Origin of the sequence: Actinomadura sp. 6N118 (assembly GCF_044326415.1) — a bacterium.
Classification (GTDB): domain Bacteria; phylum Actinomycetota; class Actinomycetes; order Streptosporangiales; family Streptosporangiaceae; genus Spirillospora.
In genome coordinates this window covers 112,516-166,016 of sequence record NZ_JBIRAZ010000026.1, presented here as the reverse complement: position 1 = coordinate 166,016, position 53,501 = coordinate 112,516, and the positions used below count along the sequence as shown (strand labels likewise).

General features: G+C 69.5%; 50 protein-coding genes and 1 rRNA gene. 21 read left to right on the top strand and 30 right to left on the bottom strand.

The window, feature by feature from the left end:
• Positions 1-125, bottom strand: a 16S ribosomal RNA gene (locus ACH34W_RS46085); the annotation flags it as partial.
• A 626-nt stretch (positions 126-751) separates the two neighbouring features.
• Here ACH34W_RS46085 and ACH34W_RS46080 point away from each other — a divergent pair.
• Positions 752-1,357, top strand: a complete 606-nt coding sequence (locus ACH34W_RS46080; RefSeq protein WP_395967580.1) for a helix-turn-helix domain-containing protein — start codon at positions 752-754, stop codon at positions 1,355-1,357.
• 286 nt (positions 1,358-1,643) lie between these two features.
• Here the strand turns inward: ACH34W_RS46080 and ACH34W_RS46075 are convergent, their stop codons facing one another.
• The 7 genes from ACH34W_RS46075 to ACH34W_RS46045 all read right to left on the bottom strand — a co-directional run bounded on the left by ACH34W_RS46075 (position 1,644) and on the right by ACH34W_RS46045 (position 7,856).
• On the bottom strand, positions 1,644-2,873 hold the full coding sequence (locus ACH34W_RS46075) for an MFS transporter (RefSeq protein WP_395967579.1): 1,230 nt from the start codon (positions 2,871-2,873) through the stop codon (positions 1,644-1,646).
• Positions 2,870-3,676, bottom strand: coding sequence for a RimK family alpha-L-glutamate ligase (locus ACH34W_RS46070; protein ID WP_395967578.1), 807 nt, complete (start codon positions 3,674-3,676; stop codon positions 2,870-2,872). Before ACH34W_RS46070 ends, ACH34W_RS46075 begins: the two co-directional genes overlap by 4 nt.
• Positions 3,673-4,950, bottom strand: a complete 1,278-nt coding sequence (locus tag ACH34W_RS46065) for a hypothetical protein (protein WP_395967577.1) — start codon at positions 4,948-4,950, stop codon at positions 3,673-3,675. Before ACH34W_RS46065 ends, ACH34W_RS46070 begins: the two co-directional genes overlap by 4 nt.
• Positions 4,938-5,756, bottom strand: a complete 819-nt coding sequence (locus ACH34W_RS46060; RefSeq protein WP_395967576.1) for a RimK family alpha-L-glutamate ligase — start codon at positions 5,754-5,756, stop codon at positions 4,938-4,940. The genes ACH34W_RS46065 and ACH34W_RS46060 overlap by 13 nt, the downstream gene beginning before the upstream one ends.
• Entirely contained in the window at positions 5,753-6,610 is an 858-nt protein-coding gene (locus ACH34W_RS46055; protein WP_395967575.1) for a RimK family alpha-L-glutamate ligase, read from the bottom strand. Before ACH34W_RS46055 ends, ACH34W_RS46060 begins: the two co-directional genes overlap by 4 nt.
• Positions 6,607-6,993 (bottom strand): response regulator transcription factor, encoded by a 387-nt coding sequence (locus tag ACH34W_RS46050; protein ID WP_395967574.1) that lies wholly within the window; start codon positions 6,991-6,993, stop codon positions 6,607-6,609. Before ACH34W_RS46050 ends, ACH34W_RS46055 begins: the two co-directional genes overlap by 4 nt.
• Before the next feature lie 197 nt (positions 6,994-7,190).
• Complete coding sequence (locus ACH34W_RS46045) at positions 7,191-7,856, bottom strand: response regulator transcription factor (RefSeq protein ID WP_395967573.1); 666 nt, start codon at positions 7,854-7,856, stop codon at positions 7,191-7,193.
• A 342-nt stretch (positions 7,857-8,198) separates the two neighbouring features.
• On the opposite strand from ACH34W_RS46045, the gene ACH34W_RS46040 reads away from it, so the two are divergent.
• The 3 genes from ACH34W_RS46040 to ACH34W_RS46030 all read left to right on the top strand — a co-directional run bounded on the left by ACH34W_RS46040 (position 8,199) and on the right by ACH34W_RS46030 (position 9,421).
• Positions 8,199-8,561 (top strand): 5-carboxymethyl-2-hydroxymuconate Delta-isomerase, encoded by a 363-nt coding sequence (locus ACH34W_RS46040; protein ID WP_395967572.1) that lies wholly within the window; start codon positions 8,199-8,201, stop codon positions 8,559-8,561.
• A gap of 109 nt (positions 8,562-8,670) precedes the next feature.
• A complete protein-coding gene (locus ACH34W_RS46035; RefSeq protein WP_395967571.1) occupies positions 8,671-8,961 on the top strand; it encodes a CD225/dispanin family protein in 291 nt (96 codons plus the stop codon).
• Between the two features lie 67 nt (positions 8,962-9,028).
• Positions 9,029-9,421, top strand: a complete 393-nt coding sequence (locus ACH34W_RS46030; RefSeq protein WP_395967570.1) for a DUF2752 domain-containing protein — start codon at positions 9,029-9,031, stop codon at positions 9,419-9,421.
• Here the strand turns inward: ACH34W_RS46030 and ACH34W_RS46025 are convergent, their stop codons facing one another.
• The 3 genes from ACH34W_RS46025 to ACH34W_RS46015 form a co-directional block, all read right to left on the bottom strand.
• On the bottom strand, positions 9,422-10,261 hold the full coding sequence (locus ACH34W_RS46025; RefSeq protein WP_395967569.1) for a crotonase/enoyl-CoA hydratase family protein: 840 nt from the start codon (positions 10,259-10,261) through the stop codon (positions 9,422-9,424).
• Positions 10,258-11,715 carry a DUF418 domain-containing protein gene (locus tag ACH34W_RS46020; RefSeq protein WP_395967568.1) on the bottom strand — a complete coding sequence of 486 codons (1,458 nt, stop codon included), beginning with the start codon at positions 11,713-11,715 and terminating at the stop codon, positions 10,258-10,260. The genes ACH34W_RS46025 and ACH34W_RS46020 overlap by 4 nt, the downstream gene beginning before the upstream one ends.
• Before the next feature lie 84 nt (positions 11,716-11,799).
• Complete coding sequence (locus ACH34W_RS46015; RefSeq protein ID WP_395967567.1) at positions 11,800-12,753, bottom strand: phosphotransferase family protein; 954 nt, start codon at positions 12,751-12,753, stop codon at positions 11,800-11,802.
• Positions 12,754-12,924: 171 nt separating this feature from the next.
• Between ACH34W_RS46015 and ACH34W_RS46010 the strand changes: the two genes are divergently transcribed.
• Positions 12,925-13,473 (top strand): bacterioferritin, encoded by a 549-nt coding sequence (locus ACH34W_RS46010; protein WP_395967566.1) that lies wholly within the window; start codon positions 12,925-12,927, stop codon positions 13,471-13,473.
• 77 nt (positions 13,474-13,550) lie between these two features.
• On the opposite strand, the gene ACH34W_RS46005 is transcribed toward ACH34W_RS46010, so the two are convergent.
• Positions 13,551-14,411 (bottom strand): thioesterase family protein, encoded by an 861-nt coding sequence (locus tag ACH34W_RS46005; protein ID WP_395967565.1) that lies wholly within the window; start codon positions 14,409-14,411, stop codon positions 13,551-13,553.
• A 197-nt stretch (positions 14,412-14,608) separates the two neighbouring features.
• On the opposite strand from ACH34W_RS46005, the gene ACH34W_RS46000 reads away from it, so the two are divergent.
• The 3 genes from ACH34W_RS46000 to ACH34W_RS45990 all read left to right on the top strand — a co-directional run bounded on the left by ACH34W_RS46000 (position 14,609) and on the right by ACH34W_RS45990 (position 18,344).
• Positions 14,609-15,640 (top strand): alpha/beta hydrolase, encoded by a 1,032-nt coding sequence (locus ACH34W_RS46000; protein WP_395967564.1) that lies wholly within the window; start codon positions 14,609-14,611, stop codon positions 15,638-15,640.
• A gap of 170 nt (positions 15,641-15,810) precedes the next feature.
• Positions 15,811-16,785, top strand: a complete 975-nt coding sequence (locus ACH34W_RS45995) for an alpha/beta hydrolase (RefSeq protein WP_395967563.1) — start codon at positions 15,811-15,813, stop codon at positions 16,783-16,785.
• A 26-nt stretch (positions 16,786-16,811) separates the two neighbouring features.
• Positions 16,812-18,344 carry a phytoene desaturase family protein gene (locus ACH34W_RS45990; protein WP_395967562.1) on the top strand — a complete coding sequence of 511 codons (1,533 nt, stop codon included), beginning with the start codon at positions 16,812-16,814 and terminating at the stop codon, positions 18,342-18,344.
• Positions 18,345-18,413: 69 nt separating this feature from the next.
• Here ACH34W_RS45990 and ACH34W_RS45985 read toward each other — a convergent pair whose 3' ends face one another.
• Positions 18,414-19,418, bottom strand: a complete 1,005-nt coding sequence (locus tag ACH34W_RS45985) for an AsnC family transcriptional regulator (RefSeq protein WP_395967561.1) — start codon at positions 19,416-19,418, stop codon at positions 18,414-18,416.
• A gap of 117 nt (positions 19,419-19,535) precedes the next feature.
• Here ACH34W_RS45985 and ACH34W_RS45980 point away from each other — a divergent pair, with 117 nt between their 5' ends.
• From ACH34W_RS45980 to ACH34W_RS45965, 4 genes are all read left to right on the top strand, one after another.
• Positions 19,536-21,014, top strand: coding sequence for a DHA2 family efflux MFS transporter permease subunit (locus ACH34W_RS45980; protein ID WP_395967560.1), 1,479 nt, complete (start codon positions 19,536-19,538; stop codon positions 21,012-21,014).
• 118 nt (positions 21,015-21,132) lie between these two features.
• The gene (locus ACH34W_RS45975; protein WP_395967559.1) at positions 21,133-21,795 is read left to right on the top strand and encodes a hypothetical protein; all 663 of its coding nucleotides are present in this window, start codon (positions 21,133-21,135) and stop codon (positions 21,793-21,795) included.
• 152 nt (positions 21,796-21,947) lie between these two features.
• Positions 21,948-23,981, top strand: coding sequence for a cytochrome c oxidase assembly protein (locus ACH34W_RS45970; RefSeq protein WP_395967558.1), 2,034 nt, complete (start codon positions 21,948-21,950; stop codon positions 23,979-23,981).
• A 223-nt stretch (positions 23,982-24,204) separates the two neighbouring features.
• Positions 24,205-25,434 carry a Cmx/CmrA family chloramphenicol efflux MFS transporter gene (locus ACH34W_RS45965; protein ID WP_395967557.1) on the top strand — a complete coding sequence of 410 codons (1,230 nt, stop codon included), beginning with the start codon at positions 24,205-24,207 and terminating at the stop codon, positions 25,432-25,434.
• Here ACH34W_RS45965 and ACH34W_RS45960 read toward each other — a convergent pair.
• The 4 genes from ACH34W_RS45960 to ACH34W_RS45945 all read right to left on the bottom strand — a co-directional run bounded on the left by ACH34W_RS45960 (position 25,327) and on the right by ACH34W_RS45945 (position 29,783).
• Positions 25,327-26,148 carry a carbohydrate ABC transporter permease gene (locus tag ACH34W_RS45960; RefSeq protein ID WP_395967556.1) on the bottom strand — a complete coding sequence of 274 codons (822 nt, stop codon included), beginning with the start codon at positions 26,146-26,148 and terminating at the stop codon, positions 25,327-25,329. The genes ACH34W_RS45965 and ACH34W_RS45960 overlap by 108 nt on opposite strands.
• Positions 26,145-27,095, bottom strand: coding sequence for a carbohydrate ABC transporter permease (locus ACH34W_RS45955; protein ID WP_395967555.1), 951 nt, complete (start codon positions 27,093-27,095; stop codon positions 26,145-26,147). Before ACH34W_RS45955 ends, ACH34W_RS45960 begins: the two co-directional genes overlap by 4 nt.
• On the bottom strand, positions 27,085-28,419 hold the full coding sequence (locus ACH34W_RS45950; RefSeq protein WP_395967554.1) for an ABC transporter substrate-binding protein: 1,335 nt from the start codon (positions 28,417-28,419) through the stop codon (positions 27,085-27,087). Before ACH34W_RS45950 ends, ACH34W_RS45955 begins: the two co-directional genes overlap by 11 nt.
• An 86-nt stretch (positions 28,420-28,505) precedes the next feature.
• Positions 28,506-29,783, bottom strand: a complete 1,278-nt coding sequence (locus ACH34W_RS45945; RefSeq protein ID WP_395967553.1) for an ROK family protein — start codon at positions 29,781-29,783, stop codon at positions 28,506-28,508.
• Between the two features lie 99 nt (positions 29,784-29,882).
• Here ACH34W_RS45945 and ACH34W_RS45940 point away from each other — a divergent pair, with 99 nt between their 5' ends.
• The 3 genes from ACH34W_RS45940 to ACH34W_RS45930 are packed head-to-tail and all read left to right on the top strand — an operon-like array spanning position 29,883 to position 34,116.
• Positions 29,883-32,192 carry an alpha-N-acetylglucosaminidase TIM-barrel domain-containing protein gene (locus tag ACH34W_RS45940; RefSeq protein WP_395967552.1) on the top strand — a complete coding sequence of 770 codons (2,310 nt, stop codon included), beginning with the start codon at positions 29,883-29,885 and terminating at the stop codon, positions 32,190-32,192.
• Positions 32,189-33,091 carry an N-acetylmuramic acid 6-phosphate etherase gene (locus ACH34W_RS45935; RefSeq protein WP_395967551.1) on the top strand — a complete coding sequence of 301 codons (903 nt, stop codon included), beginning with the start codon at positions 32,189-32,191 and terminating at the stop codon, positions 33,089-33,091. Before ACH34W_RS45940 ends, ACH34W_RS45935 begins: the two co-directional genes overlap by 4 nt.
• On the top strand, positions 33,088-34,116 hold the full coding sequence (locus tag ACH34W_RS45930) for an N-acetylglucosamine kinase (protein ID WP_395967550.1): 1,029 nt from the start codon (positions 33,088-33,090) through the stop codon (positions 34,114-34,116). Before ACH34W_RS45935 ends, ACH34W_RS45930 begins: the two co-directional genes overlap by 4 nt.
• Here ACH34W_RS45930 and ACH34W_RS45925 read toward each other — a convergent pair.
• A complete protein-coding gene (locus ACH34W_RS45925; protein ID WP_395967549.1) occupies positions 34,113-34,952 on the bottom strand; it encodes a DUF6338 family protein in 840 nt (279 codons plus the stop codon). The genes ACH34W_RS45930 and ACH34W_RS45925 overlap by 4 nt on opposite strands.
• Before the next feature lie 750 nt (positions 34,953-35,702).
• Here ACH34W_RS45925 and ACH34W_RS45920 point away from each other — a divergent pair.
• A complete protein-coding gene (locus tag ACH34W_RS45920; RefSeq protein ID WP_395967548.1) occupies positions 35,703-36,878 on the top strand; it encodes a cytochrome P450 in 1,176 nt (391 codons plus the stop codon).
• 97 nt (positions 36,879-36,975) lie between these two features.
• Here ACH34W_RS45920 and ACH34W_RS45915 read toward each other — a convergent pair whose 3' ends face one another.
• A complete protein-coding gene (locus ACH34W_RS45915) occupies positions 36,976-38,526 on the bottom strand; it encodes a sulfatase (RefSeq protein WP_395967547.1) in 1,551 nt (516 codons plus the stop codon).
• 339 nt (positions 38,527-38,865) lie between these two features.
• Between ACH34W_RS45915 and ACH34W_RS45910 the strand changes: the two genes are divergently transcribed.
• The gene (locus ACH34W_RS45910) at positions 38,866-39,828 is read left to right on the top strand and encodes a TerC family protein (RefSeq protein WP_395967546.1); all 963 of its coding nucleotides are present in this window, start codon (positions 38,866-38,868) and stop codon (positions 39,826-39,828) included.
• On the opposite strand, the gene ACH34W_RS45905 is transcribed toward ACH34W_RS45910, so the two are convergent.
• Complete coding sequence (locus tag ACH34W_RS45905; RefSeq protein ID WP_395967545.1) at positions 39,825-40,256, bottom strand: hypothetical protein; 432 nt, start codon at positions 40,254-40,256, stop codon at positions 39,825-39,827. The genes ACH34W_RS45910 and ACH34W_RS45905 overlap by 4 nt on opposite strands.
• 225 nt (positions 40,257-40,481) lie before the next feature.
• Between ACH34W_RS45905 and ACH34W_RS45900 the strand changes: the two genes are divergently transcribed.
• Positions 40,482-41,483 (top strand): SDR family oxidoreductase, encoded by a 1,002-nt coding sequence (locus ACH34W_RS45900; RefSeq protein ID WP_395967544.1) that lies wholly within the window; start codon positions 40,482-40,484, stop codon positions 41,481-41,483.
• A gap of 41 nt (positions 41,484-41,524) precedes the next feature.
• On the opposite strand, the gene ACH34W_RS45895 is transcribed toward ACH34W_RS45900, so the two are convergent.
• Complete coding sequence (locus ACH34W_RS45895) at positions 41,525-42,091, bottom strand: hypothetical protein (RefSeq protein ID WP_395967543.1); 567 nt, start codon at positions 42,089-42,091, stop codon at positions 41,525-41,527.
• 219 nt (positions 42,092-42,310) lie between these two features.
• Entirely contained in the window at positions 42,311-42,913 is a 603-nt protein-coding gene (locus tag ACH34W_RS45890; protein ID WP_395967542.1) for a helix-turn-helix domain-containing protein, read from the bottom strand.
• 129 nt (positions 42,914-43,042) lie between these two features.
• Here ACH34W_RS45890 and ACH34W_RS45885 point away from each other — a divergent pair, with 129 nt between their 5' ends.
• On the top strand, positions 43,043-43,852 hold the full coding sequence (locus ACH34W_RS45885) for an IclR family transcriptional regulator (protein WP_395967541.1): 810 nt from the start codon (positions 43,043-43,045) through the stop codon (positions 43,850-43,852).
• A 49-nt stretch (positions 43,853-43,901) separates the two neighbouring features.
• Here ACH34W_RS45885 and ACH34W_RS45880 read toward each other — a convergent pair whose 3' ends face one another.
• Genes ACH34W_RS45880 through ACH34W_RS45845 form a run of 8 tightly spaced genes read right to left on the bottom strand, consistent with a single transcriptional unit; the run spans position 43,902 to position 51,406 of the window.
• The gene (locus tag ACH34W_RS45880; protein WP_395967540.1) at positions 43,902-44,411 is read right to left on the bottom strand and encodes a hypothetical protein; all 510 of its coding nucleotides are present in this window, start codon (positions 44,409-44,411) and stop codon (positions 43,902-43,904) included.
• Between the two features lies 1 nt (position 44,412).
• Complete coding sequence (locus tag ACH34W_RS45875; protein ID WP_395967539.1) at positions 44,413-46,002, bottom strand: long-chain fatty acid--CoA ligase; 1,590 nt, start codon at positions 46,000-46,002, stop codon at positions 44,413-44,415.
• A gap of 28 nt (positions 46,003-46,030) precedes the next feature.
• Positions 46,031-46,882: an SDR family NAD(P)-dependent oxidoreductase gene (locus ACH34W_RS45870; protein ID WP_395967538.1), complete on the bottom strand. Its 852-nt coding sequence runs from the start codon at positions 46,880-46,882 to the stop codon at positions 46,031-46,033.
• Positions 46,882-47,748, bottom strand: coding sequence for an alpha/beta fold hydrolase (locus tag ACH34W_RS45865; protein ID WP_395967537.1), 867 nt, complete (start codon positions 47,746-47,748; stop codon positions 46,882-46,884). The genes ACH34W_RS45870 and ACH34W_RS45865 overlap by 1 nt, the downstream gene beginning before the upstream one ends.
• A 46-nt stretch (positions 47,749-47,794) precedes the next feature.
• Positions 47,795-48,373, bottom strand: a complete 579-nt coding sequence (locus ACH34W_RS45860) for a 3-phenylpropionate/cinnamic acid dioxygenase subunit beta (RefSeq protein WP_395967536.1) — start codon at positions 48,371-48,373, stop codon at positions 47,795-47,797.
• Positions 48,374-48,433: 60 nt separating this feature from the next.
• Complete coding sequence (locus ACH34W_RS45855) at positions 48,434-49,693, bottom strand: NAD(P)/FAD-dependent oxidoreductase (protein ID WP_395967535.1); 1,260 nt, start codon at positions 49,691-49,693, stop codon at positions 48,434-48,436.
• Positions 49,694-49,733: 40 nt separating this feature from the next.
• Complete coding sequence (locus tag ACH34W_RS45850; protein WP_395967534.1) at positions 49,734-50,069, bottom strand: non-heme iron oxygenase ferredoxin subunit; 336 nt, start codon at positions 50,067-50,069, stop codon at positions 49,734-49,736.
• A complete protein-coding gene (locus tag ACH34W_RS45845) occupies positions 50,066-51,406 on the bottom strand; it encodes an aromatic ring-hydroxylating dioxygenase subunit alpha (protein ID WP_395967533.1) in 1,341 nt (446 codons plus the stop codon). The genes ACH34W_RS45850 and ACH34W_RS45845 overlap by 4 nt, the downstream gene beginning before the upstream one ends.
• Before the next feature lie 100 nt (positions 51,407-51,506).
• Here ACH34W_RS45845 and ACH34W_RS45840 point away from each other — a divergent pair, with 100 nt between their 5' ends.
• Positions 51,507-52,496 (top strand): zinc-binding dehydrogenase, encoded by a 990-nt coding sequence (locus tag ACH34W_RS45840; protein WP_395967532.1) that lies wholly within the window; start codon positions 51,507-51,509, stop codon positions 52,494-52,496.
• Entirely contained in the window at positions 52,493-53,452 is a 960-nt protein-coding gene (locus ACH34W_RS45835; protein WP_395967531.1) for a 3-carboxyethylcatechol 2,3-dioxygenase, read from the top strand. Before ACH34W_RS45840 ends, ACH34W_RS45835 begins: the two co-directional genes overlap by 4 nt.
• Positions 53,453-53,501: the final 49 nt, after the last annotated feature.

The window sequence follows — 53,501 nt, the reverse complement described above, 5'->3', positions numbered from 1 at the left end:
GGTTGCTCACGTGTTACTCACCCGTTCGCCGCTCGAGTACCCCCGAAGGGGCCTTTCCGCTCGACTTGCATGTGTTAAGCACGCCGCCAGCGTTCGTCCTGAGCCAGGATCAAACTCTCCATCAAGGCACAACGACCCACCAAACCCAAAAAGAGCCCGGCGAGCCAAACCTCAGAGAAAAATCCCAGCAATGCGATCACAAGATCGCTTTGCCTCAAAGAAATCCCCAACCACAACCCCCCAAAAGAGGGCCATGGCCACGGGGAGACCAGACCATCAAAGACGGCCTGGCCTATAAAGGCACTGGCTTTTAACACGCTGTTGAGTTCTCAAGAAACGGACACCCACCGTTGGGTTTCGCTTTCGCGTTTCCCGCTCGGAGGCGACTCGATTTACTTTATCAGATCCGTCCGGCTTGTCAATTTCCGGTCTTTTCTGATTCCGTCGTTCCTGGTTCCGCTTTCGCGGCCCCATTTCCGGCGGGCGTTGCTATTTCATCAGATCCAGCCGATTTGTCAAAACCAGCCATTCCGACCCATCGCGATGCGGAGGGCATGGAGAACCACACCCTCGTGATCATTCGATGGTTTCCCTGTGGCACGGCCGCCGCGCAGGCGTCACGCTTCCCTCCAGGGGCAAGGAGTGAATCTATGCGGTCCCCGCCCGTACGTCAAATCGTCTCGCAACCCGCGACATCCCACCACGACAACCTGAGTTGCCGTTTCCGGGAACCACCAGGTGAAATGGCCTCATGGAGAACTCCCAAGCGATCGCCAGCGCCCTGGCCGAGGTGGGGCCGCGCCTCAAGCGACTCCGTATCGAGCGCGGTGTCACCCTCACCTCGCTCGCGGAGGTGACGGGCATCTCCAAGAGCACACTGTCTCGGCTGGAGTCCGGGCAGCGGCGGCCCAGCCTGGAGTTGCTGCTACCGATCGCACAGGCCCACCAGGTGCCGCTGGACGAACTCGTCGGCGCCCCCGAGGTCGGTGACCCCCGCATCCGTCTCACGCCCCGCCAGTCGAACGGCCGGACCGTCGTCCCGCTGACCCGGCAGCCAGGAGGCGTGCAGGCCTTCAAAATGGTCATCCCGAACGATCAGAACGAGCCTGACCTACGCATCCACGAGGGCTACGAGTGGATGTACGTGCTGTCCGGCCGCTTGCGCCTCATCCTCGCCGACCATGACATCGTCATGCGTGCGGGCGAGGTCGCGGAGTTCGACACGCGCCTGCCGCACTGGTTCGGCAGCACCGGCGAAGGTCCGGTCGAGCTTCTCAGCCTCTTCGGCCCCCAGGGCGAGCGCATCCACGTACGCGCACAGCCAAAGAATCGATCGACGAGCACCGGCAACGCCTGAGTGGCTCGCCGAGAGTGCGTTGTACCGGCGAGGCGGTTCGCCCTGCCGGACAGGCCATGACGACGTGGCGGTGCTCCTCCAGAACCTCGCCGCCGAGGGCCTGCGCTCAGCAGGGATGTCCTTCCCGCAACGACATCGTCACCGGGCCGGGCGGCTCCCAGATGCTGCTCCAGGACCCCGCCGCCGACGTCGTCGAGTCCTTCCAGCCCGCGACACGCCAGGCACTCCACTTCCCCTCCCCGGGCGCCCGCAAATCCAGGCATGGACCGCAGTCGGTGCCGGTCGCTCACTGCGCGGGCACGGCATGGAGCAGGCGCCGGGTGACGAACAGCTCGGTGGCGAGCCCCAGACCGGCGCGGACCAGAAGGAACGCCGCCAGACCCCACATGTCCCACAGCAGCGCGGCGATGATCGGCCCGGCGGCCTCGCCGATCGACAGCGCGGTGTCGAGGGTCGCGACGACCCGGCCGGCCCGGGGCCCGGCGCCGCGCGCCGCCTGCGCCAGCAGGCTTCCCCACGGCGGCCGGAACGCGGCCTTCCCCGCGTCGTCGACCAGTCGGCCGGTCAGCATGCCGGCGCCGGTCGGGAAGATCAGGTACAGCAGGGAGGACAGCGTGTTGGCGATGCTGCGCGCCCCGGTGAGCGGCGCCGCGCCGAACCGGTCGGCGGCCAGGCCCGCCAGCGGCCCGACGATGAGCAGTACGAACACCGACGCGGAGTAGATGGCGCCGATCTGCCCGGGACTCAGGCCCGCGACCTCGGCGGCGATCACGGGGAAGAGGCCGTGGGTCATATGGGCGGTCGCCCCGACGAGCAGCCCCAGGACGCACAGCAGCCGCAGCCGGCGGTCACGCAACACCCGTGATCCGGCAGGACGCCGGGCTTCCGGCGGGTGCTCCACCGGCTGTGCGGCGGGGGCCGGTTGCCGGTCGGGACGCGGAACCCAGAGCCAGACCACGATGACCGGTACGAAGGAGATGGCCAGGACGAAGGCCCACAGCAGCCGGAAATCGTTTCCGCTGCCGGACAGCAGGAGGCCGCCGAGCGCCCCCGCGGACACGGCGCCCAGGTCCTTCGCACCGAAGGACACCGAGAAGGCCCGGCCGAGCCTCCGCTCGCTGGAGCCGGCGACCACGCTGATCGACGCCGGATCCCGCGCGGCCGACGCCGCGCCCTGGACCAGGCGCACCAGGTACAGCGAAGCGGGCGTTGTGGCGGTGAACAGCAGCAACGACGCGATCAGGCGCACCGTCACCGCCGTCAGATAGCCGCGCCGGGCGCCCCACCGGTCCACCGCCTGGCCCATGAAGGGCTTGACGGCCGGCTCGACCAGCGCCTTCATCGCGACGAGCACACCGATCTCGGTCAGCGACATACCCAGCTGCCGGGCGTACAGCGGCATCGCGAAGATCACCACGCCGAACGCCAGCCGCGTGGTGAAGCCCTCCACGACGACGGCCCGCATCGGGTGGGCGCCGAGGACGCCGCCGAAGCGGAAGCCTCTCAGCTCCCTCATACCGTCCCTCCGGCCGCACCGGCGGTGGCAAGGGCGGCATCGGCGATCCAGTCGGCGGCGGCCGGCACCCCCCGGTAGCCGGGGAAGGTGTTGACGTCGACGATGACCGGGCCGTCCGCACAGGTGACGACGTCGACGCCCCAGCAGACCAGCCCGCACAGATCGGCGGTGCGCAGTCCCAGCCGCACCAGCCCCAGGTCCGGGTCGGGAACGGGGATGCGCGGCACGTCGAGGCGGCCTGGCTCGACGTGGACCTGCAGTACCGCGGCCTGGCCGCCCACACCGCACACCTTGTAGTCGAAGCCGGGTCCGTCGATGACCTCCTGGACCAGCCAGGGGCCGGCGCCCACCGGGCGCTCGCCCGGGCGCAGCACGCCCGCTCCCCGGCCGAGCCGTCCGCGCAGCGGTTTCACGAACCGGGGCGTCCCGGCCGTACAAAGCAGGTCCGCCACCGCGTCGGCGTCGGCCGCGATCGTGGTCGCGGGGACCGGCAGCCCGGCCCGGTCGAGCAGCGCCAGCACGCGAGCCTTGTCGATGACCCGCAGCGTCGTGGCGAGGTCGTTGAGGCAGATGCCCCCCGCGTCGGCGGCGGCCCCGGCGGCGCAGAGCACCGCCGGATCGCCGCCCTTGACGAGGAACACGTCGGCGGCAGGCAGGTCGGCGGGAGTCCATGGAGCGGTGGCGTCGAAGGCCGTGCAGTCCACGCCGCGCGCGGCCAGCGCCGCGCCGAGCGGGCGCAGCAGCGGATTGCGGCCCGCATCCGAACCTGCCTCGACCAGGACGCAGACCCGCGCCCGGCTCACCGGGCCACCTGCCCCAGAAGCTGTTTCCTCCATTCGGACATGGCGTCGGGGGGCGGGGCCGCCGGGCCGGGAACGGGGGCCGCCGGCGGGAACCGTACGCCGTCATCGGTGAACACGAAGCCGTGGTAGCGGGCGGCCACCGCGACGGCGAACGGATCGTCGGCGGCCAGGCCGCACACACCGGTCAGTACGGCGAGCACGCCCCGCTCGTCCAGCAGCTGGCGCAGCCGGTGCGCTGACGCGTCGGCCGCCTGCACCGCCTCGTCGCCGTACCCGTACAGCAGCGCGGCGGCGACGCCCAGCGCGAAGTGCGCCGGGAGGCGGTGGTCGCTTCCGCTCAGCAGGGCGACCGGGCCCATCAGCCGGTCGCCGGCGGCGAGCTTGCGGATCGGGTCGCGGGCGACCCGGGTGACCGGGTCGGCGAGTTCGGTGTTGCCGTAGCGGGCGAGCACGTCGGCCACCGGCCCGTGCACGGCGCTGTGGTCCACGCCGTGTCCCGGCAGGAGGCCCGGATACGCGGCGAGGATCGCGCGCCGCGCCTCCAACAGGGCCCCTGCCACGACCGGCTGGACGAACGGGTCTCCGATCGCCGCGTCGATGGTGCGGTGACCGCGCAGCCAGCCGAGGTACGCGGCGAGCGCGTGGCCGGCGTTGTAGACGAACAGCTTCTCGCGCAGCCAGGCACGGTACTGGTCGGTGGTGTGCACGCCGGGCAGTACGGGCGGCGCCCGGCGCAGCGGACGGGCGTCGACGGTCAGCCGTCGCGCGGCGTCGCCGACGAATTCGGGCACCCCCGGTTCGTGCCAGCTGCCGCGGCCCACGGCCACGCGGGCGACCGCCCCTGCGACCCCGACCGGCGGTAGCCGCGCCCCGCTGGCCGCGGCGGTGTGGACGAACGCCTCGCTCACCCGAGGTGCGCATTCGGCGTTCTCCACCACCCACACGTCCACCGGACGCCCCCGCCGGGCGGCGAGCCCGGGCACCAGGTGCGGAGCGACTCGGGCGGCGTTGGCCACACCGACGCTGAGCACGACCAGGTCCGCGGCGGCCACGACCTCGTCCAGGTCCGTGGTGCCCACCGCCGCGGTGCCGACGCCGTGGACCTCCTCGGGCGGCTCCCCGGTGACCCGCACCCGCCAGCCGCCGACGGATCGGATGCGGTCGGCGATGGCACTGGTGTGGCAGCCGAGCAGCACCTCGTGGCCCGCTCCCAGGAACAGAGGCACCAGGTAGCCGCAACCCAGCTTTCCGGCGCCGACGATCAGTACGCGCATGGCTGCGCACCCCCCTCCAGGTGCCCGAGCAGGTGGCCGGAGAGGAGGCTGACAGCACCAGGTACCCCCTTGAACCCTGGGAAGGCGTTGACGTCGACGATCTGCGGGCCGTCCGGTCCGTCGATCACGTCCACGCCGTAGGCGCACAGCCCGAACACGCCGCCCGCGGCCAGCGCCAGCGCGGCCAACCCGTCGTCCAGGTGCAGCGGGCGGCCCAGTTTCTCCGTCGGCGACCGGGCCGGCCAGTGGCGCAGCGTGCCGTGGACGTGCGGCCCGATCACGAACAGCTTGCGGTCCCAGCCGTCGCCCGGCACCCAGTCCTGGACCAACCAGGGACCTCGGCCGCCGACCGGCCAGCCGTCACCCCGGTCAAGTACCGCCACGCCCTCACCGCGGCTGCCCAGCGGTGTCTTCACCACCACCGGCCCGTCGGCGGCGATGGCCGCCACCGTCCGCGGATCGTGCACGACCTGCGCAGACGGCACCGGGAGGCCGGCCACGTTGAGCCGCCGCCAGGTCTCCACGCGGTCGGCGACCACAGCCGTGGCCCTGGGCGGATTGCACCAGGTGGCCCCCGCTGGAGCGCCTGCCCGCGCCAACTCCGCTGTGGCGGGGTGGACCGAGCGCAGGATGACCAGATCAGCGCGTGCGAAGACGGCCCGGGACAGGTCCGGTGCGTCCTGCCAGGTCTGGATGTGAGCGCCCTGGGCGCGCAGCCGCGCGAGCACTCCCCAGACGATGGAGTGGGGCGTCGGCTTCTTGCCGTGAACCAGGACGACGCGGGCCCCGGCCTTGGTCTCGGTCATGCCGGAACCACCTCCATGAGCCTGGATTCGACGAGATCGGCGACCGCGTCCGGGGCCTCGGCGATGCCCGTGTAGTTCGGGAAGTCGTTGACATCGACCACCAGCGGGCCGGCGGGAGACGGCAGTACGTCCACGCCGTACAGCTCCAGCCCGAAGGCGTCCCGGCAGGCGTGCGCGAGCGTCCACAGCTCCCTGGTGACCGGCAGGGGGACCGGCTCCTCCCACTCGTCCGGGGCGAGCAGCGGCGAAGGCCGCCGCACCGCCCACACCTCCTCTCCCACCCCGTACAGCTTCACGTCGACCCCCGCCACATCGACGTAGTGCTGGGCGAGCACCATGCCCTCGGGCCAGGGCAGCCGCTCCAGATCGCGCGGGGAGTCCACCCGCACGATCCCGTGACCGTTGTCGCCGTAGGGGGGCTTCAGCAGCAGCGGCCACGCCGCGGCCGGCAGATAGGCCAGCGAGGCCGGCCTGTCAGTGAGGAAGGTGCGCGGGGTCGGCACCCCGGCTTGGGCCAGAAGCAGCACGGCGTGCGGCTTGTCCCGCACTGCCTGGACCGCCTCCCAGCGGTTGACCACACGCACACCACTGAGCTGGGCCCGGAACAGCAGCGACAGCGCGAACGCATTCCGGGTCCGCGGCACTACGAGATCACCCGGGCGCAGTGCGGGCTCCTGCCCTGTCCACCGCACCGGTTCCGGCGCCGCAGCCCCCTCCGCCCGCACCTCGGCGACCAGCCGATCCGCCAGTGCCAGCACGGCGGGCGCGCCCCGCCCGCGCAACACCTCGACCAAGGCACCGGGCATGCGCTGACCCAGGTATCGGGAGTCGGTAAGCACCACCACACGGTTCACAGGCCACCCCCCTCACCTGCTCCCGCGATGGCGAGCTGCGCACGGACCTCGGTCCGCAGCAGGGTGACCTTGAACGGTTTGGTCAAGAACACGTTTGCCCCAGAGGCCAGGCACGCGGAGCGGTGCTCCGGATCGTCCCACCCGGTCAACACCACGACCGGCAGCTTCCGGCCCTGCTCACGCAGGACCTCCAGCATCACGCGCCCCGGCAGGCCGGGCAGGCCGAGATCCAGAACGACGCAGTCGGTGCCGTCCGCCTCGGCGATGAGCAGCCCGACCTCACCATCCTCTGACAGCACGACGTCGTGCCCGTCCTGGCGCAGCACCTCCGTCACGAGGGATGCGACATGCGGCTCATCCTCGACGACCAGGATCCGCGACATGTTGTCCTCCTGGTGAACGTCAGATGAAGCGTTCGCTTCAGCTGAGCTTCAGGTTCAGCTTGGGCCTTCCAGGTGAGGCCAGTATGAGAGCGGAATGAGCGTCTACTCATACTTTCCAGGCCATTCCCACAAAGGCCCCGATAGGCCGGGGGCAAAGCGGGGAATGATGGAATGCGAATTTCCTTCATCCACGCCGCTCAGCCGCACCGGTAGCCCATGCCCCGCACTGTCTTGATCTTGTCTGCCCCGACTTTGCGTCGCAGTTGCCGGATGCAGACCTCGACGACGTTCGAGCTCGGGCTGAAGTCATAGCCCCAGACGTGGTCGAGAATCTGACCGCGCGAGACCACCTGCCCCGGGTGCCGGAGCAACAGATCGAGCAGGGCGAACTCTCGCGCGCTGAGGTCGACCGTGCGCCCGTCCTGGGTCTGGGCCTGGCGGGTGCGCAGGTCGAGCGACAGCCCGTTTATGCCGAGAACCATGGGCTCGGCCAATGCCGCCCGCGCGGTGCGCAGCCGCAGCCGGATCCGCGCGAGCAGCTCCTGGAACCGGAACGGCTTGGTCATGTAGTCGTCCGCGCCGCCCTCCAGCCCGGCAACGGTTTCGCGGACGGTGTCGTGGGCCGTAAGGATGATCACCGGCAGGTCGACCCGCGACTCGCGGATTCCACGCAGCACCCCATAGCCGTCGCGGCTCGGAAGACCGATGTTGAGCACGAGCAGGTCGTACTTGCCGGACAAGGCATGGGCGAGCGCCGCGTTGCCGTCACCGACGACGGTCGGGGTGAACTGGTGGGCACGCAGTCCCTCCTCGATGAACCGGGCGGTGCGCTCATCGTCTTCAGCGATCAGAATCCGGTTCACGGCCAGCCTCACCCGTCGTTTGCCGCACCCTTCATCCTGGTGGGAAGCGGAGGACGTCACTGGCCTACCCACTTCGTGAGTCGGCTCACCCACGTTATCAACCAATGCCCTTAACCGTATATTCACGCAATTCGCTAGCAATTATTCCGTCAGCCCCCCACCAATCCACGGCCAAAGGGGGCCGGAGGGGGGTCATCGAGCCGGCCGCCTCGGCGACCCCGGATGGGCGAGTCGGTGCTCGTCCCGGGATGCCTGCCGCCAGTGCCTCCTACGACGATCACTAACCTGGTGGCGCAACAACCGCTGTCGCCACGTTCGTGCAGGCCTGATCAGGAGATGCCCATGCCGCAGATCACCGTCGAGTACTCCGCTCAGTTGGCCGGGAGATTCGATCGGCGAGCGTTCGCGCTGGCGTTGCACGCGGAGGCGTCCGCACTGATCGACAGCACGCTCGGTAGTTTCAAGACGCGCTTCTACCGCCTCGATGAGGTCGTCATCGGTGCGGGCGCTGAGACCGATGTGATGGTCCATGTCGACCTGGCGATCTTGCCCGGCCGGAGCCGGGAGACCAAGCAGAAGCTGGGACAGACCGCCCTCGACCTCCTGGTGCGTCATCTCGGCGACCCCGGCGGCCTGTCCACGCAGGCGACGGTCGAGGTACGCGAGCTCGAAGGCGCCGACTACCACAAACACGTCCTCGTATGAGGATTTTCCGTGGCCACAGGCGGCCTTTTCAGAGGGTTACGAGAACCAATACACCGGGAGCAACGTCAACATCACTGACGCACTCCCATGCTTCGGAGGTTCACTGCACATGAGCTACAACACCCCCGGCTACGGCGGCTACCCCTCCACCCCGTCGGGACCCCCTCCTCCCAACCACCTCGTGTGGGCGATCCTCACCACCCTCTTCTGCTGTCTTCCTGCGGGGATCGCGTCGATCGTCTTCTCCACGCAGGTCAACTCCAAGTGGCAGGCCGGCGACTACGCGGGGGCGCAGAAGGCGTCCAACAACGCCAAGACCTGGGCCATCGTCTCCGCCGTCGCCGGGGCGATCTTCGCCGTCATCTACCTGCTGATCGTCGTAGCGGCGTCGAGCAGCTGACGGCGACGAGATAATCCGACTCATGTCGTACGTGCGCCGGCCCGCCTCATCCCTGAGAGGCGGGCCGGTGTCCAGGTTGGCGAGGCCGGTCGGCGTCCTCGTGGCCACCGCCGCCGTCGTCTCCTATCTCGCCGTCGTCGATCCGAACGAGAGCGGCCACTATCCGACCTGCCCGTTCCTGGCCCTGACGGGCTACCAGTGCCCGGGCTGCGGTTCGCTCCGCACCATCCACGCGCTGGCACATGGAAACCTCGGCGAAGCCTTTGGCCTGAACGTGTTCGCCGTCGCGATGATCCCTGTGCTGGCCTTCTTCTGGATCCGCTGGACCATCGCCTCCGCCCGCGGCCGCCCGGCGCGGACCACGCTCGCGGATCCGCGGCTCCTCTGGGCCTTCCTGGGCCTCGTCCTGATCTTCTGGCTGGTCCGCAATCTCCCGTTCGGCTCCTTCCTCGCCGCCTGATCAGGCGGGGTCGGAGAAGGTCGCGGGCCGCTTCTCGAAGTAGGCACGGACGGCCTCGGCCTGGTTGGGCGAGCCGCGCAGGGCGCCCAGCTCGCGGGACTCCTCAAGATACTGGCCGGCCAGATCGTGGTCGGCGGCGCGGTTGAGGAGCCGCTTGGCGGCGCGGATGGCATCCGGGCTGCTGGCAGCGATCTCACGCGCGAGGACGGTGGCGGCCTGCCGAGGGTCATCGGCGGTACGGGTCGCAAGGCCGAGCCGCACGGCTTCCTCACCCGAGACCATGCGCCCCGTGAACGTCAGCTCCTTGGCCACGTCCTCCCCCACGAGACGGATGAGAGCGGCGGTGCCGGTCATGTCGGGGACGAGGCCCCAGCGGATCTCCAGCACCGACAGTTTGGCGCCGGGCGCAACGATGCGGATGTCGGCGCCGAGCGCGATCTGGAGGCCGCCGCCGAGGGCATGGCCCGTGACCGCCGCGATGACGGGTTGGGGCAGCTCGTGCCAGGCGTGTGCCGCCTGCTGGCCGAGGTTGGTGATGCGGCCGGGCTCGCGTTCGGTGATGTCGGTCAGCAGGCGTTTGAAGCGTTCACCACCCTGCTCGCCGCCGTTCGACGGGGCATCGGCCATCGCGGCGAAGTTGGCGAAGTCGAGACCCGCGCAGAACGAACGGCCCTCGCCCGACAGCACGACCGCGCGGACGGAGGAGTCTGCGGCGATCCGGTCACCGGCTTCGGCGAGCGCTTCGAACGTGGCCATGTCGAGGGCGTTGAGCTTGTCCGGGCGGTTCAGCCGTACGTCGGCCACGCCCTCGTCCACGGCAACGGTCACGCGGTCGGTCATGTCGGGGCCTTCCTCTCCGTCGCGGCTGTCCCGTTCACGATCTCACGGCGTCCGTACATCAACCGGCGCAGCACCACCTCGGCCGGCCCGCGGCGGCCGGTGCGCTCCAGGACGTATGCCGCGACCACGGTGATCAGCCAGACCCCGACGGCGAAGAGCGCCATGGTCGCGCTGCTCATGTGGGCGCCCAGCCCGAGCCCCCACGCGGCCAGGATCGGCGAGAAGAGCAGCGAGTGGCCGAGGTACATGGAAAGCGAGCGCTTGCCGACAGCGGCGACCGCCACCACCGGACGGCTCTCGCGAGTCCGGGCCGACATCCGGTGCGCGATGAGCCCGAAGCAGGCCACGTAACCGATGCCGCACGGGATGCCGGTCACCTCCCGCAGCTGGGAGAGCACGCCCGTCTCGCTGACGGCGGCCCCCGGAACGTCCAGCGCCCCGACATGTGCGAGCGCGGCGGGGAGCGCCCCCAGCCAGCCGATCGTGATGCCAAGGACGGCGGTCCACCGAAGCAGCCGGAGGTGACGGCCGGGCTCTTCGAGGACGCGCCGCCTCGCGGCCCAGAAGCCGAGCAGGAACTGCGGCAGGGTGACCGAAAAGAGCCCGCCTGCGAGCGTCACGAACAGGCCGGTCTCAAGGCGGGTGCGCGCCGCGGTGAGCGGGTTCTCCTCACCGGAGGCGTAAGCCTCGGTGGAGGGCGGCGTGTCCGTGCTGCCATAGGCCCCGAGGTCACCCGTGGCCGCCGCCCAGAGCGCGGGTCCGGCGAGCAGCAACGTCAACGCCCCGAAAAGCAGGCTCCATACGAGCAGGGTCCGGTCCGCTCGGCGGATGAACAACCAGCCGAGCACAAGGCTCGCGACCCCGTACGCGCCCAGGATGTCACCAGCCATCAGCAGCGTCGCATGCAGCAGGCCGAAGACGATCAGCCAGAGGCTGCGCCTGCGGAGAATGCCCACCGCGGCGCGTTCCCCGGTGCCCGCGGCCCGCTGGCGCAGGTAGAGCTGCATCATCCCGTAGCCGAAGAGGAACGCGAACAACGGATAGACGCGCAGGTCAAGCATCATGATCATCAGGAACTGCACGGCGCGGTCGACCAGCGATCCCTCGACCGGATGCCAGCCCGACGGCCCATGCGGCGCCGCGTACAAGTAGAAGGCCGTGTTGGACAGGACGATCAACAGCAACATGAGGCCACGCGCCAGGTCGGGAGCCAGCGCCCGCTCCCCCGCCCGCACCGCCCCACGCGCGATCGCCCTCCGGCCTAGCGCCCCGCTCGGCCCTTCTCCCTCCGTCTGCCTGTCGACCTCCGTACGCCTGTCGACCTCCGCCTGCCCATCCCCCTCCGTCTGCCCGTGTTCCTCCGTCTGCCCGAGTTCCTCCGTCTGCCCGAGTTCCTCCGCCTGCCCGTGTTCGTCGGCGTGCTTGTGTCTTTGTGAACGTGCGGTTCCGCGCATGTCTCCGACGCTAGAAATCTCCCAGCAGGAGGGCATCGTCCGCATGGCTACGGACCGTCAACCAAAGTTGAGCGCCCCCAGCGACTACCAGCCGGTGCGGCGGCGTAGCCACGTCAGGGCGATCTCCCCTTGGGCTTGCTGGAACGCCCGCAAGGTGGGCAGCCCTGAAGGATCAGGCTGGCGTCCAGACCACACGAAGTAACCCGCGAGCGCCACGAGAACGGCCGTCACCGCCGAGTCGTCGGCGCGTGCCGCAGCCGGGTGGGCATCGAAGATCTGCTCGGGCGGCGGGCCACCTTGCATCCGGACGCTCGGCAACATCCCCAGCAAGTCGAACCACGGTGCGGCGAGGCTGGCCCACGGCCAGTCCACGACCACGACACGGTCGGCGGTGAGCAACAGGTTGTCGGCTCGTATATCCGCGTGGGCGAGCGTTGTCCCGGCTGCGGCATCGGCCCACGTCTCCTCCAGCTCAGCCAGACGACCAAGGTGCCGTACGGCCCAGGGGTCCAGTCCGGAGGCATCCTCACCACCGGCCAGGGTGCGCCAGCCACGGAAGGCTTCCGCGAAGCGTTCGCCTGCCGTCGGCACGTCGATGGGAGACGGAGTCATCACTTCGGCAAGATCGCTGAGAGCGTCGAGAACGCGGCGCAACTCATCCGGGTCCCAGGGTTGCCGCGGCATCTGACCGTCGATGTCCTCGAAGAGAAGCGCCACCCAACCGTCCTGGTCGAACGAGGTGAGAAAGGACGGCACCGGCGCGGACGCGGGTATCACGGCCGCCACCCGGGCTTCGGCCCGATGCAAGCCGGGGGTGTCCGCGTTCAGTTCCTCACCGGCCGCCTTAACGAACACCCGTCGCCCATCGTCCAGGCGGAGACGCGCCGCGACGCCAGGTGAGAAACCGCCCGGCTGGGTGCGGGACTCCGCCACCTTGCCGCCGAGATGAGCCTCGATCGCACCGCGCAGCCGCTCTGGAGCCTGCCACCACGACACGCGCACTCCGGTCGCAGGCGGCGGCGACGGATCTCGGCCCATCAAGGCATGGTCCCGGCCCGGCCATCACACGGCAAGCACCTCATTGGAGGTCGGCGGGCCTGATCTGGCGCCGCCATGACTTTGCGTGAGCCCGGATAGGTCAACGACCAGCGGGGAGGGAAGACGCGAGAAGCCATCGAGCGGAATCGAGCGGAGAGGACGGCCCCGAACATGGCCGAGTTTCTGAGTGACGTGACCACGTTGCGGGAACGTGCCCGCGCGGAGATCAACAAGGGCCCGGTGACCGAGGCGTATGACGCGGACGTCGAGCGGGTCATCCAGGTGTGCAACGAGGCCCTCGCCACCGAACTGGTGTGCGTGCTGCGCTACAAGCGGCACGCCTACACCGCGACCGGCATCTACTCCGAGAGCGTGGTGGCCGAATTCCAGGAGCACGCCGCCGACGAGTACGAGCACGTCGGCAAGCTGGCCCACCGCATCACGCAGCTCGGCGGGGAGCCCGACTTCAATCCCGAGATCCTGGCCGGCCGTTCGCACACCCACTACGACGCCAGCCTCGACCTGGTCGAAATGATCAAGGAGGACCTGATCGCCGAACGCGTCGCGATCGCGTCCTACACCGAGATCATCCAGTGGCTGGGCAACGGCGACCCCACCACCCGCCGCGTGTTCGAGGACCTGCTGGCCGACGAGGAGGACCACGCTGACGACCTCCGCAGCCTGCTTGAGCGGCTGCCCAAGGACCTCACGTCGTCCTGAGGTTCGGCCGGCCGAGGCTCTCGCGAGTGCGAATCAACAGCGGCTGCCCGGCACGGGCGATCCGGCGCGGCGGCCGCCTAGGGCTGGGTGTCCACCAGGAGGGTCTGCAGGCCTCGGCCGTAGGAGCCTGAGGCGTCGGCGAGCGTCGACTCGGCCAGGGCGCTTCCGCCCGGCGAGGCGTGGAGACGGGCGCTCATGAAGAGCCATTCGCCGACGGGATCCCGGTGCAGCGCGACGGTCAGATCGGTGTTGATGACCAGCCATTTCGCAAAGTCGATCTGGCTGCCGACGCCCGAGGCACTGTCGGCGAGAACGAGCGTGCGCACCAGCGGCGTGTCGGCCTCTCCTGCGACGAGCGGGATCTTCGCGCGCGCCCAGACCTCGCCTGGCCCCGGCTGCGAAAAGGAGCCCCGCACGAAACGCCACTCCATCGAGGACAGATAGCCGTCCAGGTGCATGCCAGCCCAACCTTCGAACAGAGCCGGCGCCGGTGCCGAGCCAGGCAGGGGCGGCGCCGAGCCGGAAAGAGGTGGGGGCCAGCCGGACAGAGGCGGGGGCGGGGGCATCGGCGCGTTCTCGATCGGCTCGAGGCCCTCCGGCGCGGCCGCGATCCGCCACGCGGTGGCGCGGGCGACGGCCCGCCCCTCGTGGGACAGTTCGCCTTCGAGGAGGGCGACCCGCTTGCCTGGCCGTGCGACCCGCGTCGTGACCCGCAGCGGGGCGACCGGGACTGGGCCGAGGATCTCGACGGTCACCCGTCCGACCCGGCCGCCGGGTCTGGGGTCGTGGCGTTCGAACGCGCGCCCGAGCAGCGCCGACACCGGACCCGCATGCTGGAACTCCGGTGCCCACGGTCCGGCGGTCGCAGGGGTGCCGGCGAACCGGCCGTCACCGAGCGGCTCGTAGAACGCCACGGCGGGCGGCTCCTCGGTGGCCATCCGGCTCCTCCCACGTACCAGAACAATGTTCTAGCCAAACCTAGAACACGCACCCAGATACAGCCGAGGACTCAATTCTCGACAGGTATTTGATCATTTATTGTCACTCGCGTCTATTGTCACATCCTGAGCATCATGACCAGACTCACCTCTCAGCCGCGTGGTCGCCCGGGCTGCGCACCGTTGCGAGGTGACAGATGTCAGCCCTGGTCCACCGCCGTTCGTCCACTCGCCGGCGACGCTCGTTGGCAACGGGCACGATCGCCGCGACCGTCCTGGGCATCGGCGTCGTCAGCACCGGTGCGGCACAGGCCGCCCCCAAGCCGCGGCCCGCGGCGGACGGCGCGCGGATCACCAAGACCGCCAGGCTCGCAGCGCGCACGTTCGACATCACCATCCAGTCGCCCGCGCTCGGCAGGTCTGTGAAGACCCGCATCCTGGTCCCGGCGGGCTGGAAGCAGAACGCCACCCGCACCTGGCCCGTGCTGTACGCGTACCACGGCGGCCAAGACAACTACACGTCCTGGACCAAGAACACCGACATCGAGTCCTGGGCCGCCGCTTACGGCGTCATCGTCGTCATGCCCGAGGCGTCCAACGGCTCGTACGCCAACTGGTACAACTACGGCAAGGGCGGCTCCCCCAGGTGGGATACGTTCCACACCCAGGAGGTCCGCCAGCTCATCGAGCGTAACTACAGGGGCGGCGGCGTTCGGGCGGCTATCGGCAACTCCTCGGGCGGGCAGGGCGCGATCAGCTACGCCGGGCGCCACCCAGGGCTCTTCAGGTACGCGGCGTCACTCAGCGGCGTCCTGTCGATGCGCTCGCCGGGCATGCCCGCGATGCTGATGTTCACGAACGCGGGCAACGGGCAGGATCCGTTCGCCATCTGGGGCATCCCGTTCGCCGATGACGCCAACTGGGCGGCGTACGACCCGCACGCACTCGCCACGAAGCTGAGGGGCACCGGGATCTTCTTCTCGTCCGGCACGACGGGGAGGCCCGGCCCGGGTGACCCGAACGTCGCGCCCTGGGACATCGGCCTGCTGAGCGAGATCGCGGTCGGCGCAAGCAACAACGAGTTCCGCAAGCGGCTCGACGCAGTCGGCGTGCCCTACACCGCACACATCTACGGCAACGGTCGGCACAACTGGCCCGCGTGGATCCGCGAGGCCAAGTTCATCTGGCCGACGCTGATGAAGTCCCTCGGAGCGAGCAAGAAGGCCTGACCCGCCGCTTGCCTCGCAGCCTGAGCCGCGGCGTGACTGCGGCCTCGCGCGGCCGAGCGCGGAGCATTCCACGTTCAAATGTATTTGATAAATGCATAAGCGAGCGCTGACACAATGCGCTGACGGGAATATTCGGGACAACCCTCCGCCGTTCCCGAAAGGCCCCCGCATTGGGTCGACGCATCACCCTCACCGCGCTGGTGGGGGCGTTCATCCTGCTCTTCTCCCTCGGCCACACCATCCGTACCTCCGGACCGGTGATGGCAACTTCCGGAGCGACCGTTGTCACCGAAACAATGGTCGCCCCACGGACACTGGACTTGACCATCGAGTCGCCCGCGATGGGCGGCGAGGAGAAAGTGCGGCTGCTCCTGCCGCCCGGCTGGTCGCGCACCGCCTCGCGCACCTGGCCGACGTTCTGGCTGCTGCACGGCGGCGTCGACGGCTACACCGCCTGGACGCGCGACACCGACGTCGAGCAGCTCACCGCCACCTCCGACGTGCTGGTCGTCATGCCGAACGGCGGCCGCTGCGGCAACTACTCCGACTGGTGGAACCACGGGCAGGGCGGCCCGCCTCGCTGGGAGACGTTCCACATGACGGAGCTCCGGCAGATCCTGGAGCGCGGCTACCGGGCGGGCAGGGCCCGCGTGATCGCCGGTAACTCGATGGGCGGTCTCGGCACCATGCTGTATGCGGCGCGGTTCCCCGGCTCGTTCAGGGCGGCCGTGTCGTTCAGCGGTTACCTGCACACGCTGCACGGACACCGTCCGGGCAACGACTCCACCGGCTGGGGCCCGGCCTTCGCCTGCCCCGGCACCGACTGGCGGCGCGTCTGGGGCGACCCCGACGACCAGGCCGCGATCTGGCACGCCCACAACCCCTACGACCTCGCCGGCCGGCTCAGCGGCGTCCAGCTGCGGGTGACCAGCGGCAACGGGCGGCGCGGGCCGCTCGGCGGGTCGATCCTCCCCGATTTGATCGAGTCCGCGACGTACGACCATGCCCAGGTGTTCAGCGGCCGGCTCCGCAGCCTGGGAATCCCGGTGACGACGCGTTTCTACGACGGCCAGCACGATTGGCCCTACTGGCAGCGCGAACTGCACCTCGCCTATCCCTCGCTGCTGGAGGCGCTCAACCGCTAGCCGCCGCCGTGTGATCTCCTGGTCACATGTATGACGCTGTGATCGCTGGTGGTGGCCACAACGGGCTCGTGGCAGCCGCATACCTGGCTCGGGCGGGCCGCCGGGTCCTGGTCCTGGAACGCCTGGATCATCTCGGCGGCCTGGCCGTGTCGAAACGGGTGTTCCCGGGCGTGGACGCGCGGCTGTCCCGCTACTCGTACCTGGTCAGCCTGCTGCCGTCGCAGGTGGTCCGGGATCTGGGTCTGCGCGTGGAGCTGCGCCGCCGCCGGTTCGCCTCGTACACCCCGCTCGGCGACGGCGGCCTGCTGGTCGACAACGACGATCCCGGACGCACCGCCGCGTCGTTCTCCGGCGTCACCGGTGGCGGCAAGGACTTCGAGGCGTGGCGGCGGTTCTATGAGCTGGCGGGGCACGTCGCCCGGCGCGTGGCGCCGACGCTGCTGGAGCCGCTGCGCGACCGTGAGGGGTTGCGGCGGCTGGTGGACGACGAGGAGGCCTGGCGCGACCTGTTCGAACGGCCGATCGGCGAGGTCGTGGACGAACGGTTCGCGGACGACGACATCCGCGGGGTCGTCCTCACCGACTCGTTGATCGGCACGTTCGCGGACCCCGCGGATCCGGGGCTGCTCGCCAACCGGTGCCTGCTCTACCACGTCGTCGGCGACGGGACCGGCGACTGGAACGTGCCCGTCGGCGGCATGGGGGCGCTGACCGCGGACCTGGCCGACGCCGCCCGCGCCGCCGGGGCCGAGCTGCGCACCGGCATGGAGGTCGTGGCGATCGACCCGTCCGGGGAGGTGACATTCCGGGATAAGAAGGGCGCGGAGCACGCCGTCAGCGCGAAGTGGGTCCTGGCCAACGTGCCCCCGGCCGTTCTGGCACGCCTCACGGGCGAATCTTCAGCCCCGCCCATCCCGGAGGGCTCGCAGCTGAAGGTCAACATGGTGCTGTCACGCCTCCCTCGCCTTCGCGATGCCTCCGTACGGCCGGACGAGGCGTTCGGCGGTACCTTCCACATCAACGAGGCACGCGCGCAGCTCGCGACCGCCTACACCGAAGCCGTCGCAGGCCGCATCCCCACCCTGCCGCCGGCTGAGGTGTACTGCCACTCGCTCACCGACCCGTCCATCCTCAGCCCGGAGCTGCGGTCGGCAGGGGCACACACCCTCACGCTCTTCGGGCTGTACATGCCTGCCCGTCTGTTCCGGGCCGATCCGGCGCGCGCGCGTGAAGAAGCATTGCGGGCCACGCTCAGCTCGTTCAACGCCGTCCTCGCCGAGCCCATCGAAGACTGCCTGCTGCGCACGCCGGACGGCGCGCCCTGCCTTGAGGTGAAGACCCCCGTCGACCTGGAGGACGAGGCCGGGCTGCCGGGCGGCCACATCTTCCACCGCGACCTGTCCTGGCCGTACGCCGAGGACCCGGCCGAGACCGGACGTTGGGGAGTCGAGACGGAGCATCCGCGGGTGCTCCTGTGCGGCGCGGGCGCGCGACGCGGAGGCGGCGTCAGCGGCATCCCAGGGCACAACGCTGCCCGCGCCGTTCTCGGAACGGCCTAGCCAAACACGGAACGGCCCAGGCAACCACCCCACAGAACGGCCTGGCCATATACGGAACGGCCTACCGGATCACGGCTGGCCGAGCAGACTGCCCACACGTTTGACGTTCTGGATGATCGGGCTCGTCTCGACGTGCCCGATCGCCTTCAGGGCCGCGACGCGCCCGGTCAGGTAGCGGTAGAGGGCGCCGGAGTCGCGGCATACGACCTGCGCTGCGAGATTGGTGGGACCCGTCGTGGCTGCGGCGAAGACGACCTCGGGATGCTCGGCCAGGGCCGCGCCGGTGGCCGCCAGCTCGGCCGGCGGCACGTTGATCCACAGGCGCGCGGCGGTGTGCAGGCCGACGTACGGCAGGTCGAACTCGGCGTAGTAGTGCAGGACGCCCGAGGCACGGAGCTGATCGAGGCGGCGGCCGACGGTCGACGGCGACCAGCCGGTCGCGGCGGCGAGCTCCGCGTGCCCGGCCCGGCCGTCGCGGGCGAGGACGTCGAGGAGCCGCTGGTCGCCTTGATCCAGCGCGGCGTGCAGGTCGAGCGGATCGACCTCGCCGGACGGGCCGGGCCCGTCCGGCGGCCGATCAGCGCGGAGCTGCCGGCTCTCGTCGGCCGTGAGCGCGTCCAGACCGCGGAGCCGGTTGGGCGCACCGTAGAAGGCGTGCAGGACGGAGTACGCGCCGACGGCGACGACCCGGCTGCTCCTCGGCAGCTTGTCCAGCAGGAGCTGCTCGCTCTCGTCCTGGCTGCGGGCGCGCGTGATGCAGAGGATCTCGGTGCCTCCCGAGACGAGCTGCACCCACGAGGTGTCGGGACGGCGCGCGAGGGCCGCCGCCACGCCCTGGGCGGCGCCGGGGACGCAGCGCAGCCGGAGCAGCCATCTCCCGGCCGCGAAGTAGTTGGCGGGCGGGACTCCAACGACGCGGAGCAGATCGCGGCTGCGTAGCCGGCGATAGCGCCGGGCGATCGTCTGGTCGGAGACACCCAGCACGTCCGCGATGCGGCTGAACGGGGCGCGGCCGTCCAGCTGCAAGGAATGGATCAACTTGCGATCAAGCTCGTCGGCGATGTCGGATTCCACCGTCTGAAGCTAGCAGATGTCGAAAGCATCGAAGGTCGACCCCTTTGAGTGGCGATTGGCGCACCCATGGCCACACGGTTGTCGGGATTTCCCGAAAACGACCGTGAAGGGATCGAAATGGGTAAGTGGTGGCCGCTGACGGCGGTGTGCATGGGAGCGTTCATGCTCCTGGTGGACGTCAACATCGTGACGGTGGCGTTGCCGGACATGTCTGCGGGTCTGAAGACGTCATTCTCATCACTGCAATGGGTGATGGACATCTACGCGCTCGTTCTCGCCGCCCTCCTGCTGGGCGCCGGTGCGCTCGCCGATCTCGTCGGGCACCGCAGGGTGTACGTGCTGGGGCTGGCAGTGTTCGCGCTGTCGTCGCTGGCCTGCGGACTCGCGCCGAACGTCACGGTCCTCATCGCGGCCCGCGCGGCCCAGGGGGCCGGAGCCGCCATGATGTTCGCAACGACCGTCGCCCTGGTCAATGCCTCGTACGAGGGACGCGCCCGGACGGCTGCCTTCGGCATCTGGGGTGCGGTCAACGGCGCCGCCTCCGGAATCGGGCCGATCCTGGGCGGCCTGGTCACGCAGCAGTTCGGCTGGCGCTGGGTCTTCCTGGTGAACCTCCCGGTCAGCGTGGTGGCCGTGGCCCTGACGCTGCGCGTGGTCACCGAAACCCGCCCTGCGAAGGCGCCACGCCATCGTTCATTGCGGAACATGGACCTGCCTGGGGTCGTGCTGTTCGCAGCGGGTGCGGGCGCGGTGACGTATGCGCTGACGAGGGCGGGCGAAGCCGGATGGACCTCGTACACGACACTCGGCTTGTTCGCCGCTGGCGCCGTGGCCCTCGCGGCGTTCACAGTGGCGGAGATCCGGAGCCCGCACCCGATCCTGGACCTGCGTCTGTTTCGCGGCGCGTCGTTCACCGGGCTCATGATCGCCTCGCTGGTGATGTCCGGCGCGGCCTTCGCGTACCTGCTCTACACGTCGCTGTGGCTGCAGTCCGTCCAGGGTCTCAGCGCGATCGGCGCCGGCCTGGTGATCCTGCCGATGAGCGGCCTGGCCTTCGTGTCCTCATGGCTGACAGGCCGTTTCCTGCACGGCGTCTCGCCCCGCTGGACCATCGGGTCCGGGCTGCTGCTCATCGGGATCGGCACCCTGAGCCAGGCGGTGCTGACCGCCGGATCCGGGTGGGCCGCCGTGCTCCCCGGCTTCGCGATCACGGGTGCGGGGGTCGGGATCGCCCTTCCCAACGTGACGGCGGCCGCGATGGCCTCCGTGCCACAGGAGCGCGCCGGAATGGCGGCGGGGGCGGTCGGCGCCTTCCGGCAGCTCGGTTACGCGCTCGGGATCGCCGTGCTCGGGGGCGTGTTCCAGGGCGCGCTAGAACAGGCTCTCCGGCACGACGTCCCCGATGCCGCCGCCACGGCCGAGGCCCTCACCGGCGGCCGGGCCGCCCAGGCCCTCGCCGAGGCGCCCGAAGCCGCACGCGCCGCGTTCGCCACAGGATTGAACACCGCGACCGCGACAGCCGCGGCCATCGCCCTGACGGCGGCCGTCGCGGCCCTGGTCCTGGTCCGCCGCCCCTCCGCCGAGATCACAGATTAAGGTCGGGGGCATGGACGAGTATGCGGACCCCATCATGCCGAGCCGGCATGACCCGGATGTGGATCCGTTGACCACGTCCGCCGGCTGCTCAAACTCCTACTCTGGATAAACCTCGGACATGCGCAAGTCAGACCGTTGGTCCTTTGTGGCCTTGGGCATCGGCGTGGCCGTGATTTTGGGCGGCGTGCAACTCTTCGCCATGCTTGACGATCCCCCGGCGCCACCGCCCGCTCCCAAGCCCGCGTTCTGTCCTGATAACCCCACCAGAGGTGCCCGGTCCGGCACCAGCTACGAAGAAGTGGCGGCGCCCTACCAGGGGAAGGGACCGCACCCAGTGGAACTGGTCCTGATGCAGGAGGACGTCGAGCAGATCGACCTACCCCTCGCATGGAAGCCGGGCCTTAACGACGGGCCGCCCAAGGTCCAAGTGGTGGCCTGCGTGTATCAGAACATGGTCCGCTCCCCCGAGAAGAGGCCGACCTGCCTCTACTCCCACCTGCCCGGCCATCTGTCGCACTCCCTGCGAACCCAGAGGGATCTCTCTAAGGCCATCAAGGTTTCGTTGTTGAAGGCTCGGTACGCCTTCCAGTTGTACGAGGCGAAGACCGCCAAGCCGCTCGGCCGGTTCGAGGTGGCAGGGGCGAAGCACTGCCCCGCCCAATACAGGCTCAATACCGGTGGCGTGATCGCCCAGGAACCCGACGAAGAAGGCCTGCGCAAGGCCCTGCGCCCCTACGTCGAACGCACCCTCAGCGCCCAGCCCTCACCCAGCCGAAGCTGACAGCTCGCCGAAGGTAGGGCGCTTCCGCCAGCGACACACCCCCGCAAACCGCCCACTGAGTTGAACGAACCGCCGGCGGTGTCCGTACCTGTGATCACCGGGCCGGGTTCGTCCTGCCCGGGCGACGGTCGCCAGGAGGAGGGCCCAGCCCAATGGTTGCTGAAAGCAAGCCCGTCAGCAGACCCGTCAGCGGGCCCGCGCCGCTGAGTGACCTCCGGATGCTCTGGCTTGGCATGGCGGCGGTCGCGCTGGTGATCCTGGCGGTGGTCATCCGGTTCGGCGGCGCGTTCAGCTCGGCGGCGGTGCCGGAGCTCACGCAGGCCGGGGCGTTCACCAAGGGCGGGCTTTCCATCGCCAAGCTCGCGATGAACGTGGCCGGAACCATCACCGTGGGCTGGCTTCTGATGACCGCGGTGTTCCTGCCGGACCAGGACGGCAAGCTGTCGGGCCTGGCGCAACGGTGCCTGCGAGGGGCGGCGGTGAGCGCGATCGCCTGGGCGATGTCCACCCTCGCCATGATCGTCTTCTCGATCTCCGATCTGTTCGGCGTGCCGGTCACGACCGGGATCTCGGGGAACATGCTGCGCACGTTCCTCCTCGAACTCCCCCAGGGAAAGGCTCTGCTTGTTGTCACGGCCGTCGCCGCGGTGATCTCGATCGCCGCGCACCTGCCTCGTACGGCGAGCGGCTCCGGTTATCTGCTCGTTCTCGCTGTCGCGGGCCTCCTGCCGCCCATCTTCACCGGGCACGTCGCCGGCAGCGACGACCATGCCCTCGCCGTGTTCAGCCTCGCGGCGCACATCGCCGGCGCGGCCCTGTGGGTGGGCGGGCTGGTGGTCCTGGTGGCGATGTCACGGTCGACGCGCGGAGAGCTGCCATACGTGGTGCCGCGCTACAGCGTCCTGGCTCTCGTCTGCTTCGTGGCCGTCGGCGCCAGCGGCCTGGCCAACGCGTGGGTACGCCTTGGCGGCATCGACGTGGGTTCCCGATACGGAGCGCTCATCGTTGGAAAGACGGTGGCGCTCATCGGGCTGGGTGCCCTGGGCTGGTGGCACAGGCGGCGGAGCATCCCTTCTCTGCGCACCGAACGGCGCACGCGGGTCTTCCTCCGGATCGCCGCGATCGAGCTCCTGGCCATGGCCGCGACCATGGCTCTGGCCACCGGCCTGTCCCGTACACCGCCGCCCGAGGTGCCGCAGGGAACGCTCAACGCGGTCACGTTGCGGCTCGGCTTCCCGCTTCCCGACTCCGGGAGCATCCAGTCGTACGTGCTGGACTGGTGGATCGACCCGCTCTTCCTGCCGCTCATCGTCACCGGGGCCGTCCTGTACGCCGCCGGAGTGGTCCGCCTGCGGCGCAACGGCACGCCCTGGCCGCTCCCGCGCGTGGTGGCGTGGTTCGCAGGGCTCGCCGTGCTGTTCGCCGTGACGTGCGGTGGGCTGGCCCGCTTCAGCATGGTGCTCTTCAGCGCGCACATCGTTCAGCACATGGCGCTGAGCATGATCGTGCCGATTCTCCTGGTGTTCGGCGCGCCCGTCACGCTCGCGATGCGCGCGCTGCGCAGCGGCCCCACGGCCGCCGGTCGTACGCCTCGTGAGCTGATCCTCGCGCTGTTGGAGAGCCGGGCAGCGCGGATGTTCGCACATCCTCTGGTGGCGCTGGCGCTCCTCATCGGCAGCCTCTATGGCTTCTACTTCTCATCGTTGTTCGAAACGACGCTGCGAAACCATGCCAGTCACTCGCTGGCCATGGCCGTCTTTGTGTTCAGCGGCCTGTGCTTCTGGTCGGCCATGGGCGCCCCTTCGAGATCCCGGACCTTTACTCGTTCGTCGCTGCTGCTGCTGATGGTGTGCCACGCGTTCTTCGGCGTCGCGTTCATAAGCTCCGGCGACGTCCTGGCAGGAGACTGGTACTCGGGGCTCGGCCGTACGTGGGGAGCCACACCGGCCCAGGACCAGCAGACGGGCGGCATGCTCGCCTGGATCCTTGGATGGATCATCACCCTGCTGGCCCTCGCCTACAACCGGCGGCAAAGCGGCGCCCCGGAAGCAAGCAGCCCGCGCGAACGCAGCAGCACGCCACCGATCTGGCCGTTGCCCGCGATGGCCAACGCAGGCGCCTGGCGCGGTGACAGCCCGAGGCTGAGCCGTTCTGAGGCGGGAGTCAAGGCGGAGGAGGACGCCTGACACCGGACCTTATGGCCCCCGTCCGACGGCTAATTCGTTTGAGGGGCTGTGTGAGGCGTGAGTAGTGTGGCTCGGGTGATGAGCCCAGAGTCGGACAGAACCGAGCCGCCGGTCGCCCGGCGGCGGATTGTCTGACCCGGTAATCAACCGGGCTTCTTGGATCGATCTCGCATTCCGGTGACCGGACACGTGTCCCGTGTTCCGTCGACGCTGGAGTCGATCCTTGCCTGTGTTCATCTATGTCCTGGGCCTTGCCGTCTTCGCCCAGGGAACCTCCGAGTTCATGCTGTCCGGTCTCGTACCGGGTATCGCCCGTGACCTGTCGGTCTCGGTGGGCGCCGCCGCGAGCCTGACGTCCGCGTACGCCATCGGAATGATCGTCGGGGCTCCGATGATGGCCGCGCTGAGTGCACGATGGCCACGTCGCCGCGCGCTTGCGACCTTCCTGGCGGCGTTCGTCGTCGTGCACGTCATCGGTGCGGTGACGACGGACTTCATGGTGCTGTTCGCGACGCGGGCCCTGGCCGCGATCGTCAACGCCGGTTTCCTCGCCGTCGCGATGTCCGTCGCGACGGCGCTGGCCGGCCCGGCCAAGCAAGCCCGGGCTACTTCGGTCCTGGTGTCAGGGGTGACGCTCTCGTGTGTGGCAGGTGTGCCGGCGGGCGCGTTGCTGGGAGACGTGGCCGGTTGGCGATCGGTTTTCTGGGCGGTCGCGGCTCTGTGCCTGCCCGCGCTGGTGCTGGTGTTCCGGTCCGCCCCTGCTGATGCGGCGCGGCAGGAGGATGTGTCGATCCGGCAGGAAGCGCGCGCGTTGACGTCGCGGCCGGTACGGAAGGCGATGGTGCTCGCGGCCGTGGTCAACGGGGCGACCTTTGCGACCTTCGCCTACCTGGCCGTCATCGCCACCGATGTCACCCATCTCCCCGAGCGCGCGGTGCCCGGGCTGCTCGCCGCCTTCGGCGCCGGTGCCTTCGCCGGCGTGGCCGTGGCCGGACGTCTCGACGTCCGGCGGGGGCTGGTCCTCGCCGTGTGCGCACTGGCCGGTGGCTGGGCGGCGATGGCTTTGACCAGCGCTCACGCGGTCCCGCTGTTCACTCTGGCGGTCATCCAGGGTGGGATGTCGTTCGGGATCGGGTCGATGCTCATCAGCCGGGTCATGGACGCCGCGTCCAACGCGCCTTCGCTGAACGGGTCGTTCGCCACCGTCGCGTTGAACGTGGGCGCGTTCGCCGGTCCGCTGCTCGCCGGAATCGCCTCGGAGAGCACCAACGATCATCGGAGCGCCATCTGGGTCAGTGCCGTCCTGGCCGCGATGGCGATCGTCGCGGTTGGGCGGAGGCGGCCGCTATCCCTTGATGGCGCCCTGGGTGATGCCGTTGACGAAGCTGCGCTGGAACGTGAGGTACACGGCGACGATCGGGGCGATCACTATCAGGCACGCGGCGGACAGTAGGGGGATGTCCGTGGAGTACTGGCCGACGAAGAAGCCCAGGCCGGTCGGTGCGTTACGCCGGGAGGGATCCTGCATCATGACCAGGACCAGGAGGAACTGGTTCCACGACCACATGAAGTACAGGACCGAGAGCGTCGTGATCGCGGGCCAGGAGACCGGCAGCAGCACCCGGACCAGCACGATGAGGTCCCGGGCGCCGTCGATGCGCGCCGCCTCGACGAGTTCGTCGGGCACGCTGGAGAAGTGCGCCTGCATCCAGTACACGCCGAACGGCATGAACAGCGCCGCCTCGGCCAGGATGACGCCGAGATAGGAGTTGGTGAGGCCGACCTCGCGCAGGTTGAAGTAGAGCGCTACCACCACGAGCTCGACCGGGAGCGTGAGGCCGAGGACGAACCCGGCCGACAGCTTCCGGTTGCCCCAGACCTTGAGGACCGTCAGCCCGTACGCGGCGAGGGTGGCGAGGATGACCGCCAGCGGCACGACGCAGAACGTGATCAGGGCGCTGGACCGCATGAGGGCGGTGAAGTTGCCGCGTTCCCACGCGCGGCTGAAGTTGCCCCACGACCAGTGGTCCGGGATGCTCAGCCCGCTGATCGGCGAGCCGGCGGGGTGCAGGGCGGCCAGGATGATGCCGAGGAACGGCACCAGGATCATGCCCGCCAGGAGGATGAGCAGTCCGTACCGGACGGTGACTCCGCCGCGCGCGGTCATGTCGCCTCCCTGGTGAAACGGCGGATGAGGCCGACGATGGCGACGACGATGACGGTCAGCACGACGGCCAGCGCGCTGGCGCCGCCGATGTCGCCCTCGCTGAACGCCAGCCGGTAGACCAGCAGGGCCGGCACGTTGGTCTGCCCGGCCGGGCCGCCGTTCGTGGTGACGTAGACGAGGTCGAAGCTGGCCAGCGCGGCGATGGTGGTGATGACCCCGGCGATGGTGATCTCTTTGCGGACGCCGGGCAGGGTGACATGGAGGAACTGGCTGAACGATCCGGCGCCGTCCAGGGTGGCCGCCTCATAGAGGGCCGGGTCGATCTTCTGCGCCCCGGCGAGGAAGAGCATCATGCACAGCCCGCTCATCGCCCAGGTGCCGATGAACCCGAGCGCGATCAGCGCCAGGTCGTAGTCGCCCAGCCAGGCCCGGGTGAACGAGCCCAGGCCGACCAGGTCGAGGAACTGGTTGACGACGCCGGACTCGCTGTAGAGCCACCGCCAGGTGACGCCGACGGCGACGAGCGGCAGCACCTGGGGCAGGAAGAACACGACCCGGAAGAACGTCATGCCCCGGCGGACCTTGCCCATCAGCAGGGCCGTCATGAGCAGCCCCGCCACGATGGGGAGGAACGAGAAGAAGACGATCAGCACCAGGCCGTGCAGGACGGCCTCGTACAGCGCCTCCTCCTGGAGGATCTTGACGTAGTTGTCGAAGCCCGCCCAGGTCGGCGCGAGAATGCCGTCCCAGGTGAAGAACGACAGGCGCAGCGTGTTCAGCGCCGGCCAGATGGCGAATCCCAGGTAGACCGCGAGCGCGGGCAGCACGTAGAGCCAGCCGCGCACCCGCCGGCCGCGGCCGGGCGGGCGGTGGTGGCGCCGGCCGGCCGCAGATGCGGCCGGCGCGGCCCGCGGCGGGGAGTCCGCCGTGGTCACATCATGAGCCATGGTGCCCGTCCCACGACTTCTGCAGGGAGCTCAGGAAGCCGTCGGTGGTCATCTTGCTGCTGATCAGTCCCTGCACGCCCGGGGTCAGCTTGTCGATCATGCCCGGCGAGGCGAAGTCGGGGAACGGGACGATGCCGTTCTGCTGGGACACCGGGCCGAACGCGGCGGCGATCTCCCCGCGCAGTCCCTGGGCGCCGACGTCGGCCTTCGGGTCGACGGGCATGAACCCGGTCTCGAACTGGATCTTCGCCGCTTCGGGCGAGCCGAGGTAGTCGAGGAACGCGGCGGCGACGTTCGGGTGCTTGGTCTTGGAGGAGATGGCGTAGGCGACGCTCGCGCCCGAGGCGACCGAGGGCGGCCCGGCCGTCGCCGAGGGCAGGAGGAAGAAGCCGACGTTGTCCTTCAGCTTCGACTCCATCTTGGCGGCGGTCCAGTTGCCCGTGATGATGAAGGTGTTCTTGCCGTTGGCGAAGTCGGCCTGCGCGTCGGTGTCGGCCGTGGCGTTCGACGACGGCGGGATGTATCCCTTCTTCACCCAGTCGATCAGTGTCTGGGTGGCCTTCCGCGCGTCCGGGGTCTCGATCGTGGCCTTGGGCTGGCCGTACACCCAGGAACGGTAGGCGGAGACGTCACCGGTGACGTTGAGGAGCGCGTTCCATACCTGGAAGCCGCCGACCTCCAGCCCTCCCACGCTCAACGGAGCCTGACCGGCGCCCTTGGCCTTCTGCATCGCGGCCTCGAACTCGGCCAGCGTCCGAGGTGCTTCCTTGACACCCGCCTTGGACAGGAGCGACTTGTTGTAGAACACGCCCAGCACGGACATCGCGCCAGGCGCGGCGTACAGGCTGCCAGTGCCGAACTGCTTGGCCGTCTTGTCGGAGCTGAGGACTTCCAGGCTCGACTTGGGGAACTTGGTGTCCCAGCCGTACGCCTTGGCCCACTGGTCCAGGTTCAGCACGAGGCCGGCCGGAACGAGGGAGTTCATCGCGCCGGGGTTGTACTGGGCGATGTCCGGCGGCGCGCCCGACGACATCGACAGCTTGATCGACTTGACGTAGTCCTTGAACTGCGTCTGCTGGGGCTTGATCGTGACGTTCGGGTGCTTCTTGGTGAAGCCCGCGATGAGCGCCTTGGTCGGCGGGTCGTCGGTGTAGGCCATGGTGAGCGTCACCGGCTCGCTGGGAACGGTCGTCGACACGTCGATGTTCTTCGTCGCGCCCGCGTCCGGGCTGCTGCTGCCCGCGCAGCCCGTCAGGGCGAGCGCCGACGCGGTGCCGAGCGCGACGAACGCCGCTCGGCGGCGGGCTGGTGCCGTCATACGCATGGATGTTCTCCTTCGTCGGGATACCGGTGCCGGCCGGTCGGGGGATTCAGCCGGTCGCGGGGGGCGCCTGGTGTCCTCGAACGCCGTCATGAGATCTCCTGACGGCTGCTCCGGTGCAGGCCGAACTTGGTGCGTTCGATCTCGTCCAGCGAGTGGCGCAGCGCGCCGTGGACGACGGCGTCGTCCTGGAGCGCCGAGACCTCCAGGGCGGGCTGGTCGAGGGGTTCGCCGGCCAGGTGGGCGCGGACCGCGGCGAGCAGGGGTTCGCCGCACCGGGCCATGGGACCGCCGATGACCACCAGCCGCGGGTTGAGGATCGCCCGGATCACGCTGACGCCCTTGGCGAAGCGCCGCGCGACCACGTCGATCGCCGCCAGGGCGGCAGGCGTGCCGGCGGCGACGGCGTCCAGCACGGCGTCGAACCCGCGCTCCCCCGCGGCATCGATCCGTGCCCGGAACGCCGCGTCGCCGTCGCGTCCGGCCGCCGCCACGGCCAGCCGGACGATCTCCTCGCCGCCGACCCGTTGCTCGAACGGGCCGAGCCCGTGCGGACCGAGCCCGTGCGGATGGCGGGTTGCCGCGACGGGGCCTGTCTCCTGGTCGTCGCAGAACAGATCGAGGAAGCCGACGTCGCCCGCGTCGTTGGAGGCGCCGCGGTAGAGCTCGCCGTTCAGCACGATCCCGGCGCCGACGCGTTCGCCCCAGTGGACCATCACCAGGGAGTCCTCGCGTCGCTCGGTGCTCCGCCAGCGCTCACCCTGAGTGGCCAGCTTGACGTCGTTGTCGAGGTAGATCGGGCAGCCGAGCACGTCCTTCAGGCGGCGGACGAGGATGTCGCCCGCCAGGCCCGGCATGCTCGGGATGAGCTTGACGACCCCGGCTTCCGGGTCGACTATGCCGGGCGTTCCGACCGAGGCGAACCAGACATCACCGGCCGTGACGCCGGCCGACATCAGCGTGCGTTCAGCCGTGGCCAGCAACGCCTCCACCGCCTCCGCGCCGCCCATGCCGGCGCCGAGCTGCACCACGTCGGTGGCGGTGACCGTCCCGGCCAGGTCGGAGACCGCGACCCGCAGATCCTGCGGGCTGATCGAGAGACCGAGCACGTAGCCCGCCTCCGCCCGGAACCGCACGAGCTGTGCGGGACGTCCCGCCCGGGTGGAGTCGCGGTCAAGGGAGCCGAACTCGACGAGGCCCTCCTCGACCAGCGCGTTGAGGGAACGGGTGACCGCCTGCCGGGAGAGCCCCACGGCCTTGGCCAGCGCGGACACGCTCATGCTGGTCTCGGTACGCAGCCTCCGCAGGATCGCGGCGGCGTTGACCTCCCGCATGAACTGCGTGCCGGCGGCGACCAGATCCTTCATCAGCCCGCCTCCCTGACGTCGATCATGCATGCCGTGGCGGTACGCTAGCATATTAATTATGGACCGTACGGAACTAATCGCCAAGGGGTGTGACCTGCGATGTCGTCCGGCAACGGCGAGCAGACACCGTCATGGGCGGGTACCGTCCACGGCCTCGCCCAGCGCGTGCTCGGGCCCGTTGCGGGGTCGCTCCGGCTCGTCGCCCTCGACGGAACGGGCCGCCCCGACGGAACGGGCCACCGCGACGGAACGGACCGTCGCGGCGAAGCGGACCGTCGTTACAAGGCGGACCGTCGCTATGAGTACGAGGCGGACGGCGGTGTGCTGACCGTCGCCGCGATGGACGGCGTGAGCGCGTCCGTCGGACTCCATCAGTACCTGCGGGAACAGTGTGGTCTGTCCGTCGACTGGGACACCGTGCTGCCGTTGCCGCTGACGTCGTTCCCGGAGAGCCCGCCGTGCCGAGGCTCAGCACGGGTCAAAGAGGGCTACTACCTCAACTTCTGTACGTTCAGCTACACCATGCCGTACTGGGACTGGTCCGACTGGGAACGGGAGATCGACTGGATGGCGTTGCACGGCATCACCATGCCGCTCGCCATCACCGGTCATGAGGCCGTGCTGCAGGCCGCCTACTCCGTTCTCGGCCTCGACGATGACGCGATCCGCGGCTTCCTCGGCGGGCCGGGCTACCTGCCGTTCCAGTTCATGGGCTGCCTGGACGGCTTCGCGGGCCCGCTCCCCTCGTCCTGGATCGAGAGCCATCGCGAGCTGGGCGCCCGCATCCTCGACCGCGAGCGCGCCCTCGGCATGACACCCGTGCTCCCCGCCTTCACCGGGCACGTCCCGCGCGAGATCGCGTCGTCGGCGCGGGCCGGGCGCCGCGACTGGCAGGGGTTCGAGACCTGGGTCCTGGACCCGGCGGATCCGCTCTACGAGCGGATCGGCGCCGAGATCACCCGTGCCCAGATCGCGCTGTTCGGCACCGACCACCTATACGCCGCCGACCCGTTCATCGAGATGATCCCGGTCGACGCCGACCCCGCGTTCCCGGGAGCCGTGGCGGCGGCGACGCTCAACGGGCTGCGAGCCGCCGACCCGGACGCGGCCTGGGTCATGCAGGCCTGGCCATTCTCCTACCAGCGTGACTTCTGGACAGACGAGCGTGTCACCACCTTTCTCGGCTCCATCCCCGGCGACCGGATGCTCGTGGCGGACCTGTGGGCGGAGCACGATCCGCAGTGGGGCCGCTTCGACCAGTTCGCAGGCAAGCCGTGGCTTTGGTGTGCGCTGCTCAACTTCGGCGGGCGCACCGATCCGGTCGCCGACCTGCGTGGCGTGCCGGCCGCGGTCGAGGCCGCACTGGCGGCGCCGAACCCTCCCACCGGGCTCGGCCTGGCCATGGAGGCCACCCGCAACAACCCCGTCTTCTTCGAGCTCGTGACCGACCAGATATGGAACGCGGTCGCCGACGTCGACGCGTGGCTCGACGCCTTCGTGACCCGGCGCTACGGCGGACCGGGTGCGTGGACGGCGCCGCTGAGAGCCGCCTGGCAAGGGCTTCTGGAGACCATCTACGACGCCCGCGGCCTGCGGATCTTTCCCGAGCAGTTCAACGGCGTCATCACGGCCAAGCCCTCGTATGCGCGGATACCCGGCGCCGTCGCGGAGTTGCGGGCCGAGGTCGACCAGGCCCTCTGGTATCGGCCGCCCGTCCTGGCCGAGGCCTGGGAGCGCATGGTCGAAGTGGCCGAGGACCACCGCGACCTCGTGGACGGACCACTCGGCCACGACCTCGCCGAGGTGGGCATCGCGTTCATGGCCAGAGTCGCCGACCGGCTCTACCTCGACGCCGTGGAGCAGGCCATGGATCAGGCCATGGATCAGGCCGGGGAGCGGGCCGGGGAGCAGGCCGCGTTGCCGCAGGCCAGCCGGTTTCTGCGCGTCTTCGACGACCTGGACCGGATGCTGGCCGCCCGGCGCGAGTACACCTTCCAGCATTGGGAGTCGAAGGCGTTGTCGTGGGCGACGAACACGGCCGACCGCGACGTCCTGCTGGAGAACGCCCGCCGCATCATCACGGCATGGGGCCCAACGGCCAGTCCCCTGCTCGACGACTATGCGGGGCGGCACTGGGCCGGGCTCGTGGGCGGCTACTACCGCGACCGCTGGGAGTTGTGGGCGCGCGGGCTCGGCGCGGCCCTCGCCACGCCCGGCGGCGACCACGAGGCTCAGCTCCAGGAGCGGCTCCGCGACCGCGCCGAGGTTTTCCTGCGGGAGGGACCGGCGTCGGCCCCACCAGACCTGGGCGACCTCACGACGGAGTCGCGCCGCCTGGTCACCGCATATGCAGGCCAGGCCGGCTCGCTCATCCGTCCGTCCGACCACGATCGACGAGGAGCACGATGACACAGGCGCTTCCACCGACGGAGCACCGGAACCCGCGCACCACCGACATCGACACGCTGGGGTCCCGCGACATCCTCCGCCTTCTGGTCGACGAGGACGCCCATGCGGTCGAGGCGGTCCGTGCGGCGGCCGGCCCGCTCGCCGAGGCCGTGGACGAAGCGCATCTCCGGCTCAGCAGGGGCGGGACCGTGCACTACTTCGGCGCCGGTGCGTCGGGACGGCTGGCGGTACTGGACGCCACAGAGATCACTCCGACCTTCGGCGCGCCGCGCGGCCTGTTCACCGCGCACTTCGCCGGCGGGTCCACCGCAGTCGCCGACTCCTCCATCGACCGCGAGGACTCCGAGGCGATGGGCGCCGCCGACGCGGAGGGCCTCAGCGCCGGCAGCGTGGCGATCGGGATCACCGCGTCCGGCACCACCCCGTACGTCGCCGGTGCGCTCCGTACCGCCGGGGCCTCCGGCGCGCTCACGGTGCTGATCACCTGCAACCCGGCTGCCCCGCTGCGCGAGCTCGCCCAGATCAGCGTCGTCGCCGACACCGGGCCGGAGGCACTGACCGGCTCGACCCGGCTCAAGGCGGGCACCGCGACCAAGGTGATCCTGAACGCGTTCTCGACGGCGCTCATGATCAAGGCCGGCCACACCTACGGCAACCTCATGGTCGGCCTCGTCGCGACCAACGCCAAGCTCGGCGACCGCGCGCTGCGCCTGCTCGCCGACGCGACCGGGCTCGACCTCGCGACCTGCGCCACTGCGCTCGCCGACGCCGACGGACATGTGCCGGAGGCGCTCCTGCGGCTGCTCACCGGCTGCTCCCCCGAAGAGGCGAAGAGCGCGCTCCACGACCACCCGGGTGTCCGGGCGGCTGCGGCCGCGCTGGACGGGCGTGCCGGATGAGCCGGACCGAACCCGCCCACCCGGCCGACTCCGCCGACTCCGCTGGCGTCGTCGGCGTCAACGGCTTCGATGGCGTCGTCGGCGTCGACGTCGGTGGCGGAGGGATCAGGGTGCGGGCGGACTGCGCGGGCACGGTCACGCACGGGGAGAACGCCATTCCCGTGCCCCGGGACAGGGGCAGGGTCGATCTCGAACGGCTCGCGCCTCAGATCGCCGCCGTCATCGAGAAAGCGGCCCCCGGGGTCGGCCGTTTCACCAGCATGGCGATCGGCATCACGGGGCTGCCCGGCCTGGTCATGGACCCGGACACGCTGTGGCACGCCCTTGGAGACCGCTTCCGCCTGGACACGCTCGTCGTCGCCGGTGACGCGGTGACCACGCACGTCGGCGCACTCGGATTCCGGCAGGGAGTCGTCGTGGCCGCGGGCACCGGCGTCATCACGCTCGGCACCGACCTCAGCGGCATCTGGAACCAGTCCGACGGATGGGGCTATCTGCTCGGCGATCACGGCGGCGGTGCCTGGATCGGCATGCAGGGCCTGCACGCCGCCCTGCGTGCACACGACGGCCGGGTCGGCGGGTCACCCGCCTTGCGTGACCACATGACCGCGCGCTTCGGCCACCCCCTGGACCTGGTGGCCCTCGTTCACGAGTCGGAGTCCGCGGCCCATGAGCTCGCCTCGTTCACCCCTCTGGTCGCCGAGGCGGCACGCGCCGGGGATCCGGTCGCCGGGCAGATCTGGACCGAGGCCGGCCGCCAGCTCGGCCAGACCGCGGTCGCCGCCGCTTCAGGGCTCGATCCGCTCTTCTCCTGGGGTGGCCGCCTCTTCGATGCGGCCGACCTCCTCATGGAGCCCTTCCAGCACACGATCCGGACGATGCTTCCCGCCGCCCGCTTCGTCCAGCCGCAAGGGACCTCCGCGGACGGCGCGCTCGCCTTGGCCCGAGCGGCCGCCGACGGATCAGTACGCCCGCACTCCCCCTACGTGCACGTCTTCACCAACCAGCGTTCACCGGTCCGCTAGGCGGCGGACGACCCGGAGAGCAAAGCGACGAACCCCAGGAACGTGATCTCAAGCAGCAGGAGCTGGGAAAGGAAGTGCAGGTCGCGACGGTTCTCATAGCATCGGCGCACGGCCGCCCTGGGCCTCCTCGTCACCCTCGGCCGGGCCATCGAGTGCCGTGGCTGGCCGGACTGGAGCTGCGACCGGATCGTGTCCTGCTTCTGGTCGACCGTGCGCACCAGGACGCTCATGATCGATTCGGTGGAGAGCACGAGCTGGTCCCCGTGCAACGCGTCCAGGGGCAGCGGCCTGCCATGACCGTCCAGCTCGAAGATCGGGGCCCTCAAGGTGACGTAGGAGCTGCGGGGGCCCTGGGTGGGCGCCACGCCGGCGACCAATCCCCGGTAGGTGTCCCCGCTGTTGAGCCTGACCTCGAGCTCGACGTCCTCATCGGCCTGCGCGCCGACTCCCGTGGCACGCGAGCGGGCCCTTCCGCGCGATGAAGCGGAGTCTGATTCCAGGCGCGACAGCAAAGCATCGGCAAGTGACGCGGCCGTGAGCGACAACGCGAGAAAGGAGACGATCGTCCAGGCGAACTCTTCCGGATTCTTCCAGCCGCCGGAGCCCTCCGCCTTGTCGAGCGGAAAGGCGAGGGTCTGGGAGCCGAACAGACCGAGCAATCCGAGGAGCACCAGGGTCGCCGTCGTGATGAGCACCCCAGCCAGGATCACGCGGCCCACATTCGGAGCGGACACCGTGCGCGGACCTGCGGCTCTGCCCCTCAGCTGGTCATAGTGCAGACCCGGAACAATTGCCAGAAGCACGATGATTATCTGGCCGACCACAGACGCAGTCATGACTCGTCCCTCCACAAAGAGAGGACCTGGTCATCGTTTACCGCGCTACGCAGGCCAGTCTGATTGACGCGAAATTCGCACATTGCAGCCCCAACGCGAATAACCCTCAAATTTCCCGGCGGGAGAGATCTTGCCACCAAGCCGCGCAAACTTCAACAACCCTGTGCTGACGAAGGGTCCAATTAACGCACCCCTCGTACGAGTGATGTCGCAAATTTTCCTCCACGGAGGGAGTCTGGGCAGATTGCCACCCCAGCAAGATCTCATCCACCGTGGCCAGGGGCTTGGATCGGGTGTGTCGAGTCCTCAGTCCCTGACGCTCGGCAGGACCAGACTGCGCGGAAGGAAGCTCGATGCCGGGGGATGTGCGGGTCGAGCCGCTCAGCAGCACCACACCGGGGGTCAGCACCAGCGTCAGCGAACTCCGAAGTCCTACCTGACCAGGCCGCAATCAGGCATCGGAGATTCACGTCCACAGCATCGGCTTTTCCGTCATCGGACAACCCACTCCAGCCATCCGGCGTTCATCAGGAAGTCGATTAGGCGGCGAAAACTCTCTCGGTGACGGGCGCTTTGACAACGCGCACTTCCTCCGGCCCACCTTCATACGAGCCATGAAATTCTCAAAAGTGCCTAGTTACGCACCGTGGGCTTCAACCGCAACGCCATACTTCGATGTGGCGGTCATAGGTGGCCGGATACGGCCCGCAGGGGTGACGGGGACGTCCCGGCGATGCCCATGATCTGGGTATGGAAACCGAGCACGAGTTCACGATCGACCGCCTGGACCTCGACCCCCACTATGGCTGGCTGCGTGAGAACCGTCCCGTCTCCAAGATCCGCCTGCGCAACGGCGTGGACGCCTGGCTGGTGACCCGCTGGGAGGACGCCCGCCGGGTGTTCGCCGACCCGGTGTTCAGCCGGGCACGAGCCGGTGGCCTGCCCTTCGGGGCCCGGGGAAAGGCGCTCTCGATCGCCGACATGGACCCGCCCGAGCACACCCGGGTCCGGCGCCTCGCGCTGACCGCATTCACGCACCGGCGAGTGCAGCGGATGCGGCCCCGCATCGAGCAGATCGTGACCGGGCTACTGGACGACATGGCCGCGCACGGCGCTCCGGCCGATCTGGTCGAGCACCTCGCGCTGCCACTGCCGGTGACGGTGATCTGCGAACTGCTCGGCGTTCCGGCCGATGACCGGGACCGGTTCACCGAATGGTCGGCCGCACGGCTCTCGGTCTCGGCCCATACACCCGAACAGATGGCCGAGGCCGCCGCGCAGCTGGACGCCTACCTGACCGAGCTGATCGCCCAGCGGCGCACGGAACCCGCCGAGGACCTGCTGTCGGCCCTGGCGCAGCTACCCGCCGACGAGGACGGGCTGTCGTCGGCGGAACTGCTCAGCCTGGCCACGACGTTGCTGATCGCCGGCTTCGAGACCACGGCGGGCCAGATCGCCAACTTCACCTACACGTTGCTCGACCAGCGACACCACTGGGAACGGCTGGTCGCCGAGCCGGATCTGGTCCCCGCCGCTCTGGAGGAGCTGCTGCGGCTCCTCCCTCTGGGCGCGACACCCGGCCTGCCACGGGTCGCCACCGCCGACGTGGAGCTGGGCGGCGTGCACATCCGGGAGGGCGACACCGTGGTGGTGGCCCGGACCGCGGCCAGCCGCGACGAGAGCGTCTTCGTCAACGGCGACACCCTGGACTTCGACCGGCCGGAGAACCCGCACCTGGCCTTCGGGCACGGCATCCACCACTGCCTGGGCGCCCATCTCGCACGGCTTGAGCTGCAGGTCACGATCGGCACGCTGCTGGCACGCTTCCCGGACCTGCGCCTGGCCGTTCCCAAGGAGGAGCTGCGCTGGAAGGACGGCCTGGCGGTCCGTGGCCTGCGGGAGCTCCCAGTCACCTGGTCGAAGTAAGACCCGCTGGCTGACACCCCGGCCAACGCCGCCGGCCGACACCCCGGCCAACGCCGCCGGCCGACACCCCGGCCAACGCCGCCAGCGGCCACGTGGACTACTGGGCGAACGTGCTCAGGAACCGGTCGCGGAAGGAGCTCATCGGCCAGACCGGCGCTCCGGCGCGAGGCACGAATGCGTCCTGCCATTTCATGGTGGAGGAAACCCGGTCCAGCACCTTCTTGTCACGGGTGACGATGGTGATCGGCACATCCCGGGTCGTGGCTCCGCCCGTCGCGACCGGAAGGGGCTGGTGATCGCCGAGGAAGACCAGCACCAGTTTGTCGTCGCCGTACTTCTCCACGTAGGAGGTGATGCTCTCCAGCGAGTACTCGATGGAACGCCGGTATTCAGTGCGGATCCGGTCGGTGCTCTTCCATACGTCCTCTCTGCTTTGAGCCGCCGCGCGAATGGCGTTGTAGACGGAACCGTCCCCGAGCTGGTCCCATCCGAGCATCTTCGGGATGGGTGCCCAGGGCGCATGACTGGACCCCAGGGGAATCTCGGCCATCAACGGGGCGTCCCCCTTCTTACCGTGCTCCAGGCGCTGGAACTGCGCCAGGGTGTACTGATCGGGTACGGGAGACCAGCCAAAGCGCGGCCCGCGATATCCGAGGTTCCAGGATGGGTACCACTGGTCGTAGCCGAAGTACTTGGCCTCTGGCCAAGCCCGCATCACGCCCGGCATGACACCGACGCTGCGCCAGCCCGCGCGGCGGAACGCGCGGTTGAGGGTCAGGCGATCGCCGGACACCAATTTCTTGTAGCGCTGCTGATTGTTGACCCATACGCCGGAGAGCAGCGTGGCATGGGCCAGCCAGCTTCCTCCACCGGCCGTGGGGGACGTGAGGAAGGCGCTGCGGGATTCGAACCCGGCCGTACGGAGCCGGCGCGTAGCAGACTCCCCCAGCGCCCGGATCTCAGGAGTATCGGCCACAGTCCGGCCATAGCTCTCGACGAACGTGAAAACGACGTCCTTGCCCCGCAAGCCCCTCAGGAGTTGGTCGCCCGGAGTGGCGCGGAAGGCGTCGACACGAACTGCCTTGCCGAACGTACTGTCGTCCAGAAGGCTGTCATGCACCTTGGCAGCACGCTTCATCGCCAGCTTGGTCGCTCCCATCCCGGCGACGTCCACGCCCGGGACGAGCTGCGCGCCGAGCGTGGCGCAAGCGATCCAGGCGGTCCCGGCCACGGCGACCGACACGGTCGTCGCCCTCCGGCGCTGGACGAGCGTCCGGGTCAGCCGCCGCACCGACAACGTCGTGAGAACCAGCACGCCGACGATCAACAAGACGAACAGGATGATCACACCGATCCCGCCGGCCTTGCCGAACGTGCTGGTGGCGAACTCCATGCCGGCCCTGAGGAACGGCCAGTCGAGCACGGGGTCGAACGGGCGGGCCAGGGTCTCGTGGAAGCCCATGTCCACGATCTTGAAGACCAGCAGGAGGCCCAGGCCCAGACCGGCCAGCGTCGCGGCGACCTTCCGCGCACGCCCGGGCAGGACGAGGAGCAGCCCGGCACCGACGACCGCCTCCATCGGGATGCGCGCGAACGCGCCCGGCGTGACGTTCTTGAACGTGATCGGCGTGAGCAGGATGAACAACACGAGTGCGCCGGCGAGGGCCGTGAGCGTCCAGCTGACGGCGGTGCGCAGGCGGCCGGCAGTGCGGGAGCCGGCCGGTGCGCCATCGTCACCGGCGTCGCCGGCTGCGACCTTCTCGATCGGCTTCAGCTGGATAGTCAGGACGTTCTCCGGGGTGTCCGGCTCGGCCGGGGCAACCGAGACACATGAGCAACACTGATCTGTACGTACAAGCGACGCCCACGGTTCAACGACGACCGACCCTCGGGGGTCAGCCGGGGCAGTCGGGGCAGTAGGGGACACCCCGTGCTGCCGCGATTCCTGGTGGTGGCAACATTGTGGCCGTCTGCCTCCGGAGGAACAGTGAACGTATCTTTTAGCGTCTGGGCGCTGACGGTCGCTGCGCTGTGCGTCCTCATCGCCATTGATTTCGCCATCGGGCGCAAGCCGCACGACGTGTCCATCAAGGAAGCGAGCATCTGGTCGGCCATCTGGGTCGCCCTGGCCATCGCCTTCGGGTTCGGCCTGCTGGCCTTCGAGGGAGGGCAGCCGGCCGGGGAATTCTTCGCGGGGTTCATCACCGAGAAGTCCCTCAGCGTGGACAACCTGTTCGTGTTCGTGCTGATCATGGCGAAGTTCGCGGTGCCGTCCCAGTACCAGGCGCGTGTGCTGATGATCGGCGTCCTCATGGCGCTGGTCATGCGCGCGGGGTTCATCGCCGCCGGCGCAGCGATCATCTCGACCTTCTCCTGGGTCTTCTACATCTTCGGCGCCTTCCTGATCTGGACCGCGTGGAAGCTCGTCCAGGACGCCCGCCACGAGGAACACCACGAGGATTACCAGGAGAACAAGCTGCTCAAGGTGGTCGAGCGCCGCTTCGGCGTGGCGGACCGCTACCACGGCACCAAGCTGTTCGTTCAGGAGAACGGCAGGCGCGTGATGACCCCGATGATGGTCGTCATGCTGGCGATCGGCTCCACCGACGTGCTGTTCGCCCTGGACTCCATCCCGGCGATCTACGGCCTGACCGAGGACCCGTACATCGTCTTCACCGCCAACGCCTTCGCTCTGATGGGCCTGCGCCAGCTGTACTTCCTCATCGGCGGGCTGCTGAGGAGGCTGGTCCACCTGTCCTACGGGCTGTCCATCATCCTGGGCTTCATCGGGGTCAAGCTGGTGCTGCACGCCCTGCACGAGTCCGGGGTGCACGTTCCGGAGATCAGCGTGCCGGTCTCTCTCGGCGTCATCGTCCTCGTTCTCGCGATCACCACCACGACCAGCCTGATGGCCACCAAGAAACAGGACACCGGCAGCACGGCACCTTAGAACAGGCGACCGGGAGCCCACTGCGGCTCGTCATGTTCGGTGTGACCGGCCGGGGGCGGAGGATCGTGTCGCGAGGCCGTGGACGATTCCTGCTGGAAGCGTGGGCCGGGCACGAGCGGGCCGGTGCCGGTGCCGTCGTCGAGCCAGCCCTGATCCATGAGGCGGTTGACGAGCTGGCTGGCGTACCAGCGGCGGGCAGTATCCGGAACCAGGGCCAGATCAGGCCGGACGTACTCTGCGAGGGCGTACCAGGTAGGGCCGCCCTGGCGATGGTGCCAGTACTCCTCCACCCACGCCGCGGCCCGGCGGCCCAGGCCGCGGTCGCGGCGATCATCCGCAACCCACTCGGCTAGCAGCGGGTATCGGTCCCGCCGGTCCCCATCTTTGCGAGGCCGCCGACGGCCACCGCTGGTGTTAGGCACCGCCATGGTTCCTCAGTCAACCATCCGTTCTCGGGGGGTACGCCACCGACGCCATGGTGGGCGAACGGCAGCGTGGCGAACTTCTGGGATTCCTGAAGACCCATCGTCCTCGTCGTTCGCCTCGCGTGCTGGATGAAGGCGATGAGACCCGCGGGTAATTTCGCGGTCTCCATGACCCGCATGTTCGAGGCCGACTGGGTAGGTCCGAAATGGAGCCGAAGGGGTGGTTCCATGAACGGTCGTGTTGTTGTGATCACCGGTGCCAGTGGTGGCATCGGGCGGGCGGCGGCGCGGGAGTTCGCGGCGCGCGGCGCGAAGGTGGCGCTGCTGGCGCGCGGTGAGGCGGGGCTGCGGGCGGCGGCCGAGGATGTCACGGCCGCCGGCGGTGAGGCGCTGGTGCTGCCAGTGGACGTGGCCGACTTCGACGCCGTCCAGGGGGCCGGGCGGCGCGCCGAAGAGAAGCTGGGGCCGGTCGACGTCTGGGTGAACGTGGCGTTCAGCTCGGTGTTCGCCCCGTTCACCGATATCGAGCCCGCGGAGTTCCGGCGGGTGACCGAGGTGACCTACCTGGGCTTCGTCCACGGGACGCGGGTCGCGCTGGACCTCATGCTCCCGCGCGACCGCGGAGTGATCGTCCAGACCGGTTCGGCTCTGGCCAAGCGCGGTATCCCGCTCCAATCGGCCTACTGCGGCGCGAAGCACGCGGTGCAGGGCTTCCACGAGTCCCTACGGACAGAGCTGCTGCATGCGGGCAGCGGGGTGAAGACGACGATCGTGCACATGCCGGCGGTCAACACCCCGCAGTTCGACTGGGTGCTGTCGCGGCTCCCCGGACGGGCACAGCCAGTGCCGCCCATCTACCAGCCGGAGGTGGCCGCGCGCGCCCTGGTCCACGCCGCCGAACATCCTGGGCGGCGCGAGTACTGGGTCGGCGGAAGCACCGTCGCCACCCTGCTCGCCAACAAGTTCGCCCCCGGCCTCGTCGACCGCTACCTGGCCCGCACCGGCTTCAGGTCCCAGCAGACGGGCGAACGCCGGGACCCCGCTCAGCCCGCCAATCTCTGGGAACCCGCCGACCGGAGCGGGGCGCACGACTTCGGCGCGCACGGGTCGTTCGATGAGGACGCCCATCCCCGTAGCCATCAGCTGTGGCTGATGCGGCACCGGCGGACGCTGGCCGCGGCGGGCGGTGCCGCCGGCCTCATCTGGCTCACCCGTGCGCGGAAACGCTGACGATTGTCTCCCTGCCGAACCCTCCAAACAGCGGTCGATGCTCAGGCGTCCGGGAGCAGGTCGGGGCGGGTCGCCCGCAGTGCCCGGACGATTTCTGCTTGCCTGGTCTTCCTCGACCGGATTCGGACCTTGTCGCCGTCGAAGGCGGCCCAGGTCGGCAGTCCCGCATCGCGGAGAGGGTCACGCAGTTCGATGTCGATGACGTAGTGGACGGTGCGGCCGTTCCCGCCACTGACGACGATCCGGTCCTGGCGGACACGGTGAACCTGTGGCCAGGGGATATGGGCGTTACGGCCAGGGAACCATCGCTTGGGTTCCTGCACCAGCGTGATCCCTGTGCCGTCCGCCAAGAACCCTTGGCGGGTGGAGTAGCGCGGCGCCATCCGTACCAGGGGCCAGCTCACCAGTCCGCATACCAATGCCAGAGCCACCATCCCCGCAGCCGCTCCGACTTCTCCGGCGACGATCACCATCACAATCGCCACCACGGTCAAGCCGACCGTGAAATAGACGAACAACCCGGTGGCGACAGCCCACCCCAGGACGCCCTGCCAACCCATGTCCACCCATTGGGAGCGGCCAGGTTCCGCCTCCGCCGGTACCTCCACCCGCGCAGGCTCGGCGCGTCCGGCGGGTGTACCAACCTCAGCCGGGTCTTCAAATGAGTGCGGCATCGCGATGACCTCGAAGGCTTGATCTCAGGGAAAAGCGGCGGCACAGGGGGTAGCGCACCATGATCGGCCGCACCGTACCAGGACGGTGGAGGATGGCACCATGTCCACGCAGGCACTCCGCCCGCCGCGCCTGATGACTGGGCGAACGCGGGTTCAGGTCTCCGTAGGGGGTTCGTTCGGGCCGCGCACGATCTGTCCGATCTGGTGGACCTGGGGGACGGTGGTGACCATGTGGGCGACGACGCGGTCGCTCAGGCAGATGTGGCGGTGCGGGACGTCGCCGGGGAAGCGCACGAAGTCTCCGGCGCTGATGTCCACCGGCTCGCTCAGCGGACCGGTTCGGAGCTTGCCGGTGATCACGTAGAGGTGGTGCAGGGTACCGGGGGTGTGCGGGCCGATCTCCGGCGTCGTCCGGGTGCGCTCAAGCCGGAGCAGGAGCGTGCGCACATGCCCCGAACCGTAGACCTCGTCCAGGATCCGCTCTGACCAGCCCTCGGCGTCGGCCCACTCGACCTCTCCCTGACGCTGGACGAAGACGGGGGTCCCCCATTCGGTCATCAATCGCCGGATCGAGACGTCCAGCGCCCCTCCCAGCTGGGAGAGGGTGTCCACGGTCGGATTGCCCACCCCTTGTTCGATCTTCGACAGGGTCTGCTTGGACAGGCCGGACCTGCGGGCGACCTCTCCGAGGGACAGGCCGCGCTCCCGCCGGAAACGTCTCACATTCCTGGCGACCAGCTGGTTCGCCTCCGTCACGCCGCCTCCGTCACTTTAAATAGACACATCGTCACTCTTGACCACACGTCGCCGAGTCCGCATTATCGTCACTAATAAATGCCACTTCGGCACATTGTAAGTGACACTCCCGCCCCGTGAGGTGAGTCCATGCCTCTTGCCACGAACGCTCCGGCCCGCGACGACCGTGCCGCGATCGACAAGGCGATCAGCCTGCTGCTGTCCTTCGGCGAGCAGGCCAACTCCGGCGTCGGCGTCAGCGAGCTGGCCCGCAGGGCGGGGCTGAGCAAGTCCACCGCCTTCCGGCTGCTCGGCATGCTGGAACGCAACGAGGTGGTCGAACGGGTCGGCCGGAACTACCGGCTGGGCAGCCGGCTCCACGAGTTGGGCAGCCACGTTTACGCACCTGGGCACGACCGGATCCGTGACCTGCTGATCCCCTATTTGGCCGACCTGTTCTCGCTGACTCAGGAGACCGTTCACCTGGCAGTCCTTCACGGCACCGAAGTGGTGTATCTGGCCAAGCTGTTCGGGCACCGTCCCGTTCCCGCGCCGTCCAGGATCGGCGGACGCATGCCGGCGCACTGCACCGCGGTCGGCAAGGTGCTGCTGGCCTATGAGCCGGCGACGGCGGCGGAGGTGCTGGCGGCGCCCCTGCGAGGTTTCACCCCGCAGACGATCACCGACGATTCCTCGCTGGCCGCCGAGCTGGACAGGATCCGGCAGGACGGCATCGCCTTCGACGACGGCGAGGCGCGACCGGGCCTCAATTGTGTGGCGGTCCCGGTGATGGGGCCCGGCGGACGGCCTGTCGCGGCGATGTCGATCGCCGGACCGGCGGAACGGCTCGAGACCCGGCTCCGGTCGCCGCAGCTGCGCCGTGTCGCGGCCGCGGCCGCGCAGGAGGTGCTGCGGGCACGCAGGTCGGCTTCCGCGGCCTCGCGCACACTTGTCAGCTGATCCGGGCCCCGGTGAACGGGTGGAGCGGCACGGGCTCTGCCGGGGGCGCTCACACGGTCGGCACCCGGTCGAGGTCCATGTCGGCGCTGGTGGCCCAGGCGGGTTCGATGACGAGCAGATCCACCGTCCCGGCGTCGGGAAGGTCGACGTCGGCAACGTGCCGGAACCCTGCGGACCGAGCGGAGCCCGCAGTGTCATGGTCCTCCGGAGCGACGGCGAGAACGATTCTGCGGCAGCGGGAGTCGGCGTTCCAGATCGTGGTGACCACCTGGCGCAGCACGTCGGAGGCCGCCGCGGACCCAGCCGTGGACGCAGCCGGGCCCGTGCTGACGTCGTCGAACGGGGCGCCGCCGATCGTGGTGATGGCGATCTCGACATCGTGCCCGCCGGCAGGGTAGGTGTCGCGAAGGCGTCCGGCGGCACACCGTTCGACGTCGATGACCACGTAAAGGCCGTCGTCTCTCCGCAACCGGAGTGTGGCGCGATTCCTGCTCGCCGCGATGACATCGCCGGTCCAGGGCACGAAGGCCTGGAGCCGCTGCAGGGGCGCGGCCGTCATGTCACCCTTCCTGTCTGGCGATGGCGCGAATGGAGAGCTTGTCGAGCTTGCCCGAGGCGTTGCGGGGCACCGATGTCACGATGTGCAGGGCCCGCGGGAGCTTGTAGCGGGCGAGTTTGGCTCCGGCGTGGGCACGCAGTTCGTCCAATGTGAGGCCGGTGTCCGGGGCGAGCGAGACGACCGCGACGACCTTCTCTCCCCACTCGGCGTCCGGGACGCCGACGACGGCGACGTCGATGAGGCCGGGCAGGTCGGCCAGGGCGCGTTCGACCTCGGCGGGGTAGACGTTCTCACCCCCGCTGATGATCATGTCCTTGAGGCGGTCGACGATGTAGAGGTAGCCGTCCTCGTCGAGGTATCCGATGTCGCCGGAGTGGAACCAGCCTTCGTCGTCGAACGTGGCCCGCGTCGCTTCGGGATTCTCCCAGTACCCGGGGGTGACGTTCGGCCCGCGCACCACGATCTCGCCGGAGGCCCCCGCTTCCAGCGGAGTGTTGGTCTGCACGTCGACGACCCGGACCTCGGTGTGGGGCATCGCGACCCCCGCCGACCCGAGTTTGGCGAGCGTGAACTCGGCGGGCAGGTGGGTGGCGAACGGCGCGGTCTCGGTGAGCCCCCACGCCTGCTGGAGGATGATGCCGTGGTCGGCGTACTGCTTGATCAGCGAGGGCGGGACCGGCGCGCCGGCGACCACGATCGACCGCAGCCGCTCAAGGTCCGCGTCGAACACCCCGGGGACCCGGGCGAGCGCGGCGAGCATCGCCGGGACCATGAAGGTCGAGTTGACGCCGTACTCGACGAAGTCGGCCAGCGTCCGGGCCGGGTCGAAGGATCGGCGCAGGATGATCGTGCCGCCGCGCACCAGGGTGCGCATGAGGAAGCTGTTGAGGGCGCCGACGTGGAAGATCGGTGCGACGGCGTGGGTGACGTCGCCGCGGCGGGTGTCGATCACCGTGTCGACGTTGATCGAGTTCCACCAGATGTTCCCGTGGGTCAGCAGGACGCCCTTGGGCAGCCCGGTGGTCCCGGAGGTGAACATCAAGATCGCCGGGTCGTCGAATCCCCGGGCGGCCAGAGCCGGGGACGGAGCGGCTTTGGCCACCAGGGCCGCCCACAACTCCCAGCCGTCCGGTGTGACGCCGTCCGCGGGGATCGCCGGGTCGTCGTCCACGAGCAGGAGACGTTCCAGGGCCGTGCCCTCACACGCGCTGTCCGCGGCGGCCAGGTGGCCCTGTTCACAGACCAGAGTGATCGCGCCGCTGCGGGCCAGGACGCTGTTCAGCTCGGGACCGGCGAGCCGGAAGTTCACCGGCACGAAGATCGCTCCCAGCCGGAACGCGGCCAGCATCGTGAGCAGGAACGACGGGCTGTTGAGTCCGAGATAGGCGACGCGATCACCACTGCCGACCCCGGTCTCGGCCAGAACGGTCGCCAGCCGGGCGGCACGGTCGTCGAGCTCCGCATAGGTCAGGTCACCGCCGTCGTAGCGCAGGACGACGTGGTCTGGCCGGAGCAGAGCGTGGCGGTGGACCATGGCGGCGGCATTGATGTCGACGTTTTGGCCGGAGTTCGCAGGGTGTGGGGTGGTCATCGCAGTTTCCTTGGGCTCAGAAGGTGGCTCAGAGGTGGTCGCCGCCGGCGGGCGTGGCGAAACCCCTTACCCCTATGCCACCGTCAACGGATATGGCCTGGCCCGTGATGGGACCGCTCTGCTCCCGTGAGGCCAGGAGGACGTAGGAGCCGGTGAAGTCGACCGGGTCGGTGCTGGAGTCGTACAGCGGGATGGCCGGTGGGGGCGAATCCGGCCTCTTCCTCGCGAAGGAGGCGCTGAGCGAGCGGCCGTCGAGGGCGAGCGCGGCGGGACCGCGGAGGTCGGTGTTCATGCCGCCGCACGCTACGCCGTTGACCCTGATCTTGGGGGCCAGCTCGTACGCGAGTTCGCGCATGAGACCGAGGCAGGCGTGCTTGCTGGCGGTGTAGATGGGGCCGCCGCCGTTGACGTAGAAGGAGGCGTTCGACAGCGTCATGACGATGCTGCCGCGGGTCTTCACCAGCTCGCGCCAGGCGGCCTCGGCGGCCAGCAGGTATCCCTTGACGTTGACCGCGAAGAGCTCGTCGAACGTCGCGGCGAGTTCGGCGCCGGTGAGCCGGGTGAGCTGGCGCTGGTAGTCCCAGATACCGGCGTTGGCGACCAGGGTGTCGAGCTTGCCGAACCGGTCGACGGTCTCGGCGACGGCCTCGTGCAGCCGTTCGGAGTCGCGGACGTCGCCCTCAATGGCGTGGGTGCGGCCGGGATCGGGAGAGTCCGCGACGGCTTCGCGCAGGGCATCCGGACCCCGCCCGTAGATCGCCACCGAGGCGCCCTCGGCGACGAAGCGGTGGGCGACTGCCCGGCCGATCCCGGAGCTTCCGCCCGTGATGAGGGCGGTGTAGCCCGCCAGCCAGCCCGTAGCGCCAGACCCGCCGGTCATCACAGGCCTGCCAAGAAGTCGGTGACGAGGCGCTCGAAGTCCTGCTGCCGCTCCAGCTGGACCCAGTGGCCGCAGTTGCCGAACACATGCAGCTGAACGTTCCGTATCTGCTTGAGCATGATCTGGGCGCCGTCGAGCGTGATGGTGCGGTCGTCGCGACCCCACAGCAGCAGGGTCGGCGCCTTGATCTTGTGGAGGTCGCGCCAGAGCGGGTCCATGCCGTGCCGTTTGGCGAACGCGGCGTTGTACCGGTGATAGAAGGCGATGTGGCTCTCGTCCAGCGACGCCTCGTAACGCACCCGTACGACGTCCTCCCCGAACTGCTTGTGGTCGAAGACCATGGCACGGATGAACGCCGCCATCTTCTTCTCCGACGGGCCGCCGGCGTTGTAGTAGCGGAACATCTCCTTCTGGCCTTCGGTCGGGGTGGGGCCGAACGGCAGCCAGCCACCGCCGGGCGCCATGAGGACGAGGCCGTTGACGCGGTCGCGGCGGGCCTGGGCCATCGCGATCGCGGCGGCGCCGCCGAGGCTGTTTCCAAGCAGGTGGAAGGTCTCGATGCCGAGCGCGTCCAGCGCCTGGAACAGGGCGTCCACGGTGATCTCGGTGATCGACCGGGCGTCCAGGTCGGCCTCGGTGGGCCGGTAGCTGCCACCGAAGCCCGGCTGGTCGGGCAGCACCACCCGGAAGCGGGACGCCAGCGCCGGCAGATTCTGGTGGTAGTTGCCAACCCCGGACGCGCCCGGTCCGCCGCCGTGCAGCATCACCAGGGCCGGGCCGTGACCGACCTCGGCGACGGCGATGTCCCCCAGTGAGGTCGGCACCATGTGCTGGGTGGTCGGCAGTTCGGTACCAGTGACGATCACAGCGCATCCTCGGAGAGTCAGGGATCGGAGAGTCGGGGATCAGAGATCAGAAGAAGGTGGAGATGTTCTTGGACTGGAGGACGTTCTGGTCGAGCAGGATCGTCCTGCGCGCGACCAGCAGCCCGTCGGGCGTCCGCCGGAGCACGTCGGTACGGCCGCCAGCGAACACGTTCTCCTCGCGTGCGAGCCGGTTGCTGTAGACGAGGAACGCCGACTTCACCAGCAGGTCGTCCTCGGCGAATCCCGGGTGCTCGTCGGGGTCGACATGGCGGGCGACCACATTGGTGACCAGATGGCGGGTCCGGGACGGCGGGTCTTCGGCCCAGGCCATGCCGGAGTCGAACCGGCGGATCCGCCAGGCCAGGCTCTCCTTCGTCTCGTCGTAGAACGCCGCCTCGCCGCGCGCCGCGACCGCGAAGGCCTGCTGGCGGCGCAGCCGGTTGGTGCGGGTCGGCATCCAGTAATCCAGGTCGTCGGCGAGCAGGTCGAGCCAGTCGGCATAGCGGCCGTCGTCAAGGAGCTCCGCCTCGCGGAAGTAGAACTGCTCGACCTCGAAGTGCAGGTCACGGTCGGCGAGCAGCCCCGCCCGGCCGTCCAGGGCGTTCACGGATGTGGTGACGCTCACGGGGTCATTCGATCCCTTCTCAAGAGCTACGGCTACGGTGTGTGCCGCTGTGCGGAACGACTACGGTGCGCCGCTGTACGGGACGGCCGCAGCGGTGGGTTCCGACCGCCGGCGCAGGAGGGCACGCAGATCGGTCGTGGGGTCGGCCAGTGCGTCGGCGTCGGCGGGAACGCCACGGTCGATCATGCGGCGGGCGGCACGGACGGCCGCGGAGTCGTCGACCGCGGCGGCGGCGACCACACGCCCGTCGAGCAGGCCGAACACCGAGAACGGCCCGCCCTCCGCGGGTTCGCCGCGCACGACGGCACTGGTCGCTTTCGCCATCTCGCCGACGACCTCGACGTGGACGCCGTGCCGGTCGGTCCAGAACCAGGAGGCGGCGGAACGGGGCACGGTGGCGCCGAGCAGCGAGGCCGCCGCGCGTTTGCCGTCGTACTGGGCCGCCTCCCAGTGCTCGGCCCGGCGCGTCAGCGTGCCGTTCACCCGCCGGCGAGTCGGATCACCGACCGCCAGCACGGCCGGATGCGAGGTGGTCTGGCCTTCGTCGACCACGATCCCGCCCTCGCACTCCAGCCCGGCTGCCTCCGCCAACCCGGCAGACGGAGTCATGCCGACACCCAGCACGACCGCGTCGAACACCCGAGGCGCGTCTTCGCGTGACAACTGTGCGGCCAGCCCGTGGGAGTGGTCGGCGAACGCCTCGACCGTCGCCTGGATGGTCTTCACGCCACGGCGGGCGTGCATTTGGTGCAGCCAAGAGGCCATGAGCGGACCGACCGCAGCGGTCAGCGGAGGACTGATGGGGTCGACCAGGACGACGTCGCAGCCCAGGCCTGCCGCGGTCGCCGCCGTCTCAGCGCCGACCAAGCCCGCGCCGACGACCAGCAACCGCGCTCCGGGAACCAGCACTGAGCGCAGACGTTCGGCGTCCTGCGCGGTCCGCAGGACGTGGAGGCGGTGGTGGACACGGTGGTCGTCCGCGCCGGGGATCGGCGGGCGGGCTGCTCCCCCGCCTGTCGCCAGGACCACACGGTCCGCCCGCAGGGTTCTTCCATCGGACAGTTCCACTGTCCCTGACGCCGGCTTGATCGCCACTGCGGTGGTGCTGGCGAGCAGCCGGATCGACTGGGCGTCGTACCAATCCGGAGGCTGGAGAGCGAGGTCTTCAAGCTCCTTGGCGCCGGTGAGGAAATCCTTGGACAGCGGGGGCCGGTCATAGGGGAACTCGCCTGCGTCCACCAGGGTGAGCTCCCCGTCGTAGCCGCCGGACCGGAGCGCGGCGGCGGTGCTGACGCCCGCGACACCGCCCCCGACGATCACGATTCGCCGGAGCTCCCTGTCAGTTCGCCGAAGCTCCATGTCAGGGGGCCTCTCCGGGGAACACGAAGACCTCGCCGTCGCGGACCTCGACCCGGTGCGGGCGAGTGTCCTCGGTCGCGGGCAGTCCTTGAACGGCACCGTCCTTGAGACAGAACTTGCTGGTGTGCAGGGGGCATTCGACGCAGCCGTCCTCGACCCAGCCCTCGGCCAGGGAGGCGGTCTCGTGGGTGCAGGTGTCGTTCAGCGCCCAGACTGTGCCGTCGGTGTCACGCAGCAGCGCGATGTCGTCGTCGGTCCCGGTGACGCTCTTGTCCACGGCGAGGCCCTCGCCGATCGGGATGTCGTCCAGGGCGGCGACCCGGATGCCCGAGCTCATGCGTGCTCCTCGTGCCAGGCGGGGGTGTTCATCAAGGTGCGCCAGCGCGCGTAGAAGGACCGGCCTGCGGCGTCGCTGTACAACTCGCTGGTCATGCCGGGGTGGCGGCCGTCCTCGCGTTCGCTTCCCAGGCCCATCTGGTAGTTGAGAGCGACGCGGTTGGCCATGAAGCCGCCGGCGGTGCCCTGGACCTCGCTCCAGTTCTCGCCGTCGTCCTGCTCGAACACCCCGCTCGGACCGAAGGTCCGCAGGTTGTACAGGCGCTGGGCCTCGCGGACCTCCTCCGGCATGGACGCGTCGACGATCGTCCAGGCCCACACCTCCATCCGGCCTGGGCCCTTGGGGTGCCAGATCCGGATCGAGCCGTTGACCGGCAGGTAGGAGAAGTTCGGGAAGACGGTGGCGTGCCCGTTGGTCAGCGGGCCCTCCACTCGTGCGTCGCCGAGGCGTGCGCGCAGGGCGTCGTAGTCCGTCCATTCGTGGACCGTTCTGGCGTCGAACCGGTTCTTGGGATGGACGGGGAAACCGGCGCCGTGCCCGTTCGGGTCGACGTACTGCCGGCCGGCCCGGTGAACGATCTCCTGCTTGGGCTTCTTGCCTGCCGGAGCCAGCACCATCAGCGCCGAGGCATGGCTCATGTTCACGTGGTACCAGTCGGTGGCGAACTGCTCGGCGGCGAGCTTCCAGTTCCCCTCCAGCACCCATTTGTGGATGCCGCCGACGACCACGGTGCCCTTCTCGTCATGGTCGAGCATCGCGTCCATGTACCAGGCCATGTCGCCCAGCGACTCCCGCAGCGTCACCGGCGCCGGATTCCAGGTGCCGAAGATCAGCCCGCGGTAGGTCTCCACGTGCGGTACCTCGACCAGGCCCCATTGGCCGGTGTCGAACGAGCCGGGATAGCCCTCCCTGTTGGGCACGCTGACCAGGTCGCCCTCCAGGTTGTACGACCAGCCGTGGTAGGTGCAGGTGAAGTTGCGGGTGGTGCCGAGGTCCGCACGGCAGACGCGGGCGCCGCGGTGGCGGCAGGAGTTCAGGTAGGCCCGGATCCGCCGGCTCTTGTCCATGGTGACGATCACCGGATCCTCACCCATCCAGGTGGTGAAGAAGTCACCCGGGCGGTGGAACTGGTCGGTGTGCGCCAGGAACAGCCAGCTCGGCGCGAAGACCCGGCGCATCTCCTGCCGGTACACCGTCTCGTCGGTGAAGACCGCCCGGTCCAGCAAGCCGCCCTCGGCGTCGACCAGCCCGGTGACGTCGACGCTCCGGGCCAGCTCCGCCGGGCGCCGCAGGGCACCGCGCGGCGTGACCGTGGCGGGTTCGGTTGAGGAGCTCATACCGGTCATCGAAGCGATCCGGCCGGTCACCCCCAAGGGCTTGTGCCGCACAACGGAACACGGACTGTGACCTCGGGCCGGTCATCGGCACGCTCGGGACATGCTGACAGCAACCGCCATCTCCCAGAGCGCCACCGACCCGCTGTCCGGGCTGGTGCTGCGGGATTCTCCCGTTCCCGGCCTGCGGCCCGGCTGGTCCGTGGTCAAGGTCGTGGCCTCATCGCTCAACATGCATGATCTGTGGACGCTCCGCGGGGTGGGGCATCCGGCCGACCGGCTCCCGATCGTTCTCGGGTGTGACGCGGCGGGTTTTGACGAGGACGGCCGGGAGGTGATCGTCCATCCGGTGCTCGGCGACTCCGAGGCCGGTGGCGGCGACGTCACCCTCGACCCGGGCCGGGTGCTGCTGTCGGAGCGGCACGACGGCGCTTTCGCCGAGTACCTCACGGTCCCCACCGCCAACCTCGTCCCCAAGCCGTCCTGGTTGTCCTTCGATGAGGCCGCGTCTCTGCCGGTGGCGTGGGGTACCGCGTACCGGATGCTCTTCACCCAGGCGAAGATCCGCGCTGGGGACCGGGTGCTGGTGCAGGGGGCCGGCGGCGGCGTCGGCTCGGCGGCGATCACGTTGGCCGCCGCTGCGGGCGCCGTCGTGTACGCCACCAGCCGCAGCGGGACCAAGCGCGCCGAGGCCCTCACCTGGGGAGCCCGCGCCGCGTTCGCGACCGGTGAGCGGCTGCCGGAACGGGTGGACGTGGCGATCGAGACGGTCGGTGAGGCGACCTGGTCGCACTCCATGAAAGCACTCAAGCCGGGCGGCACCATTGTGATCGCCGGCGCCACCAGCGGGGCCGCGCCGTACGCAGACCTCAACCGGATCTTCTACCAGCAGCTGCGGGTGCTCGGATCGACCGGGTGCACCCGCTCCGAGCTCGTCGACCTGCTCCGGATGATGGACGCCACCGGTGTGCGGCCGGTCATCGACCGGGCCCTGCCGCTCACCGAGATCCACAAGGGCTTCCAGCTCATGATCGACGGCGGTGTCACCGGCAAGATCATCGTCCGCCCGGCCGACTCCGGAGGAGCATCATGAACGTCAGCGGGAACCCCATGAACATCGCCGCCGTCGGACTCTCCCACTCCCCCTTGATCGGCAAGAACGATCCCGCTCCCGATGTGCTGGAGCGGGTGGAGGCCGCCGTCTCCGGCGCCCGCGACTTCGTCCGGGATTTCGACCCGGAGCTGGTCGTCCTTTTCGCCCCGGACCATTACAACGGGTTCTTCTATAAGGAAATGCCGCCGTTCTGCCTGGCTACCGAGGCGCATGCGGTCGGTGACTTCGGCTCGTCATCCGGTCCCCTGTCAGTCGACTCGGCCGCCGCCAGGGCCCTGGCCGAAAGCGTCCTGGACCAAGATGTGGACTTGACGGTGTCCGCGCGCATGACCGTCGACCACGGTTTCGCCCAGCCGCTGGAGGTGTTGTTCGGCGGGATCGACCGGGTACCGGTCGTCCCGGTCTTCGTCAACGGCGTCGCCACCCCGCTCGGGCCGGTCAGCCGGATCAGGGCGCTGGGGACGGCGCTGGGCCGGGCCGCCGCCGGGCTCGACAAGCGGGTGTTGTTCCTCGGGTCGGGCGGCCTGTCCCACGACCCGCCGGTCCCGGTGCTGGACGGCGCCCCGCCGCGGGTCGCCGACGCGCTGATCGAAGGCCACCCGCCGACCGCCGAGCAGCGTGCGCGCGGCGAGGAGCGCGTCGTCAAGGCCGGCCGGGAGTACGCCGCCGGATCGGCGGCGATGATCCCGATCAATCCCCGATGGGACAACGAGCTGCTGGACCTGCTGGAGCAGGGCGACCTGGCCGCGTTCGACTCCTGGACGGTGGCGTGGATGGGAGAGCAGGGCGGTGGTTCCGCGCACGAGGTCCGCACCTGGATCGCCGCGTTCGCAGGGCTCGCCGCTGGCGGCGCGTACGAGATGACGTCCCGTTTCTACGAGGCCGTGCCGGAGTGGATCGCCGGATTCGCCGTCGCGACCGCCCGGCTCCGCTGATCCCTCCCCGGCTCCGCTGATCCCCCGGAACCGCTGATCCCTCCCCCGG

Excerpts from the sequence above, each read along its gene's own strand:
- ACH34W_RS45940 (WP_395967552.1), top strand. The coding sequence starts at position 29,883 with ATGTCGTCCGGCAACGGCGAGCAGACACCGTCATGGGCGGGTACCGTC.
- ACH34W_RS45925 (WP_395967549.1), bottom strand. The coding sequence starts at position 34,952 with ATGACTGCGTCTGTGGTCGGCCAGATAATCATCGTGCTTCTGGCAATT.
- ACH34W_RS45835 (WP_395967531.1), top strand. The coding sequence starts at position 52,493 with ATGAACGTCAGCGGGAACCCCATGAACATCGCCGCCGTCGGACTCTCC.
- ACH34W_RS45975 (WP_395967559.1), top strand. The coding sequence starts at position 21,133 with ATGCGCAAGTCAGACCGTTGGTCCTTTGTGGCCTTGGGCATCGGCGTG.
- ACH34W_RS46000 (WP_395967564.1), top strand. The coding sequence starts at position 14,609 with ATGTCAGCCCTGGTCCACCGCCGTTCGTCCACTCGCCGGCGACGCTCG.
- ACH34W_RS46075 (WP_395967579.1), bottom strand. The coding sequence starts at position 2,873 with ATGAGGGAGCTGAGAGGCTTCCGCTTCGGCGGCGTCCTCGGCGCCCAC.
- ACH34W_RS46020 (WP_395967568.1), bottom strand. The coding sequence starts at position 11,715 with ATGCGCGGAACCGCACGTTCACAAAGACACAAGCACGCCGACGAACAC.
- ACH34W_RS46015 (WP_395967567.1), bottom strand. The coding sequence starts at position 12,753 with ATGGGCCGAGATCCGTCGCCGCCGCCTGCGACCGGAGTGCGCGTGTCG.
- ACH34W_RS45935 (WP_395967551.1), top strand. The coding sequence starts at position 32,189 with ATGACACAGGCGCTTCCACCGACGGAGCACCGGAACCCGCGCACCACC.
- ACH34W_RS45970 (WP_395967558.1), top strand. The coding sequence starts at position 21,948 with ATGGTTGCTGAAAGCAAGCCCGTCAGCAGACCCGTCAGCGGGCCCGCG.
- ACH34W_RS45870 (WP_395967538.1), bottom strand. The coding sequence starts at position 46,882 with ATGACCGGCGGGTCTGGCGCTACGGGCTGGCTGGCGGGCTACACCGCC.
- ACH34W_RS45875 (WP_395967539.1), bottom strand. The coding sequence starts at position 46,002 with ATGACCACCCCACACCCTGCGAACTCCGGCCAAAACGTCGACATCAAT.
- ACH34W_RS45900 (WP_395967544.1), top strand. The coding sequence starts at position 40,482 with ATGAACGGTCGTGTTGTTGTGATCACCGGTGCCAGTGGTGGCATCGGG.
- ACH34W_RS46035 (WP_395967571.1), top strand. The coding sequence starts at position 8,671 with ATGAGCTACAACACCCCCGGCTACGGCGGCTACCCCTCCACCCCGTCG.
- ACH34W_RS45850 (WP_395967534.1), bottom strand. The coding sequence starts at position 50,069 with ATGAGCTCGGGCATCCGGGTCGCCGCCCTGGACGACATCCCGATCGGC.
- ACH34W_RS46040 (WP_395967572.1), top strand. The coding sequence starts at position 8,199 with ATGCCGCAGATCACCGTCGAGTACTCCGCTCAGTTGGCCGGGAGATTC.
- ACH34W_RS46005 (WP_395967565.1), bottom strand. The coding sequence starts at position 14,411 with ATGGCCACCGAGGAGCCGCCCGCCGTGGCGTTCTACGAGCCGCTCGGT.
- ACH34W_RS46010 (WP_395967566.1), top strand. The coding sequence starts at position 12,925 with ATGGCCGAGTTTCTGAGTGACGTGACCACGTTGCGGGAACGTGCCCGC.
- ACH34W_RS45905 (WP_395967545.1), bottom strand. The coding sequence starts at position 40,256 with ATGGCGGTGCCTAACACCAGCGGTGGCCGTCGGCGGCCTCGCAAAGAT.
- ACH34W_RS46025 (WP_395967569.1), bottom strand. The coding sequence starts at position 10,261 with ATGACCGACCGCGTGACCGTTGCCGTGGACGAGGGCGTGGCCGACGTA.
- ACH34W_RS46065 (WP_395967577.1), bottom strand. The coding sequence starts at position 4,950 with ATGCGCGTACTGATCGTCGGCGCCGGAAAGCTGGGTTGCGGCTACCTG.
- ACH34W_RS45945 (WP_395967553.1), bottom strand. The coding sequence starts at position 29,783 with ATGAAGGATCTGGTCGCCGCCGGCACGCAGTTCATGCGGGAGGTCAAC.
- ACH34W_RS45930 (WP_395967550.1), top strand. The coding sequence starts at position 33,088 with ATGAGCCGGACCGAACCCGCCCACCCGGCCGACTCCGCCGACTCCGCT.
- ACH34W_RS46080 (WP_395967580.1), top strand. The coding sequence starts at position 752 with ATGGAGAACTCCCAAGCGATCGCCAGCGCCCTGGCCGAGGTGGGGCCG.
- ACH34W_RS45845 (WP_395967533.1), bottom strand. The coding sequence starts at position 51,406 with ATGAGCTCCTCAACCGAACCCGCCACGGTCACGCCGCGCGGTGCCCTG.
- ACH34W_RS45960 (WP_395967556.1), bottom strand. The coding sequence starts at position 26,148 with ATGACCGCGCGCGGCGGAGTCACCGTCCGGTACGGACTGCTCATCCTC.
- ACH34W_RS45955 (WP_395967555.1), bottom strand. The coding sequence starts at position 27,095 with ATGGCTCATGATGTGACCACGGCGGACTCCCCGCCGCGGGCCGCGCCG.
- ACH34W_RS46060 (WP_395967576.1), bottom strand. The coding sequence starts at position 5,756 with ATGACCGAGACCAAGGCCGGGGCCCGCGTCGTCCTGGTTCACGGCAAG.
- ACH34W_RS45920 (WP_395967548.1), top strand. The coding sequence starts at position 35,703 with ATGGAAACCGAGCACGAGTTCACGATCGACCGCCTGGACCTCGACCCC.
- ACH34W_RS45880 (WP_395967540.1), bottom strand. The coding sequence starts at position 44,411 with ATGACGGCCGCGCCCCTGCAGCGGCTCCAGGCCTTCGTGCCCTGGACC.
- ACH34W_RS45950 (WP_395967554.1), bottom strand. The coding sequence starts at position 28,419 with ATGCGTATGACGGCACCAGCCCGCCGCCGAGCGGCGTTCGTCGCGCTC.
- ACH34W_RS45840 (WP_395967532.1), top strand. The coding sequence starts at position 51,507 with ATGCTGACAGCAACCGCCATCTCCCAGAGCGCCACCGACCCGCTGTCC.
- ACH34W_RS45980 (WP_395967560.1), top strand. The coding sequence starts at position 19,536 with ATGGGTAAGTGGTGGCCGCTGACGGCGGTGTGCATGGGAGCGTTCATG.
- ACH34W_RS45990 (WP_395967562.1), top strand. The coding sequence starts at position 16,812 with ATGTATGACGCTGTGATCGCTGGTGGTGGCCACAACGGGCTCGTGGCA.
- ACH34W_RS46050 (WP_395967574.1), bottom strand. The coding sequence starts at position 6,993 with ATGTCGCGGATCCTGGTCGTCGAGGATGAGCCGCATGTCGCATCCCTC.
- ACH34W_RS45885 (WP_395967541.1), top strand. The coding sequence starts at position 43,043 with ATGCCTCTTGCCACGAACGCTCCGGCCCGCGACGACCGTGCCGCGATC.